General features: G+C 36.7%; 51 protein-coding genes (1 of these 51 running past the window's edge). 3 read left to right on the forward strand and 48 right to left on the reverse strand.

The features are described 5' to 3' along the window. Positions 1-239, forward strand: a 239-nt coding sequence (locus tag BUA88_RS16390; RefSeq protein WP_207649572.1) for a hypothetical protein, incomplete at its 5' end; no start/stop codon positions are given. A 467-nt stretch (positions 240-706) separates the two neighbouring features. On the opposite strand, the gene BUA88_RS11045 is transcribed toward BUA88_RS16390, so the two are convergent. Next, positions 707-1183 (reverse strand): GNAT family N-acetyltransferase, encoded by a 477-nt coding sequence (locus BUA88_RS11045; RefSeq protein ID WP_072917915.1) that lies wholly within the window; start codon positions 1181-1183, stop codon positions 707-709. Between the two features lie 172 nt (positions 1184-1355). Between BUA88_RS11045 and BUA88_RS11050 the strand changes: the two genes are divergently transcribed. Further along, positions 1356-2675 (forward strand): IS30 family transposase, encoded by a 1320-nt coding sequence (locus BUA88_RS11050; RefSeq protein ID WP_072917919.1) that lies wholly within the window; start codon positions 1356-1358, stop codon positions 2673-2675. Positions 2676-2984: 309 nt separating this feature from the next. After that, on the forward strand, positions 2985-4049 hold the full coding sequence (locus tag BUA88_RS11055; protein WP_072917922.1) for a tyrosine-type recombinase/integrase: 1065 nt from the start codon (positions 2985-2987) through the stop codon (positions 4047-4049). Here the strand turns inward: BUA88_RS11055 and BUA88_RS11060 are convergent. From BUA88_RS11060 to BUA88_RS11290, 47 genes are all read right to left on the reverse strand, one after another. Then, on the reverse strand, positions 4046-4960 hold the full coding sequence (locus BUA88_RS11060; protein ID WP_072917925.1) for an RluA family pseudouridine synthase: 915 nt from the start codon (positions 4958-4960) through the stop codon (positions 4046-4048). The genes BUA88_RS11055 and BUA88_RS11060 overlap by 4 nt on opposite strands. A 1-nt stretch (position 4961) precedes the next feature. Then, positions 4962-5480, reverse strand: a complete 519-nt coding sequence (gene lspA / locus BUA88_RS11065) for a signal peptidase II (RefSeq protein ID WP_072917928.1) — start codon at positions 5478-5480, stop codon at positions 4962-4964. After that, positions 5480-6568 carry a 3-dehydroquinate synthase gene (gene aroB / locus BUA88_RS11070; protein WP_072917931.1) on the reverse strand — a complete coding sequence of 363 codons (1089 nt, stop codon included), beginning with the start codon at positions 6566-6568 and terminating at the stop codon, positions 5480-5482. The genes lspA and aroB overlap by 1 nt, the downstream gene beginning before the upstream one ends. A gap of 60 nt (positions 6569-6628) precedes the next feature. Beyond that, complete coding sequence (locus BUA88_RS11075) at positions 6629-7141, reverse strand: cell division protein SepF (protein WP_072917935.1); 513 nt, start codon at positions 7139-7141, stop codon at positions 6629-6631. Positions 7142-7156: 15 nt separating this feature from the next. Then, complete coding sequence (locus tag BUA88_RS11080; RefSeq protein ID WP_072917938.1) at positions 7157-7861, reverse strand: YggS family pyridoxal phosphate-dependent enzyme; 705 nt, start codon at positions 7859-7861, stop codon at positions 7157-7159. 17 nt (positions 7862-7878) lie between these two features. Further along, a complete protein-coding gene (locus BUA88_RS11085) occupies positions 7879-9264 on the reverse strand; it encodes a biotin/lipoyl attachment domain-containing protein (RefSeq protein WP_072917940.1) in 1386 nt (461 codons plus the stop codon). Between the two features lie 65 nt (positions 9265-9329). Further along, positions 9330-9752 carry a twitching motility protein PilT gene (locus tag BUA88_RS11090; protein WP_072917941.1) on the reverse strand — a complete coding sequence of 141 codons (423 nt, stop codon included), beginning with the start codon at positions 9750-9752 and terminating at the stop codon, positions 9330-9332. Positions 9753-9946: 194 nt separating this feature from the next. Next, complete coding sequence (locus tag BUA88_RS11095; protein ID WP_242939611.1) at positions 9947-10927, reverse strand: D-alanyl-D-alanine carboxypeptidase family protein; 981 nt, start codon at positions 10925-10927, stop codon at positions 9947-9949. Continuing rightward, positions 10911-11306 carry a methylglyoxal synthase gene (locus tag BUA88_RS11100; protein ID WP_072917942.1) on the reverse strand — a complete coding sequence of 132 codons (396 nt, stop codon included), beginning with the start codon at positions 11304-11306 and terminating at the stop codon, positions 10911-10913. The genes BUA88_RS11095 and BUA88_RS11100 overlap by 17 nt, the downstream gene beginning before the upstream one ends. Continuing rightward, positions 11307-12422 carry an FtsW/RodA/SpoVE family cell cycle protein gene (locus BUA88_RS11105; protein ID WP_072917943.1) on the reverse strand — a complete coding sequence of 372 codons (1116 nt, stop codon included), beginning with the start codon at positions 12420-12422 and terminating at the stop codon, positions 11307-11309. Then, entirely contained in the window at positions 12423-13103 is a 681-nt protein-coding gene (locus BUA88_RS11110; RefSeq protein ID WP_072917944.1) for a septum site-determining protein MinC, read from the reverse strand. Positions 13104-13133: 30 nt separating this feature from the next. Beyond that, positions 13134-15983: a penicillin-binding transpeptidase domain-containing protein gene (locus tag BUA88_RS11115; protein ID WP_242939612.1), complete on the reverse strand. Its 2850-nt coding sequence runs from the start codon at positions 15981-15983 to the stop codon at positions 13134-13136. Next, positions 15970-16515 (reverse strand): rod shape-determining protein MreD, encoded by a 546-nt coding sequence (gene mreD, locus BUA88_RS11120; RefSeq protein WP_072917947.1) that lies wholly within the window; start codon positions 16513-16515, stop codon positions 15970-15972. Before mreD ends, BUA88_RS11115 begins: the two co-directional genes overlap by 14 nt. After that, positions 16508-17371, reverse strand: a complete 864-nt coding sequence (mreC, locus tag BUA88_RS11125) for a rod shape-determining protein MreC (RefSeq protein WP_072917950.1) — start codon at positions 17369-17371, stop codon at positions 16508-16510. Before mreC ends, mreD begins: the two co-directional genes overlap by 8 nt. 12 nt (positions 17372-17383) lie before the next feature. Further along, positions 17384-18397: a rod shape-determining protein gene (mreB, locus tag BUA88_RS11130; RefSeq protein WP_072917952.1), complete on the reverse strand. Its 1014-nt coding sequence runs from the start codon at positions 18395-18397 to the stop codon at positions 17384-17386. Positions 18398-18446: 49 nt separating this feature from the next. Then, a complete protein-coding gene (locus BUA88_RS11135; protein WP_072917955.1) occupies positions 18447-19733 on the reverse strand; it encodes a methionine gamma-lyase family protein in 1287 nt (428 codons plus the stop codon). Between the two features lies 1 nt (position 19734). Beyond that, entirely contained in the window at positions 19735-20673 is a 939-nt protein-coding gene (miaA, locus tag BUA88_RS11140; RefSeq protein WP_072917958.1) for a tRNA (adenosine(37)-N6)-dimethylallyltransferase MiaA, read from the reverse strand. Next, positions 20673-22556, reverse strand: a complete 1884-nt coding sequence (gene mutL, locus BUA88_RS11145) for a DNA mismatch repair endonuclease MutL (RefSeq protein WP_072917961.1) — start codon at positions 22554-22556, stop codon at positions 20673-20675. Before mutL ends, miaA begins: the two co-directional genes overlap by 1 nt. Continuing rightward, the gene (gene mutS, locus BUA88_RS11150; RefSeq protein WP_330390285.1) at positions 22556-25165 is read right to left on the reverse strand and encodes a DNA mismatch repair protein MutS; all 2610 of its coding nucleotides are present in this window, start codon (positions 25163-25165) and stop codon (positions 22556-22558) included. Before mutS ends, mutL begins: the two co-directional genes overlap by 1 nt. Before the next feature lie 22 nt (positions 25166-25187). Next, positions 25188-26768 (reverse strand): NAD(P)/FAD-dependent oxidoreductase, encoded by a 1581-nt coding sequence (locus BUA88_RS16180; protein WP_072917964.1) that lies wholly within the window; start codon positions 26766-26768, stop codon positions 25188-25190. Beyond that, complete coding sequence (locus BUA88_RS11160; protein WP_072917967.1) at positions 26769-27980, reverse strand: aminoacetone oxidase family FAD-binding enzyme; 1212 nt, start codon at positions 27978-27980, stop codon at positions 26769-26771. It abuts the gene before it with no gap. Positions 27981-27984: 4 nt separating this feature from the next. Then, positions 27985-29667: a putative polysaccharide biosynthesis protein gene (locus BUA88_RS11165; RefSeq protein ID WP_072917970.1), complete on the reverse strand. Its 1683-nt coding sequence runs from the start codon at positions 29665-29667 to the stop codon at positions 27985-27987. Between the two features lie 7 nt (positions 29668-29674). Then, the gene (locus BUA88_RS11170; RefSeq protein WP_072917973.1) at positions 29675-30814 is read right to left on the reverse strand and encodes a DUF3048 domain-containing protein; all 1140 of its coding nucleotides are present in this window, start codon (positions 30812-30814) and stop codon (positions 29675-29677) included. Between the two features lie 19 nt (positions 30815-30833). Then, a complete protein-coding gene (gene ybeY, locus BUA88_RS11175) occupies positions 30834-31331 on the reverse strand; it encodes an rRNA maturation RNase YbeY (RefSeq protein WP_072917976.1) in 498 nt (165 codons plus the stop codon). Further along, on the reverse strand, positions 31328-32521 hold the full coding sequence (locus BUA88_RS11180; protein ID WP_072917978.1) for a hypothetical protein: 1194 nt from the start codon (positions 32519-32521) through the stop codon (positions 31328-31330). The genes ybeY and BUA88_RS11180 overlap by 4 nt, the downstream gene beginning before the upstream one ends. Before the next feature lie 11 nt (positions 32522-32532). Continuing rightward, on the reverse strand, positions 32533-33519 hold the full coding sequence (locus BUA88_RS11185) for a PhoH family protein (RefSeq protein ID WP_072917981.1): 987 nt from the start codon (positions 33517-33519) through the stop codon (positions 32533-32535). A gap of 1 nt (position 33520) precedes the next feature. Continuing rightward, entirely contained in the window at positions 33521-34825 is a 1305-nt protein-coding gene (locus BUA88_RS11190) for a pyrimidine-nucleoside phosphorylase (RefSeq protein WP_072917984.1), read from the reverse strand. A gap of 19 nt (positions 34826-34844) precedes the next feature. Next, the gene (rlmH, locus tag BUA88_RS11195; RefSeq protein WP_072917987.1) at positions 34845-35324 is read right to left on the reverse strand and encodes a 23S rRNA (pseudouridine(1915)-N(3))-methyltransferase RlmH; all 480 of its coding nucleotides are present in this window, start codon (positions 35322-35324) and stop codon (positions 34845-34847) included. 221 nt (positions 35325-35545) lie between these two features. Beyond that, complete coding sequence (locus BUA88_RS11200; RefSeq protein WP_072917990.1) at positions 35546-36703, reverse strand: chitobiase/beta-hexosaminidase C-terminal domain-containing protein; 1158 nt, start codon at positions 36701-36703, stop codon at positions 35546-35548. Position 36704: 1 nt separating this feature from the next. After that, a complete protein-coding gene (locus BUA88_RS11205) occupies positions 36705-38375 on the reverse strand; it encodes a formate--tetrahydrofolate ligase (protein WP_072917993.1) in 1671 nt (556 codons plus the stop codon). Between the two features lie 16 nt (positions 38376-38391). Continuing rightward, a complete protein-coding gene (locus BUA88_RS11210) occupies positions 38392-41118 on the reverse strand; it encodes an FtsK/SpoIIIE family DNA translocase (protein ID WP_083572500.1) in 2727 nt (908 codons plus the stop codon). Positions 41119-41196: 78 nt separating this feature from the next. Continuing rightward, a complete protein-coding gene (locus BUA88_RS11215) occupies positions 41197-42645 on the reverse strand; it encodes a glycogen synthase (RefSeq protein ID WP_072917996.1) in 1449 nt (482 codons plus the stop codon). A gap of 27 nt (positions 42646-42672) precedes the next feature. Then, positions 42673-43401 (reverse strand): YebC/PmpR family DNA-binding transcriptional regulator, encoded by a 729-nt coding sequence (locus tag BUA88_RS11220; protein WP_028247040.1) that lies wholly within the window; start codon positions 43399-43401, stop codon positions 42673-42675. A 60-nt stretch (positions 43402-43461) separates the two neighbouring features. Then, positions 43462-44346 carry a hemolysin family protein gene (locus BUA88_RS11225; protein ID WP_072917998.1) on the reverse strand — a complete coding sequence of 295 codons (885 nt, stop codon included), beginning with the start codon at positions 44344-44346 and terminating at the stop codon, positions 43462-43464. A 102-nt stretch (positions 44347-44448) separates the two neighbouring features. After that, positions 44449-45210, reverse strand: coding sequence for a hypothetical protein (locus tag BUA88_RS11230; RefSeq protein WP_072918000.1), 762 nt, complete (start codon positions 45208-45210; stop codon positions 44449-44451). A gap of 12 nt (positions 45211-45222) precedes the next feature. Further along, positions 45223-45852, reverse strand: a complete 630-nt coding sequence (locus BUA88_RS11235; RefSeq protein ID WP_072918003.1) for a redox-sensing transcriptional repressor Rex — start codon at positions 45850-45852, stop codon at positions 45223-45225. 75 nt (positions 45853-45927) lie between these two features. Then, the gene (locus tag BUA88_RS11240) at positions 45928-47847 is read right to left on the reverse strand and encodes an ABC-F family ATP-binding cassette domain-containing protein (protein ID WP_072918005.1); all 1920 of its coding nucleotides are present in this window, start codon (positions 47845-47847) and stop codon (positions 45928-45930) included. A 58-nt stretch (positions 47848-47905) separates the two neighbouring features. Beyond that, on the reverse strand, positions 47906-49987 hold the full coding sequence (locus BUA88_RS11245) for a polyribonucleotide nucleotidyltransferase (RefSeq protein WP_072918008.1): 2082 nt from the start codon (positions 49985-49987) through the stop codon (positions 47906-47908). Between the two features lie 181 nt (positions 49988-50168). Then, entirely contained in the window at positions 50169-50435 is a 267-nt protein-coding gene (gene rpsO, locus BUA88_RS11250; RefSeq protein WP_028247035.1) for a 30S ribosomal protein S15, read from the reverse strand. 151 nt (positions 50436-50586) lie between these two features. Further along, entirely contained in the window at positions 50587-51210 is a 624-nt protein-coding gene (locus tag BUA88_RS11255; RefSeq protein ID WP_072918010.1) for a DUF4340 domain-containing protein, read from the reverse strand. 71 nt (positions 51211-51281) lie between these two features. Beyond that, complete coding sequence (locus BUA88_RS11260) at positions 51282-52556, reverse strand: adenylosuccinate synthase (RefSeq protein WP_072918013.1); 1275 nt, start codon at positions 52554-52556, stop codon at positions 51282-51284. Between the two features lie 27 nt (positions 52557-52583). Then, positions 52584-53456, reverse strand: coding sequence for a DegV family protein (locus BUA88_RS11265; protein ID WP_072918015.1), 873 nt, complete (start codon positions 53454-53456; stop codon positions 52584-52586). A gap of 91 nt (positions 53457-53547) precedes the next feature. Continuing rightward, entirely contained in the window at positions 53548-55182 is a 1635-nt protein-coding gene (groL, locus tag BUA88_RS11270) for a chaperonin GroEL (protein WP_072918018.1), read from the reverse strand. A 35-nt stretch (positions 55183-55217) separates the two neighbouring features. Further along, positions 55218-55502: a co-chaperone GroES gene (locus BUA88_RS11275; protein WP_072918020.1), complete on the reverse strand. Its 285-nt coding sequence runs from the start codon at positions 55500-55502 to the stop codon at positions 55218-55220. Between the two features lie 177 nt (positions 55503-55679). Next, positions 55680-56807 carry a DUF2974 domain-containing protein gene (locus BUA88_RS11280; RefSeq protein ID WP_072918023.1) on the reverse strand — a complete coding sequence of 376 codons (1128 nt, stop codon included), beginning with the start codon at positions 56805-56807 and terminating at the stop codon, positions 55680-55682. An 8-nt stretch (positions 56808-56815) separates the two neighbouring features. Next, entirely contained in the window at positions 56816-57535 is a 720-nt protein-coding gene (locus tag BUA88_RS11285) for a DUF308 domain-containing protein (protein WP_072918025.1), read from the reverse strand. Positions 57536-57551: 16 nt separating this feature from the next. Beyond that, on the reverse strand, positions 57552-57671 hold the 3' end of the coding sequence (locus tag BUA88_RS11290) for a CPBP family intramembrane glutamic endopeptidase (protein WP_072918028.1). Its footprint extends 429 nt past the window's final position; the window shows 120 of its 549 coding nt (coding positions 430-549); its start codon lies off the right edge, out of view; its stop codon occupies positions 57552-57554.

A 57671-nucleotide genomic window follows, 5' to 3' on the forward strand; every position in this document is an offset into this window, starting at 1 on the left:
CACTAATCTATCGGGGTGTCAAGGAAGCAATAGCTGATTATGATAACAAAACTTCTTATCCCGGTCAAAACAGCTATGAATGTGAACTGGCGTTGACGGAGAATTATTATTTCGACGCACCGGAATCATTTCCATGGAAAGGGATGTTTGAAAATCAAAAAGCTTATTGGGAGACACATGATATAGAGGGTGCGCTGAGCTTGTTTTGGCAAGTTCATGAGTACATAAAAAAGAAGTAGACTGCATTTCTATCAGTTAGATGAGGCAAATGAAAAACTAACAACTTCAAGTTTGTCTCTAGCTAAATAAATATATTATAAGGAGCTATACAGCTCCTTTATTTATAACTATTATTTCTAGTACTAAATGCAATAGAACAATATATTTTGCTTTTACCTCTGAAAATTTGCATTAAGTATTGGAATTTTGCATTTACAAAAAAAAGTTACGCTATATGTATATTATAAGTATTTTCGTTTTAAATTGCAATATCTATCGTTTAAACAGATATTTATCCGATAGAATGATATTAAATAAAACCACCCTCTTTTAGCTCATTTTTCGATTTATGCCGTAAATTTTTAATGTAAATGCAAACTTCTAATATTTAATGCAAAAATCCAGAAGTTAATGCAAGCTTTTCAGGAGCTTTGCACTTACCTCTGGATTATCATTTTAAAAATAGATTTCAGTAAACTAGAATTTATCAGCACTCCAATTGCAGATATTGTGACAACATGCCATCATCTTCAAATTCTTCCATAACGACAAAACCATTCTTTTCCAATACTTTAATGGAAGCCTGATTATGAGCAAAGGTAAAGGCGCCAATAGTTTTGACATGGTACAAAGCGCAAATACTCTGAATAAATTTTTTTACTGCTGTAGTAGCTATGCCCTTATTCCAGTATTCAAGTTCAAAAATGCAAAAACTGAGCATGCAATTTGGTTCATCATCCATATCAATACAATAGCACCAAACATCACCTACATATTTACCATCAACATACACCGTTTGGCCGAAGCTTTGTGCATCTGGCAGTAAAGTTTGTTCGTAATCGGCTAATGCCTCTTCAACTGTTTTTGCCTTTTGAGGTAATACCTGCTTGATTTCCGGTCTGTTTGCCTTTTCAAAATAAGTTTTTACAGAATCAGCAGTTCTTTTTTCCAATGTGATATTCATACTTCAACTCGTCAAATCTCGATTTTCTATTAATTATTAATTATTTTTAATAATAAACGCAAACTAGTGTAATTTATATATTTTCTTGCATTTACTCTTGGAAATAATACACATAATACAATATAATGTAGCTGTTCTGCAAGTCGATTACCGATTTCTGGAGGTAATCAAAATGAAAAATAAACATCTTACTTTTGAAGAAAGAATTGTTATTGAAGAACAATTAAATAAAGGAGTTTCTGTACATAAAATAGCTGAAAGATTAGATAGACCTGACTCTTCCGTTGTAAGAGAAATTAAGCGAAATCGCTACATTTTTCATACTGCACAAAAGGAACATTGCGATTTCAAGTATGAAAGGGCTTGTCCAGTAGAAAACCTTTGTAATGGTACTCGGAAGTGTTTTCGTATGCGCTGTAATGACTGCGAGGAATATTGTAATGCTAATCATTGTTATAACTACACTCCATACATCTGCCCTAAATTGAAAAAATCGCCATTTGTCTGCAATGGATGCTCTGAGAATCCATGCCGGCAAGGAGCTCATTCCCCAAAATTTAAATACAATGCACGAAGAGCTCAAATAGTTTATGAGGACAAACTAAAGGAATCAAGAGAAGGTATTACGCTGTCCAGTGAAGAAATGGAAAAGCTTGATAACCTCGTCTCTCCTCTTCTCTTACAAGGTCAATCTTTGAAAAACATAATTAACAATCATAAAGATGAAATCCCCGTTTCTGAAAGTTCATTATATCAGTATGTTGATCGCTGTTATTTCACAGCAAGAAACCTTGATATGCCAAGGAAAGTACGTTTTAAGCCTAGATACAAGCATGATAAACGTGCCCAAAGTCTTCAAGAATTTGCTATAAGAAGAACCTACAAAGACTTCCAGGAGTTCATCAAAAAATATCCTGACGTGAATATATGGGAGCTTGATACTGTAATCGGTATAAATGGTGGATATAGTTTACTGACTATGCTTCATAGGAAATCTACGTTTATGATAGCGGTCCTTTTAAAAGAACATACTCAAGAAGCAGTTATTGAAGCACTTAATGATATCTGCGAATCTATTGGAATTGAGGAGTTTCAGCGATTATTTCAGGTAATACTAACAGATAGAGGCACGGAATTCAGCAATCCTCTTGCAATTGAATGTGACAGATATGGAGAAATCAAAACAAAACTCTTTTATTGTGATCCTTATTGTTCTTGGCAAAAGGGAATGCTGGAGCGAAATCATGAATACATTAGACAGGTTTTGCCGAAAGGAAGAAGCTTTAATGACCTCTCCCAGTCCGACATTCATCTTCTGATGAACCACATCAATAATTATCCAAGAGCAAGCTTAAATAGCGTATCGCCATACGATTTAGCTAAGCTTATGCTTGGAGATAATTTTCTTAAGGCTATGAAATCGGAACGCATCCTGCCAGATGACGTGATTTTAAAGCCTTATCTGATGAGGAAACCATTTGATAATAAGTAAAATCATCACGTAAAGTATAACACACATCGATTTGCAGAACTTAATGCAATATTTGTAAATACGTTGGCATTTAGCATTAAGTCCTGGAAACCTTGTGTTAAAGGCCTTTTTGGCATGTCGTTTTTTAATGACAGAGCTTTAAAAATCACATATAATTAGGGATGTCAAGCGAACTAAATAAAAAAGAGCTACTGCATAATTTGCAGTAACTCTTAGAAAATCAAGCTTTATTCAAAAGTTTGCATTTAGTTCTAAAAGTGACGATAGGGCTAAATGCTTTTAAAATCAAAGTTTGGGAGAATTTTTATTATGGGAAAAGACTCTGCTTTCTATAAGGATAAATCAAAAAATCAAAAATTAAAATTACGTGATCTTGAATCTCAGCTTCCAAAGCCAGCTCAGGATTATATTAAATCTAAAGAACAAAATGCTCAACCTAGTTCTCTTATTTCATATTGTTATGATCTACTTACATTTTTTCGATTTTTAGAGGATCAAAACCCTACTATTACAGGTAAAGACATCAAAAAAATTGATTATGAGCTCTTAGATAAAATCACTCCAGATGATATTGAGGAATACAAACGTTACCTTGAACTTAATACTGTAGGTGAACAACATGAAAACGGTAAAAAGGCTATTGCGCGTAAATTATCTCCATTAAGAGGCATGTATAAGTATCTTATGGTTCGTGAATACGTTAAAAATGATCCAACACAGCTTGTAGAATTGCCCAAAATTAAAAAGGATAAAAATATTATCCGTATGAACAATTATGAGGTTCAGGCCATTTTAGACGCTATAGACAACGGAAATGCCTTTACATCTGAAAGACAAAGAAAATACAATCAAAAGACTCGATGCCGTGATTTAGCCATATTAACACTTATGTTAAATACTGGAATTCGTGTCAGTGAATGTAATGGCTTGGATTTAAACGATGTTGATTTTAATGTTAATTCTTTAACAATCGTTCGTAAGGGTGGCGGACAGGATATAATCTACTTCAATGATGAAGTTTCTCAGGTTTTACAGGATTATGTCAATGGGGAACGTGAATATATTAATCCAATAGATGGTCATGAGACTGCACTCTTCTATTCATTACAAGGCAGAAGAATAAGTGTAGATGCAATAGAAAATCTTGTTAAGAAATACGCTAAAATGGTAGTTCCTAACAAGAAAATTACACCACATAAGCTTCGTAGTACTTATGGTACTGCTCTCTATCGCGAAACAGGCGATATTCGCCTTGTAGCTGATGTTTTAGGTCACGAGAACATAAATACTACTATCGATTATTACGCTGCCATAGAGGATGAACACAAGCGTCAGGCGCGTAATGCTGTGGATTTTAGAAGAAAAGATAATTAGGTCATTTTACGATATTTTGCTAATAAATCTTCAAAATATGTAGGTAAAGGAGCATTTACTTCCACGTATTCGCCTGTGGTAGGCTGAATGAATCCTAAGGTCTGTGCGTGGAGTGTTTGTCCTTCTAAACCTTTAACAGGCTTTCCGTATACATCGTCACCTAAAAGTGGATGGCCAATATGTGCCATATGAACACGGATTTGATGTGTACGGCCTGTTTCTAACTTAAACTGTACATAGGAATATCCTTTAAACTGCTCTAAAACGGTGAAATGAGTGATTGCTTCTCTCCCATTATTTACTACCGCCATCTTTTTCCTATCTTTTGGATTTCGGCCAATAGGAGCGTTTACAGTGCCATCTTCTTCTTTAAAATTTCCAATGACAATTCCTTTATATATTCTATTAACAGAATGAACTTTTATTTGAGCGGCAATGTCATTATGAGCCTTGTCGTTCTTACAGATTAACAGTGAGCCGGTGGTATTCATATCAATTCTATGGACAATACCTGGTCTGATTTCACCATTAATACCAGACAAGGAATTCTTGCAATGATACATAAGTGCATTTACAAGTGTTCCTGAGTAATGTCCAGGAGCTGGGTGAACCACCATTCCTTTTGGTTTATTTACGACGATTACATCAGTATCCTCATATAAAATTTCAATAGGGATATCCTCAGGAAGGATATCTATTTCTTTTACAGGTTCAATGCTCACGATGATTTCATCGCCAAGTTTTGTCTGGTATTTAGATTTAACCGGTTTTCCATTCACTAAAACAAAGCCATTATCAATTGCTTTTTGATAATAGCTTCGTGATTTTTCAGGAAGATTTTCGGCAAGATATTTATCTATACGAATATTTTCTTCTGATGGTTCTTCAATTATGATTGTGATTTCATCCATATTATTTAAATAATAAGCGTTGCTTAATCTCCTCTAAATCTTCGTCCTTGTAATAGAATAATATAACAAGAAATAAAGCGATAACACTGCAGGTAACATAAATGTCAGCAATGTTAAATACTGGGAAATTAATCAATGAAAAATATATAAAATCAACTACATAGTTATTGGTTATGCGATCAATATAATTTCCAATGGCACCTGCAATAACAAATATTATTATATAGTTTAAAAGTGTATACTTCTTGTTCTGTGGCAATCTAATTAATACAAAAGCTAAAAAGACTAATAATATTGGAGTTATTATTGCAAATAAAAGCTGTTTTCCTTCTAAAAGAGAAAAAGCTGCTCCAGTATTTTCCAGATAATGGAGCTGTAAAACACCTGGAATAAGAATAATATCACCTTCAACTAAATGGTTTACAGCAAGAGATTTTGTATACTGATCAAGTAATATAAACATGACAATCAAAATAACGCTATAAATAATGGATGTGATTTTTTTTACTTTATAAAACATTAAACTAACACCTGATCTATTGCTTCAAGCAAGTCCTCATCTGTGAAATCTAAACATGAAGCTGCTTCCCCAATAGCCTTTAAAATTGTAAATTTGATTTTTGTACCAGTCATTTTTTTGTCGGACTTAGAGGCTGCCAAAATATCTGATGCAGCAAGTCCGCTTACATTAACTGGAATATTGTAAAGCTTTAAGCTGTTGATTATATCCTTATGTTCGTCCTCGGTGATATGTCCAAGTTTCATTGATAGGTAAGATGCACATACCATACCAATGCCAACACATTGACCATGACCTAAAGAAAAATTACAAAGCTTTTCTATGGCATGGCCTAAAGTATGGCCAAAATTAAGATATGCTCTAATTCCTTTTTCAGTTGGATCGATTTCTACTACATGTCTTTTTATGTCGCAATTTTTCTTAACCATATAAGCAAGAGCATCATAATCTTTGGCTTCAATTTTATCTTTGTTATCCTTTAGCCATTGATAAAAGTCTTTGTCAGCTATAAGCCCATGCTTTATAACTTCGCCCATACCGCAGGCAAAATTATCATCATCCAGTGTATTCAGTGTGCCAATATTCATGTAGACCATTTTAGGCATTTTGAATGCACCAACCATATTTTTATATTGATTAAAGTCAACACCTGTTTTTCCTCCTACAGAACTATCTACTTGAGATAATAAAGTGGTAGGAACCTGGATGAAATCGATGCCGCGAAGAAATGTTGCTGCAGCGAAACCTGTCAAATCGCCTACAACTCCTCCACCTAATGCAATAAGCAGAGAGCTTCGGGTAAATTTTTTCATTATAAGGTGTTCGTAAAGAAGACTTACTGTATTAAGGTTTTTAGATGCTTCTCCTGCTTCAAAACTAAAGGAACATACATTATCACTTAAGGTCTTACATATTTCTACTAGTTCTGCTAAATAAAGATTAGCAACATTAGAATCAGAAACAATACAAATATTATCGTATTGTTTGTTTAAATCTGATTTAAATACTGTTGCGAAATCAGTAAAATCAGGACGAAAATGAATGTTGTAGCAAGGTTTATTCTCGTATTTAACATTTAAGCATTCCATATAATTCTAGTCTCCTTCGTTGGTATAAAAAAAGCACCAGATAATCTCTGGTGCTAAAATTTAAAATCCTGTCTGAATCCCTGTAAAGTCAAAGGCATCAACGATTCCTGCTAAATCACCAGATAGCTCAACTCCTGCAGGTGTGATAATGAAGATATAATCTTCAATACGCTGTAAATTACCATCAATAGCGTAGCAGGTTCCGCAAGTGAAATCTATAATACGCTGTGCAACTCCTAAATCTAATCCCTTCATGTTAAGAAGGACTGTACGATCAGCTAAAAGTGTTTCTGAAATCTCACGTGCATCTTCAAATGAAGATGGCTTAATAACACAAACCTCCATAACAGCTCCTTTCCCTTTGTTTCTCATTGGTGTAATCTTTGGCGCTGGTTTAGAAGCTCTAGTCTCCTTGTCAGAAGGCTTGTTCAAAACTGGACGCTTTTCCTCATCATCTTTTTTTGAAAACTTGTTGAAGAAAGACTCTTTCTCTTCTTCTTCGTAAAGTTCTTCGTCCTCATAGTCATCATAGTCATCACTAAGATGCATTGCATCAAGCATTCTTTCAAACATAACATTACTCCTATTTTAGATATTATAATTTCTCTCTCCAAAAATTGCTGTGCCCACGCGAACATGGGTTGCACCTTCTTCTATGGCAACTTCAAAATCATTAGTCATTCCCATAGATAAAATTCTCATATCTACATTATCGATGTTTTTACTAGCGATGTCAACCGATAAATCCTTTATTTTGTGAAAAATCGCCCTATTTTCTTCAGGAACCACAACATTTGGTGCTATTGTCATTAAACCCATTATATGAACAGCATCTAGATGCGCAATTTCCTCACATAACTGGGCTGTTTCTTCTAATTTAACACCAAACTTTGTTGCTTCGTTTGCAGCGTTTACTTCAATAAGGATAGGTACTACTACACCCTTCTTTTTAGCTTGAATGTTAATTTCTTCTGCAAGTCTGTAACTATCTACAGAATGGATTAGTTTTACCTGATCTACAATATATTTAACCTTATTTCTCTGGAGATGACCAATGAGATGCCATTCGATGTCATTAGGCATTTCAGGAATCTTACTTGTAAGCTCCTGAACCTTGTTTTCCCCAAAGCTTCTAATGCCGCAATCATATATTACCTGTAAATCCTCTACAGGCTTTGTTTTACTTACGGCAATAAGTGTAACATCATCACGATTTCTGCCAGCTCTTTCACATGCATCTGCCACGCGCTTTTCTACATTAGTTAAATTCTCTTTTAATTCATCCACTCTCATTTTAACACCTCGATATATTAATTTATGATTGAATTTTCCTCAACCTCATTACCCTGTAATACTATATGGTCATACATGGATATACCATAATTGGTACCTGTTTTTATTATTGAGTAATCATTATTCTGGTACAATATTTCAATTTGTTTAAAAACAGCATAGCCTTTGTTAACGTTATATACACCCTTTAACTTACCCATATCTGATCCAACAACATAGGTTTCATTTGAATTTGGTTTACAAAGAGTATCGCCTCTTGATAAAACTTCATTATCTACATAATAATAATCATCTGCTTCATAATAAATGGTTGGACTGACATATTCGCTTGAATCTTCAGTCTTTCTAAGGAATCCTGTCTCATCATCATTACTACCACGCATCTCATAGGATTTAGGTATGGTATAGAATGATTTCTCAACAATTGAAGAATTAGGTATCTTTAGCCCAGAAATATTATTGTTTATTAGCTTGATATGGACATATCTGCTCTCTGCATAACGATCCATGGAATCATCCAATGAAAGGATCAAATAATATTTCCCAGCTTTCTCACTAAACGAAAGGGAAGTCCATGTTTCATTCTCATCCTCAAGAAATTTAATTTTGATATAAGATTCGCCTTGCAACGAGTCATATAAATCTTTATCTACTTCACAAATAAGATTCCAGTGATCTGAAGTTATTAATTTATATACTGGCTGGCCCGCTACAATTGATTCCTGTGATTTTAGATTCGTAACTGCATATTTTGACATATCAAAAGAGTCAGATATAAATGAATCAATAGTTAAATCCTCAAGACCATCGATAGAATACACGATAAGTCCTGGTTGTGGACTGGAATATATATTAAAAGTACCGCTGGCAATTGCTGATTGGACAGAATCATTCATTGCCTCCATGGCAGATACAGTATAAAGTTGCTGTACCTGTGATTCTAATTCATTTTTAAATGAATATAGCTTATTGAAAGCGATATTGGAATAATCGAATGAATAAGTTGAAATGTTGTTTTGAAGCTTTAGATAATCATCTTCATCAAGGCTTACATCTATGCTTTGAGATGAACTTTTTAATGAGGATAGGATTTCTCCTGATAAATCTAACGCATATACCTGAGATTTTGAACCAACTTTAGTATAATTCTCTGCCAAATATAAAATATCACCATTTGAATCTGCATTTATTATCTGTTCTTGGCGTATTGCTAAGGCATTATATTCTAAGTTCGAAGAAATGGAACCCTGAGAAACCTCATAAACAGTGATATTAGCTTCAGTAATATATGTTAGTAAATGAAATACCATATAGATAAACATTACACCGATAGTAACAAAGCCAATGGATATATGGTATTGTTTAGGATATTTAATTATCTTCTCATCTTTCTTTTTGCGCATGTATTTATAAAATACTCCTAAAACATATTAAAAGGGCACGTCACCGTGCCCCATTATTTTTGATATTATAAAGATATAACTATCTTGCCTTTAGCATTCTCAGGTAAATCCTTTTCATTTCTACTAACTGACAAAACAAATTTAACATCAAACATGTTGCAAATCTTATCAAGCTTATTAAGGGCATCTGTAATACCTTCATTTGTGTCAATATTTGATACTGTAAGGAAACTGTCTAAGAAGACCTCTTGAATATCAGAGTTCTGAGATAAAACACCACTTAAGAAACCTAAAAATTCATCAGAAGAATCGATTGGATAATCTCCCATGTTAATCAAACGAATCTTTGAATCGAGCTCATACATATGCTTTGTATTCTTGTCAATGTAAACAATGGAACCATCCACTTTTTGGATGTCACTGTTTACCTTATCAAGTAAATACTTTGTCTTGCCCTTGCCCTTCTCGCCTGAAATAATCTCCACCATGTCAAAATACCTCCCTTATAGTTATATATTTATAGTGCTTTAAAGCGTTCAAAAGCAACTATTTTTTTGTTATATACATTCTAACATAAAGTGTAGAAAACCTAAATAACAAAAACTATATTTGTTTAAAAAATATACTTATAAGGGAACAAATGTATAGAATAATTGCACTTAACGGTCTGAAATTTCAGAAATTATATACAATAATTGCTGAGTATCTCATTCATTAATAAATACAAATTACTTCTACAATCAGCATTAAACACTATAGAGATGATTTTATCATTCTCTTCGTTCTCTGATAAAAGTACCAAGCAGTATCCTGCAGCACCGGTAGTTCCAGTTTTTCCACCTAAAATAGTGAAGCCAGCTGGCTTTTTTATTTTTCCAGACTGATATTGATTTGTAGTGGTCCAGTCAACTGTTTTTGCATTACCACCGCTTGTGTATTTAGCAGTGTATGTAGTCGCTGTGAATATTTCATAAAAGTCTGAATTTTGTATTGCTGCATTTAATATCAAATACATGTCATATACAGTTGTGTAATGATTCTCATCATGTAAACCATTAGGAGTTATAAAATGTGAATTTGTAGCTCCAAGAGATTTTGCCGTTTCATTCATAAGTTCAGCAAAAGACTCTGTATCCCCCTTTAGTCCTTCCGCTATTGTTATAGCAGCATCATTTCCTGAGCGTAGCATCAATCCATATAATAAATCTCTTAATGATATTACATCCCCTTCTTTTAGATTAATAACAGAGGAATCACTTGCCTGTTTAACCGCATTAGCACTAACAGTGTAATAATCATCTAAATTTCCATACATGCAAGCAATGTAAGCTGTAAGTATTTTGGTAGTAGACGCAGGATATAACTTTTCGTGTATTGATTGGGCGTATACTGTAGATTGATCGGTTATATTAAAAGCTCCTGCTCCAGAAGCAACTTGTGAATCTACAGCAGAAGTTCCTAAATCATCTGAATTAGCTACACATAAATTCTTTGCAAATAATTCTACATCAGATGTAGCACCATTCTGAGTTAAACCATACTCAAATGATGAATCGTAAAGCTTGTAGCTTGTTACATCCTCCTGCTCTTTTCCACAGGCAGATAAAGAAATAGACAATGATGCTATAAGCAGACAAGAAATTAATTTATTTATACATCTCACGCCACTCAAGGTCTCCTCTATCTAATGACTTTATAAGTAGCTCCGCTGTTGCCAGATTTGTGGCCAGTGGAATGTTATGTGCATCACAAAGCCTTACAATACTATTTACATCAGGCTCATGGGATTTCACAGTAAGAGGATCTCTAAGGAAGATAACCAAGTCGATTTCATTCTGTTCAATCTGTGCGCCTAATTGCTGAGTACCACCAAGATGTCCAGCAAGATATTTATGAACCGAAAGATTTGTTACCTCCTCTACCAGTCTGCCAGTAGTTCCTGTGGCAAAAATTTCATTTTTGCTAAGAATTCCTCTGTAAGCTATACAAAAGTTCTGCATAAGCTTCTTTTTGGAATCATGAGCTACTAATCCAATGTTCATTTAAAATAGCCTCCCGTTATTATTTTTTGATTGGATGCCAACATTTAAAACAATACCTATTCCGAAATACACTGTAACCAGTGATGTAAGACCATAGCTTACAAAAGGAAGAGGCAAACCGGTATTTGGCATCAAACCGGTGACTACGCAAATGTTTACAAAGCTTTGGAAACCAATAAGTGTGGCCATACCTACACAAATTAGTTTTCCAGATACATCCTTTGCTCTTTTTGCGATAAGTAGAATTTCTATTGTGATAAAGAATATCAAAAGTATAACTAAAGCCGAACCAACAAATCCTAACTCTTCTCCCGCTACAGCAAAGATAAAATCTGTATGTGGTTCAGAAATGTAATTACCATTCTTAACAGAATCGAATGAATCATTGCCAAGACCTTTTCCTAAAAGCTGGCCTGAACCAATCGCCATGATAGAATTCTGCTGCTGATAAGCACCCTGAGGATATTTCTCAGGCTTAAGCCATGCGAGAATACGACCACCCTGATACTCTTTTAATATAGTTTGACCGTCCTGCACAACCAGTAAAAGGAGAATGATAATTGATGGGACCGTAACACCAAAAACGACTGCTACAATTTTATAACTTAATCCCACTACAAACATCATAACACAAATTATCATCATTGTGACTATAGTAGTGGATAAATCTGGCTCTTTTTCTATTAAAAATAACGGAAAAGCAGATAAAAGTATGGTTAAACCAAGAATTTTAGGCTTATTTATGTCTTCTTCATGAATCATTAAAAACCATGAAAAAAATAAAATTAAAAGAATTTTACCTAATTCGGAAGGTTGGAAACGAACTCCTACTTCTATCCATCTCTTAGCACCGCCTGCTTCATCACCAAATAAAAGAACGGCAATAAGCAAGGCAATTACAAAACCATAAAAAATCCAATGGAAATGCAGAATAAAATCATAATCTATAAGAGTCATTATACCCATTACAATGACGCCAAGAATCATACCTATAATCTGCTTTTGCTGGTTTGACTCATTGGCACTACCGATAACAAATATACCGATAATTGTAAGGGTAATGACTGCTAATATTAATTTAATATCAAGATTTTTAAATCTATAATTGTGAAACATTTATTTTATCCTTTTTAATAATCCACTGCTAAGCGGTTCTGCCAAAAGCTCATGATTCCATACGGAAATACCAATTGGCTCTTCTTTTGAGCGTCTTACTCTAAGTGACCATTTTTCCTGAAGCTTAATCTCTCCAGTTACAGTTCCTATTTGAATGCTTTTAGAATTAAGCTCACCGGCTACAATATAGCATCCAGTATTATCTGGGTATCCTGCGTGGCAGCTACCATCAAGGCTGCCTAATACAATGATATTCCCCTTAGCTCTAACACTTGCTTTTGATTTTACATCACCAAGAATTATGAGACTGGAATCAGAAGTCAGTTCATCCTGTTTAATGACACTACCTCTGATTATCTTGGCATTCTCGAAAATCTCGTCTGTGTAGAATCTATCAATCTCTCCTAACATACGAGTATCTTTATATTGGTTATTCTCGTTAAGAAGAATGATTTTTATTTTTGAGTTAAGCTCTATTGCTTGAATAATCACAAGACCTTCTTCATTGGAGATTTCACGACCAAAGGTCTCAAGTATCATTGAAGTCTCGCCGAAGAAATCCGCAGACTTTGCAAATTTTTCGCAGATGGCTCTCACCAAATCTTCAAAAGGAATTGTGGCATCAAGCTGTAACGATAAGCCATATTTATTACTTTTTAATACTACAGGATCGTTACTCAAAACGTACCTCCTTGAATATTATTCAATGATTTAATCAGTAAATTCATTTCCTGAATTAGATACTGCATTTGCCTCACCATTAAGCAAATCTTCTGTAGAAGAAACACCGAAATAATAAGACATAATATCCTTAGAAACAGCAGCTGCATTATGTGATGTATAACCGTAGGCAATACGTGTTGCAATTGCTATTTCTGGATTGTCATATGGAGCAAAGCCTATAAATAAAGCGTGGTTAGGTCTGCTCTTAACCTGCTGTGCAGTACCAGTTTTACCTGCAACTGGCACAGAGAAATTGTTAAATGATGAAAGGGATTCTGTAACCATTTTCATACCATAATGGATTGCATCCCACTGTCCTGCATTTAGAACATCAATCTGATTTCTTAAGCTAGGACTGTAGCTTTCTACAACATTACCCTCTGAATCACGTACACTATCTAATAAAGTAAGGTTATATACATTTCCTCTGCTGGCAATTGCAGTAGCATATCTGGCTAAACCAACAGTTGTAAAGTTATTATCTGACTGTCCAATGGCTGCCATGACAGGATATTCTGTTGCAATATGAGGGGAATTCTCCTCTATCTCAACTCCTGTGGTCTCATCAAGACCATACAAAGAAGCATATTTTGTAATCTTTTCAATACCAGTAACATCATCATAAGCGCCGTCGCCACCTGATAATCTCCAACCCACCTCATAGAAGAAGTAGTTACAAGAATCTCTAATGGCTTCAGATACATTGATGCTGCCGTGGTTACTTGGATAAATCCAACATTTAGGTTTATTAGAAACCTTTGTGTACTGACCAAGATCCACAATTTCTGTAGAAGTTGTGATAACATTCTCAGCCAAACCAGCTGTTGAGCTTACAATCTTAAATGTTGAACCAGGTGCTGTTCTCTGCTGTGTGGCGTAATTGTAAAGCGGATTAGCAGCACTGTTAGTAAGGTAAGCGTAGTAATCAGAATCTACAGAGTTTGCAAGACGGTTGTTATCATATCCAGGATAAGTAACCATAGCCAATACTTCGCCTGTTTTAGCATCCAAAATAACTGTAGAACCTGAGCATGGATCCAAAGCTAACTGACCTGGTGTAAGCTCAAGATTTTTAATTTTTGAGAGCATAAATTCATAAGAAGATATTCTTCCACTTGTAAGCATTGCATAAGTTTCTGCATCTTCTTTTAATATGCCCTGGTCATAGAGAATAATACAAAGTTGTGTGCCAGAAATACCGTCATCTAATAAAAGATATTTATAAATTAGATTCTGGAATGACTTATCTTTAGCAAGAAACTCCAGTGTATAGTCGATTAAGTCATTGTATAACTCTTCTGTATCGGCATATTTTGCTTCACTTTCGTATTTTGTAATATCTATCCAGTTTTGTTCGATTGCATATAACAGATATTTGTTAACTGCCATACTCTCTGATGTCCAGTTTTCCTGAACCTCTGAAGAGGTATCAATAGCTGAAGAATCAAAGATTCCAAGGCTCTTAAGCTTTGTAACGATGTATGTTGAATATGCCTGATATTCGTCAGGTAACTCATTGTAAACCACCTCGTTATTAACGTTTAGCTGTGACTTAAGAGTGGCAATAACTTCTTTTTCTTTTACTTTATATGCTGCTAAAACAGCTTTTTCTGTATCTGACGCATTTTCATCTTCGAAAGCTGTAGTATCAATTATTCCGTTAGAAATCAATGAATTATATACATCATAAATTGGAACAACTACATCGGAAGAAGATGCGTGTTCAGATGCGTGATACTGCTTAATATTTGCAATCTTTGAATACAAGATACCGGCTATCTCCTGCTCCAAAAGGGTGTATGTAGCCTTCTGTAACTCCATATCTATAGAAAGATAAACATCATTTCCAGATACGGCAGCCTTATATTCGCCTTCTGCAATTGTGTTACCAACGCTGTCTACAAAAAGAGTTTCAGAACCCTTCGTTCCAGAAAGGTAATCATCCATGTATTTTTCAATACCAGACTTACCTACAATATCTGTAGCTTCAACTGAGTCGTCTTTAGCAGATCTGGTTTTGTATTCGTCAGTAGAAATCTGTCCAGTATAGCCGATAATATGGGCAAAATACTCACTGTTTGCATAACGTCTGAGAGATTTTTGCTCAATAGCCACACCTGTAAGCTCGTTAACATTTTCCTCGATAAAAGCAACAGAGTTTTCGGATACATCAGAAGCGATAACAGTCGAAATATATTTCTGGTATGAATTTTGGCCCATATTATAGCGAACCACCATTATTTCATATCTGAGCTTTTTATCGAATTCGTCAGAAATATTGTATACTCTTTCGCCCTGAAGGTAATTTATAATCTCATCTGCTGTTGCGTTAGCTTCATCAATACCAAGTTTCTCGTTGTATTCCAAATCATCTACACTTGTTTTTCCGAAAACATCAGCTCTGAATCGCTGAAGTGCACTTCCAGAATACATGAATTGGAATGAACCAGATGAATCTATAAAAATAGGGAAATTGTTATCGATGTCATCACCATTAGACTCCAGTTTAGTAATGATTTGTGCAATTTCAGAATTTAGGGACTGACTTTTTTCCTTTTTGCTGGAATAAGAACCGTTATCCTGAATTGTAACAGCATAAACAAGTTCGTTATATGCTAAAAGGTTTCCGTTACGATCGTAAATATTACCTCTTGTAGCTGGAATAGTCTCGGTTTTTTCAAGCTTCAAATTATAGTTGTCCTGATATTCGCTACCATTGATAATCTGCAAATAAAAAAGACGTGAAATAAGGACAGCAGCAAAGATACCCATTACTACTGAAATCACGCGAATACGTGAAGAAAATGCATTTACAAAAAAGTCCTTAATAATTTCCAATTCTATCAGAACCTTTCTTTTCTAATTTTTCTAGCCAGTTATTAATGTATAAAATAATGTAATAAACAAAAATAGACACAAGTAATGTATAAACAACCTCAGGTAAAATAAGATTCATTAAATAAAAAGAAAAATTATACTGAGATTTGATAGCATATAGTGCTAAATAAGAAAAAACTCCGTAAATAAAATCACTGGTGCCAATAAGAATTAATGGCAGCTTTAAGTCGTCTCCGAAAAACTGCTTCTTGAACAGACCATTTAAAAGGCCAATATACATATAAACAAGAGCGTAAAATCCAAACAAAGTACCAGAAAAAATATCTAACAGTAGACCTGTAAAGAAACCTACTGTAATACCGTGGCGTCTACCCTTCATAAAACCATAGGTAGCAACAACACAAATCAATATATTAGGAGTAACTCCTGCAAGTCTGTAACGAGAAAAAATACTTGTTTGAAGTAAAAAACAAACATATATGATAAGTGCTATAACCAATATTTTCTTTAAATATTGTTTGAATTTACTCACTCTTATAGGACTCCTTTAGCTGCTTAATAACTAATACCTCTGATAAATGTTTAAAATCAACTACCGGAGTAATTGTTCCAGATTTCGAAAGATCATTTTCGTCCTTGTTGACCTCTGAAACATATCCAATAAGAAGACCTGGAACATATTTATCAGAAATATTTGAGGTGACAACAATATCACCGATTGCAACCTTATCTTCACTATCATCTAAATTAGAAAAAGTAATAAGGTTGTTTAATGTCATTTTTTCAAGAGAACCAGAAACGATACAATTGTCCTCTGTTGAAGAAATCGTAGCACTGACATTTGCAGTGTCATCGATAATTGCTCTTACAACAGCATATGAATCGCCTACAGAGGAAACAATTCCTACTAATCCTCCGTCAGCTATAACGTTCATATTTACTTTGATACCGTCATTTGTACCCTTGTCTATTGTGAAGGTGTTAAACCAATTTGATGTGCCTTTTCCAATGATACGAGCACCAGTGGTGTCGTAATCATAGTAGCTTTGATCCAGCTCATACAATTTTTGAAGCTCATCAAGTTCACCAAGCTTCAATTCCATGTTGCTGATTCTGGCATTTAATTCTTCTACTTCTGCCTGCAAAGCTTCATTTTCAGCTACAAGTTCTTTTCTTGTTTTGGTGTCTGCAGAAGAAATAGCTATGGTGCTACCGATATAATCGATACCCTTTTGCATAGGAATGAAAATATGGTTAGCAATAGATTCAAGTGGACCACCTGTAAAACCTGTAGAATAGCTAAAGAATAAAAGCATTACACAAATAATAGATAATATTGTAAGCAAATATTTACTTGGAATACCACCACTTGCTTTTCTTTGTCTCATAGTACCTCTATATTATTTGAAAATTCTTGTCTTCATGCTATATCCGTACTGCTTGTACTTTGAATCAGTAAGAACCTGACCAAGACCACGTACACATGACTCCTGAGGCTCCTCAATAGCATTTACCTTAATATTTGTAACCTCTGAAAATAAATCTGTAAGCTGATGAAGCTGAGATGTACCGCCAGTGAGATAGATACCTGAATGAACGATATCCTTTGCAAGCTCTGGTGGAACCTTCTCAAGAATAAGCTTAACATTTGTGCAGAAGCTCTCTAAATCATTCTTGATAGCGTTGTAAATAACATCACTCTCAATTTCCATTTCAATAGGAAGACCGCTGACAACGTCACGACCAACTACTGTAAGCTTCTCTCCTCTTCCTCCAAGAGCAGAACCTATTTCCTCCTTGAGCTGCTTTGCTGTCTTCTGCCCAATAACAAGATTGTAGTTTCTCTTAAGGTGAGTAACGATTGATTCGTCAATCTGATTTCCACCAAATGGAAGAAGCTCAGATAAAACCAAACCTCCAAGAGAAATAACAGAAATCTCTGTTGTATCAGCACCTAAGTCAACAACCATAACACCTGTTGGCTCAGAAACATCAAGTCCCATACCGATTGCGCACGCAATTGGCTTCTCGCAAACCTTAATTGAATGAGGTTTTGTCTTTGACTTACTAAATAAATCAGAAAAAGCCTTCTTTTCTACCTCTGTAATATCTGTTGGAACTGCTACTACAATATCAGAACCCTTGATTTTACCTTTAAGATCTTTTTCAAGAACCTCGAAAAGCATTGTCTGCATATTATCGAAATCAGCAATAACACCTGAAACAATTGGGAATGAAACCTCAATGATATCTGGTGCCTTTTCATACATAGAATAAGCACTATCTCCGTATGAATACATCTGATTTTTGTTAACTATAGCAATAGTATTTTTAATGTTTAAAATTTGACTGTTAGAACCACTGAAAATCTTAAGATTCTGTGTTCCTATATCAATACCGAATGAACCTGGCATAACTTTCCTCCAAAAATATTTTAGTAAAAATCCATAATCACTAAAAATTTTAGCACAGTTGAGTAGGGTTCACAAGGTTACCATCTACAAGTTTTTGAAGTGATTTAAGGATTCCGAGCTTGGCATGATTCCATGTTAAACCACCCTGGAAAAAGGCTGTATATGGTGCTCTAAGTGGTCCATCTGCAGAAAGTTCAATAGATGAACCCTGTACGAATGCTCCTGCTGCCATAATAACCTGGCTGTCGTATCCTGGCATATCCCAAGGCTCTGGAGTAACGTATGAATCTACAGGTGCTGCCGCCTGAATTCCCTCGCAGAAAGCGATAAGACCTTCTGGCTTGTTAAATGTAACTGCCTGAATAATGTCGTATCTTGGCTCTGTTGCATTTGGAATGCAAAGGTATCCAAGCTTCTCGTATACATTTGCTGCAAAAATAGCGCCTTTTAATGCTCCTGCTACCACTGTTGGAGCAAGGAAAAATCCCTGATAGAAAGACTGCATGATTCCAAGTGAAGCGCCAACCTCCTTTCCAAGGCCTGGGCTTGTAAGTCTATGGGCAGCATTTTCTACGCATGCCTTTGTACCAACAATATAACCGCCGATTGGAGCAAGACCGCCACCTGGATTCTTAATGAGAGAACCAACGCACATATCAGCTCCTACCTCTGTAGGCTCAATCTTCTCAACAAACTCACCATAGCAATTATCTACCATGCAGACGATGTCTGGCTTAATTCCCTTGATAAATGAGATAAGCTCTCCAATTGCCTCTACTGAAAGTGTAGGACGATTTGCATATCCCTTTGAACGCTGAATAGTAACAAGCTTTGTGCGTTCGTTAATGGCTGCCTTAATACCGTCAAAATCGAATCCGCCATCCTCAAGTAAATCAACCTGTGCGTATGTGATTCCATATTCAGCAAGAGAACCATTTGAAGGACGAATACCGATAACTTCTTCCAATGTGTCATATGGCTTACCTACTGGAGATAAAAGCTCATCACCAGGACGTAAGTTACTCATGAGAGCAAGTGCAAGTGCGTGTGTACCACATGTAATCTGTGGACGAACAAGAGCATCCTCTGTCTTGAAAACTGAAGCGTATACTTTTTCAAGTGTATCTCTTCCTACATCATCGTAGCCATAACCTGTAGATGTGTTAAAGCACTCTGCAGCAACTCTGTGCTCCTGCATTGCCTTAATAACCTTTAACTGATTGTACTCTGCCACTTCATCAATCTCGTTGAAGCGGGCTTCCAAATCCTTAATTACAGAAGCACCGTAATTGTAAACTTCATTTGAAATTCCAAATTCTTTATAAATATTTAACACCTTATATAATTCCTTTCTCTTTTAAGGTTTGTAAAATTTTATCTAAAAGCTGTTGTTCTGTTTTTAGTTCTGTTTTATCCAGCCAGACAACTTCTTTTTCTCGTCTAAACCATGTGAGCTGTCGTTTCGCATAGTTTCTAGAGTTCTTTTTTATTAATTCAAGAGCGTCATTTAAAGGCATTTCTCCATTAAGGCTAGCAATAATTTCTTTATAGCCAATTCCATCCATGGAAGTCATGCCCGGCTTGCAGCCCTCTTCAAGAAGTGATTTAACTTCTTCTATGAGACCAGCTTCAGCCATCTTATCAACTCTCAAATCTATGCGATTATACAACAATTCCCTATCATCATTTAATACAAAATATGCGAAATTATAAGGGCTAATTCTGTCTCTTTCACGCTTGTTATGTACTGAGAATTGTTCTCCGGTCTGTTTAAAATATTCCAGAGCGCGTATTACGCGTTTTCTGTTGTTGGCAGGAATTGATTCTGCTGAATCTGGATCCACCTGTCTAAGCTTTTCAAAAAGGGCTTCGTTGCCATTCTCATCAGCGTATTTTTCAAGAGAATCTCTGTATTCCTGATCAATTTCCTGGTCTGTAAACTGAATGTCATATAAAATCGCCTGAATATAAAAGCCTGTGCCACCACAGATAATTGGAATCTTTCCCTTTGCATAGATTTCATCCATTGCTTCAAGAACCATTTCCTTAAAACGAACTACATGAAAATCTTCCTGTGGCTCGATAACATCAATAAGATGATGGGTAACACCATCCATTTCATCAGGCATAATTTTCGCAGTACCTATGTCCATTCTTTTGTATACCTGCATGCAGTCAGCAGAAATAATCTCGCCGTTTATAGCCTTGGCGAGATTAATTGAAAGTGAAGTTTTACCAACTGCTGTTGGACCAGTGAGTACTACTAAATTTTTCATTAAATTATCCTTTTAAACTTTTTACTTAACTCATATTCAGAGAAAGAAATCATGGTCGGTCTTCCGTGAGGACAATGATATGGATTCTCTAAATCTAATAATTCGTTAATTAGTGTCTTGATTTCTGGAATAGAAAGTCTGTTGTTGCCTTTGACGGCAGCCTTACAAGACATAGAAGCGACCTTTTCAATAATCATGTCAAATGAATCGCTTGCTTTATATGACTGGCAGTCTGCTAAAACCTCAAGAAAAAATGCCTTAGGATCAAGATTTAAAAGGTTACCTGGGATAGCATTAATAGCAAGCTCGTTACCACCGAAGGATTCTACTCTGTAACCCAGTTTTTCAAATGCTTCTCTGTAATTTTCAAAGAGTAATACATCCTGTGGTGAAAGTGAAACAATTACAGGTGGACTTATCATCTGAGAAGTCATCTCATTATTCTTCAGGCGAGCCATTGTTTTCTCAAAGAGAACCTTTTCATGAGCAGCATGCTGGTCGATTATATACATATTCTTGTCGTATTCTACAATCCAATAGGTATCGAATATCTGACCAATAATCTTATGTTCTTTAACAGCTTCTTTGTTTAGAAAACTAATCTGCTCATATTTTTCTCCGCCTCTGTTCTTCTCAGCAAACTTCTTTTCATAAGGAGTATCACTGTGAATCTGAGCTGTAATAGACTGCTTTATTTTTTCCAATCTATCTCTTTCAAAAGGCTCTGGAGTCTTCACAGGTTTTGGCGGTGGAATAATCTCTGGCTCCGATAAAGTCATTGAAGATGTCGTAGTGTATTCAGGTGATGGTTCAACCTGAGCTTTATATACCGGTTGCTGAATTATAGGCTGCGGCTTTACTACAGGCTCATCTATATGTGTCTCCAAAACATCTTCTCTTTTACGAAGACGCTGATTAACAATCTTTGTAAGAAGCTCACAAATCTGGGATTCATTTTCAAAACGAACTTCCTGCTTTGTAGGATGTACATTTACATCTACAGCTGAATCCGTAAATGCGATATTGATTACGAAAAATGGATACTGGTGCCCCATTAAAAATCCGTAGTAACCTTCTTCGCATGCACGTGATAAATTATTGCTTTTGATATATCTTTGATTTACAAAGAAATGCTCGAAAGCTCTGTTTCCTCTTGCAATAATGGACTGGCCAATAAAGCCGTTAATCGAGACTTTATCGTCACTATAATCTATATCCAAAACGTTTGATGCTATCTGACGACCATAAATCTGATAGATGGTATCAGATAATGAACCGTTGCCGGATGTCATGAGTTTTTCTTTTCCGTTAAGAAGAAACTTAAATGAAATCTCTGGATGTGAAAGCGCAAGATGCTCAACAACGTCAAACACATAGCTTCCTTCAGTACTCCCTGATTTCAAAAACTTCTTTCTGGCAGGAGTATTGTAAAACAGCTGTCTTACAATAAATGTAGTGCCATCAGGAGCGCCAATATCTGTAAGTGAAATCTCCTTTGCCCCCTCTATAATATAGCTGGCACCAAGAAGTGAATCCTTTGTCTTTGTAATAAGCTCCACCTTTGAAACAGCTGAGATACTGGAAAGTGCTTCACCTCTAAAACCAAGGGAACGCACATTATCCAAATCTACTGCAGATGAAATCTTTGATGTGGAATGGCGAAGGAATGCAATTTGTATCTGGTCCTTATCGATTCCAGATCCGTTATCGGTTATACGAAGATACTCTATTCCACCGCCCTTGATTTCTACAGAAATGGCAGTGGCACCTGCATCGATACTGTTTTCAATAAGCTCTTTTGCAACAGAAGCAGGACGCTCCACCACCTCACCGGCAGCAATCTTATCAATTGTTTCCTGACTAAGTAAATTAATTTTTCCCATTATTCATTAACCTTATTGTGAAACTCAAATAATATGTTCATGGCTTCAAGTGGAGTGATTTTTGTAACATCAAGCTCTCTTAAACCTGCGATTATTTCAGCTTCGTTTTCTGAAATGGTTACCCCTTCAAGAGATTTTAACTTCTCTTCTACCTGCTCCCTGATGGAAATTCTATCGGCAACAGCCGCTATATCATTCTCATTTAAAGAATTAACTATTGTTCTTGCTCGGCTAAGTACTTCCTCTGGAAGGCCGGCAAGTCTAGCTACCTGAATACCGTAGCTCTGGTCTGCACCGCCAGGAATAATCTTTCTAAGGAAAATAATATCCTCACCAAGTTCCTGCACGGCAATACAGTAATTGTGCACACCTTTTATCTGACCCTCAAGCTCAGTAAGCTCATGGTAATGAGTAGCAAAAAGTGTCTTGGCGCCAATCGTATATGCGATATGTTCTACAACTGCCCATGCAATTGAAAGACCATCGTATGTAGATGTGCCTCGTCCAATCTCATCTAAAATCAAAAGAGATTTATTAGTGGCATTATGAAGAATATTTGCTACTTCATTCATCTCTACCATGAATGTAGACTGGCCAGTAGATAAATCATCGCTGGCACCTACACGGGTAAAGATACGATCAACAACACCGATTCTGGCCTCAGATGCGGGAACAAAACTTCCTATCTGAGCCATAAGAACAATAAGAGCCACCTGACGCATGTAGGTAGATTTACCAGCCATGTTTGGACCGGTAATAATTGCAATTGTTCTGGAATCCAAATCAAGTTCACAATCATTTGAAATGAATTGATCTGCATTAATCATCTGCTCAACAACAGGATGACGTCCATCTTTGATATCAATGATGCCACGATTATCAATCACTGGTCGAACGTAATGATTCTTCTCTGCAACTACTGCCATAGAAATAATGGCATCTAAAAGAGCGATAGCCTTTGCAGTAATCTGAATTCTGTCCACGTTTGAAGCGATGGTATCTCTGACTGTTTTGAAGAACTCGTACTCGATTGTGTTGAGACGGTCTTCTGCACCTAAAATACTGTCTTCAAGCTCCTTTAATTCTGGAGTGTAGTATCTTTCTGCATTTGCAAGGGTCTGCTTTCTTATGTAGTAATCAGGAACTAAATCCTTATATGAATTGGTAACCTCAAGATAGAATCCGAATACCTTGTTAAACTTTATCTTGAGATTTTTGATACCAGTTTTATCTCTTTCCTTCGCCTCTAAATCAGCAAGCCACTGCTTTCCATCTACCTTTGCAGCACGAAGTCTGTCTACTTCTTCATTAAAACCGGCTTTGATGATGTCACCGTCTCTAGATGAAATAGGTGGCTCATCATCAATCGCTGAATCAATAAGCTCGAATAAATCTTTCATGTCATCAATGTTTGAATTGGTATCATCCAAAAGATGACAATGGAAGCCAGAAAGTAAAGTCTTTATTGGTGTAAGCATTCCAATAGACTGCTTGAAAGCTATCAAATCACGTGGATTAGCTGACTGATAAGTTATCTTTGTGATAAGACGTTCTAAATCATAAACTGAAGAAAGATATTCTCTCAGCTCTTCTCTATCGATAAGAGATTCATTGATCTCTGAAATAGCGTCCTGACGCTTTATAATTTCATCAACTGATACCAGAGGCTGCTCGATAAAGCTTTTAAGCTGTCTTGCACCCATAGCTGTCTTTGTCTTGTCTAAAACCCAAAGAAGTGAGCCGCGCTTTTGCTTGTCGCGCATGGTTTCTGTAAGCTCTAAGTTCCTTCTTGTTGAATTATCAAGAAGCATGTATTTTCCATCTGTGTATGGAGTGATATGTGTAAGGTGAGCAAGCTCTGACTTTTGTGTTTCTTTTAGATAACTGAGCAGTGCGCCTGCGGCTATTCGACCATACTGAAAATCCATTAATCCCAGTCCCTCTAAGGAATGGGCATGGAAATGATTTAATAATTCTCTTGTGGAAAGTGTATCGTCATAGAATGATTCATCCAACTGGGATAAAGCACTTTCGATTTTTTGTGAAACTTCAGTAATATCAATCCCTGATTCAAAAATGGATTTTGAATAAATAATCTCAGCAGGATTGAATTTATAAAGCTCGTCTATCAGTTTTCGTATGCTGTCTACTTCTGTAAGGTAAAAATCAGCTGTTGAAATATCGCAGGAACTAACACCAAAAATACCTCTGTTATAGAAGATGGACATAATATAATTATTACTGCCCTCATCAAGAGCCATTTGGTCAATGTTTGTTCCAGGTGTAACAACTCGGATTACTTCTCTTTTTACAAGACCTTTTGCTTCCTTTGGATCTTCGACCTGCTCACAAATGGCTACCTTATAACCACGGCTAACAAGTCTGTTTATATATGAATCTGCAGCGTGAAATGGAACACCACACATAGGTGCACGCTCTTCCATACCGCATGATTTACCTGTAAGTGTTAACTCTAATTCTCTTGAGGCTGTTTTAGCATCCTCAAAAAACATCTCATAAAAATCACCTAATCGGTAAAATAAGATACAATCTTCATATTCTGCTTTAGTCTTAAGATACTCCTGCATCATTGGAGTGTATTCTGCCACTATTTATTCCCACCTTATTCTATTAATTCTGATTTGCTATCACTGCTTCAGCCACCTTAAGTCCATCCATGGCTGCTGATGTGATACCGCCTGCAAATCCAGCTCCTTCTCCACAAGGATATAATCCTCTGATGTTGGATTGGAACTGCTCATCTCTATTAATTCTTACTGGTGAGGAGGTTCGACTCTCAACACCGGAAAGAATAGCATCATATCTATCGAATCCCTTTATTTTAGTACCAAAATGACCCATTGCGTCAATAATAGATTGGTTAATTTCCTGAGAAAATATCTCAGAAAGAAGTCCAAAGGCTGTTTTTCCTTTTGTTTCTGAAGAAAAATCGCCATATGCATTCGATAAACGATTATCTTTGAAATCTCCGTAAAGCTGCTGTGGAATTAATCCTCCAGCAATGCTAAAGGCTTTACCCTCTATCTGTCGCTGGAATTCAATTCCTGCAAGTGGATTACTTTTATCAAATTCTGTTGCTCCAACTGAAACGACAATGGCACTGTTAGCATTATGGCTGTCTCGCTTTGAATAACTCATTCCATTAACTACCAAACGGTTTTCTTCGGAAGAAGAATTTACAACAAAGCCACCTGGACACATACAGAATGAATATACACCACGTCCATTTTCAAGATTATGAGCAAGCTTATATGGAGCAGGCTCAAGCTTGTTAAACTGTGGCCCGTACATAGTCTCGGAAATCATTGCTTGAGGATGCTCAATTCTAAATCCAACAGCAAAATCCTTTGCTTCCATATCAAAACCAAGCTCATAAAGTGTTTTAAAGGTGTCTCTGGCACTATGTCCAATTGCAAGTACTACTGAATCGCTGTAATAGGTCTCGCCCTTTGAAATAACACCTTTTATTTTATTATCTTCGATTACAAAACTATCTACCTGAGAATCGAAATGGAATTCTCCGCCAAGGCTGATAATCTCGTTTCGCATATTAGCAATAACTTGCTTTAAAATATCCGTACCTATGTGTGGTTTGCCGTCGTATAAAATATTAGAAGGAGCACCAAACTTAACAAAGGTTTCTAATACAAATTTATTTCTTCCTAGCTTGTCGTTAACAAGAGTGTTGAGCTTTCCGTCTGAAAAAGTTCCTGCACCACCCTCTCCAAATTGAACATTTGAAGCTGTATTTAAAACGCCGGTCTCCCAGAACTTTAAGATATCCTTTGTTCTGTCATCAACCTTTTTACCACGTTCAAAAACTATAGGATTCATATTGTTTATCGCAAATACGTAGGCAGCAAAAAGACCTGCTGGACCAGCACCAACAACAATAGGTCTTGTAGAAGTATTATTTGCTGATGGAATAGAATATACCTTTGGTTTATATGTATTTACGTTATTATCTTTAGTGCATTTTTTTAAGACCTTAGACTCCAACACTTTATCTAAGGTAACCGCAACAGAATAAACGAAAAACAAATCAGGCTTTTTTCTTGCGTCAATTGAACGCTTTAAAATCTGATAGTCTCTAATGTCCTTTTCATTTACTCTAAGCTTCTTTGCAATTCCACTAATTATTTGTTTTTCATTTGCTGAAATATCAAGCTTCAGCTGGTCAATTTTAATCATTTACACCTCTTTAATAATGGCCTTTGCAGCTTTTGAAGCTGAAAGGTAAGCCCATGTAAGATTATAACCACCACAAATACCATCTACATCAAGTACCTCGCCGGTAAAGTAAAGCCCCTTACAATTTTTGGATTCCATTGTGTCTAATTCTATTCCATCCAAATCAACTCCGCCGGCTGTTACCTGAGAATTATCAAATCCCTTTGTACCTTCTAAGGAAATTGAAAAATGTTTGAAGTAATATACAAGATTATCCATGTCCTCATCATCAAGCTTTGAAACAACTGTATCTCCATATATTCGGGCATAGCTCACAACAGTCTGAATGACCTTTTCATTTGAAAGACCGTTTAAAGCAGCTAAAATAGTAGCATTCTCATTATGTTTAAATCTATTTTTTAGCTCGTCTTTAAGTTCTTCATCAGTCATAAAATAAATGAAATCTATAGAGATATTAGAAAGCTTTTTATCAAGCTCATCGAAACCTATATAACGGCTGATGCACATAACAGGATAACCTGAAATACCGTCCTTATTAAACTGAATCTCACCTTCACAGGATGCATTCTGGTATGAAACCATACCTAGTGCTCTTACACCAGCCAAATCTTTAAGACAGATATCCGTTGAAACCACACCAACTAATGCTGGCGCAAGCTTAGTAACCTTCATCTTAAATTTTGTAGCCATCTTATATCCAAATTTAGATGAACCAAGTGTTGCAGCTGAAAGTCCACCTGAAGATACGCAAACCTTTTTTGCCTTCAAAACATTTCTGTGTGTGGTAACTGTAAAAACATCATTTTTTGAAATGTCAGTGACACGATTATCTAAAAATACATCTATTCCAAGGGCATTTATTTCATTTTCCAATGCATCTCTTACAGTCTTAGCCTGGTTTGTAATTGGATAATAGTACCCATCAAAATCTCTTTCGATAATACCAAGCTCTCTAAGAAATGATATTAAATCCAAGTGTTTATCTTCGATAAATGAAAGATCATGTTGGCTATAGTAGTACTCTTCGCCCATGCGATTATTTGTAAAATTGCATCTACCATTACCTGTTGAAAGAATACGTCTGCCAACCACCCTGTTAAGTTCTGCTAAACAGACCAAAAGACCTGCTCTTGCAAGCTTAATTGCAAGAACAAGTCCAGAAAATCCAGCACCAACTATACAGACATCGTAAAGCTTTTCGTTGTTATCCATAAGTTTACCTCAATAAATGTAAGCTATAAGCAATACTACAAAGCTTAGTTCCACCTGGGAATTTCATTAATGTTTCCTCATCCACGCCCTTAAATAAAAGCATAGAAACAAAGTATACAATTACACCTGCAATTATAGAAACCACACATGCAACAAAGTTTGCTACATTTGAAGATGCATTAAGTGAAACCAAACCATAAAGAAGTCTGTATACCAGGTATACTATTACACCCATAAGAGCACTTGCTTCTAAAGGTGCAAGAAATACTTTTTTGATATCAATTCTGGCTCCAGAATACTTAAGTACTGCTGATTGATTAAGGAAGCACATAAGAAGTGCATAAAACGCATTTGCGATAATTACAGCGTAAATGTGTAAGTCGAATACTTCCATTAACAAGAACAAAAATGCCACATGAGCAACTAGTGCTATAAGTGCATTTTTAACTGGAATGGTCATCTTATCTAATCCTTGTAATATACCATTTGAAAGTGTAGACAAAGAATAGAAGATAATCGAACATCCACCAATCATCAGCATAAGTCCAGATGATTTTTCTGTATCGTTAAATAATAGCTGCATAATTGGTGAAGCTAGTACCATCATACCAACACAACATGGAAATGCGATAACCATTACAAAACGATTAGCCATATTTATCTGCTTTTTTACAAGAGCATCATCATTTGAATGGAATGCCGCTGTAAGACTTGGAACTGTAGATGCCGCCATAGCAGATGCAATAGCTAAAGGTACATTTATAAGTACCTTATACTGACCAGTAAATACACCCCAACTCTCACTAATTGCATTAGCATCATGTCCTTGATAAAGTGCGAAGTTCTTAAATATACCCTGATCAATAATTGAGCTAATATTGTAAACCGTTGTACTTAAAAGCACAGGTATTATTGTCAAAATTAATGCGGACATAATCTCGTTATATCCTTCTGAATTACGATGTTTATCTTTCTGCATCATCTTTTTAAAGACTTTTTTAAAAGCGAAATAGATAAACATAACAAATATTAAAGCGAAAGCTGCACCTGTAGACGTGCCAAGTGTTCCTCCGGCTGCACCATATGCCGCAGCATAGCCTTTAACATTTCCTAAAACACCGCCAACTTTCTTTCCATAACTAAATAGAATATTTGCTGCCACAACAGAGACTATCGCATTTACGATTTGCTCTCCTATCTGTGAAATAGCACTTGGAATCATTGTGCCAAGCCCCTGAAAAAAGCCCCTGAATACACCGAGTATAGCAACTACTAAAAGTGTAGGCGCAAGCACCTTTAATGCTATTGCAGAAAGTGGTGTCTTTAAAAGTGAACCTGTGAAAAATTCAGCCCCAAAGAATACTATCAATGAAGCACTACCACCGGTTATAAACGCAAAAAGAAGGGCTCCGTGCAAAACCTTGTTTGCGTCCTTTACGTGCCCTTTAGCCATTCTTGCTGATACCAATTTTGAAACTGCAAGAGGTATGCTGTAAGAAGATATAAGCAATATTATGTTATAAATTTCATAAGCGGTACCATAGTAATCATTACCTGTTTTACCAATAGTAGCCGTAAGTGGGACTCTGTAAATGAGTCCCACAATACGGCTGATAATTGATGCCATAGCAAGGATTGACCCCTGCATCAGGAATTTGGTATCGCTACGTTTGTTTCTCGTAGTCATATATTAATTATTTTGCCTTACTAAAATCGTTTTTGTCTGCGTAGAATACATTCTCGTCGCTGTAATCATGCTGGCAAGCCTGAATCCAGGTTGTACCAATGTTTAACTGGATTTCCTCACCAGTAGCTAAGTCATAGTAATGAGTGATATCGCTATCGCCATCCTTTGACCACGCGATGTCAATCATCTTTCCATTTGTGATGTACTTACCTGTACCTGTGTTGTATGAAAGTAAGTATCCAAGATACTCAGACCCCTGATAAATCCACCATGCAACATCTTCAATAATGATGTTTTTAGCTGTGAGCTGCTTACCAGTTGTAGCATCTACCTGCTTCTGGTTGAACTCATATCTGTAGTATAAACCATCATCCTCGTTATAAATCCAATAAGGTTTATTTGTGTAGTAGTACATCTGAATAGCCTGACAATCCTGACCATTTTCAAGGTTGTTACCATTCTGGGCAAATTTGAAATGTGGTTCGTAGTTTGCAGGTAATGTCATATCATACTTCATCTTTTCAAGACCAATTCCGATACCATCAGAGTTAGTGTATAAAGTATGCTCACTCTTACCAGTTCTGTATGTTGCAGCGCTACCCTTCTTTCCTTCAAGCTTAAGTGCGTTAAGGTTCTGAACAAGGCCACCATCGATAAGCTCAAATGCTGCTGGGTTACCACCTGCATGCATATAAACTGCATCATACTCACTTGCAAAATATACATAATAAGGTCTTGCACTACGAACGTTACCAATCTGTTCAAGGCCAGTATAGTCGTCAAAGATTGCCATCATACGAGTGATTCCACCTTCAACAACACATTCGTAAATTACACCTGCATTTCCGATACCATATTGAGGTAAACAAGCCTTTGTGTTTTCAATCATTACTGCGACTGGACGCTGTCTTCCATATTTTGGATCAACCCATTCGCCATTAAGGTAGCTTCGAACTCTTCCGTCCTCTGATACCTGATCCCAAAATGCTGCTGATTCATCAAGAACCTCAACATTTTCCTGTTCCTCCGCAACTGTTGCTGTATCTTCAACATCAGCAGCAGGAATTTCTTCATCTTTCTTACCACATGCTACTAAAGACATAGCCATAGTAAGAATAAGCATTGCAGATACTACTCTTTTCTTCATAGATTAGTGTCTCCTTTTCTTAGTTTCGAGATATTTTAAGTATATCCAAAATCTCTCTTTGTTTTTCTTCCATAACAGCCGCGTCTGCCTCTGTCATGTGATCAAACCCAAATAAATGTAACATACTATGGGCTATAAGAAAAGCGTACTCACGGAGCACGGAATGACCGTATTCTTCAGCCTGCGATAAGATTCTAGGTACTGAAAGAACTATATCTCCAAGAATAACTTCTCCTGTCTCAGGATTAAATAAGTCATCATCGTTTTCGATGTCATCAAAAACGCCTGGCTCCGAATATTCAATCATTGGAAATGAAAGAACATCTGTAGGAGCGTCTATATTACGAAATTCTTTATTAATAGCTTGAATTCCGTCATTATCAGTAATTGTAATACTAATTTCTGCTTCGTATGGAAAATCAAGATGTTCGATAGCTGTGTTAACAACATCCTTTGCAATTTTCTCATAATCAAAATCGAAATTAAAATCACATTCAGTTTCAATAAAAATTGTCATGCTAAAATGTCCTCGTTAGCTAAAATATTTCTAATAACCAAAAACTGATTCATAGAAAGAGTTGAATTATCGTAAAAACCTTTCTGTGATAACTCATTGATTGTTTGGTAAATAACCATATTTTGATTCCAGGTGCTGCTCATTGCATCTTTATCAAATAGTTCTACCTTAGTAACTACTGAATCTACCATATGTACTATGGCGGATTCTTTTGTGCTAGGTAAATAAATGATTCCTCCGTATTCAGCTAGAATCTGAATTACATCACTTGGAAAGCAATAGTCATTAGCAATTTTGAGAGCGTTATCTATCATTGGTTCGCCCTCTATTTTACCAAGTCTGTAGTAAAATCCGCCGCAAGCGGCTAACTCTGAATTGGCATTAATAGCTTCAGCACACTTACGAGATAAAATGGATACTCTGCTGGCATGCTGATACTCGATAAATGAAAAATTTCTTATATCCTGAACCAGTGTGTAATCCTGACTAAGAAACATTTCGTAATTATTATGTTGTGAATTATCTACGTAGGTTTTGAATAATGGTACCAATGCAACCGTAAAAGCACTTGCAACAAAACCATCAACTAAACCGAAGAATAGAATCGATAGAGATAATTCCAAATAATTAAAGTAGTAAAAAATAATGGAAACAACTGTGGTGACAGCAAATATAAGTATTAAGATATATAGTCTTTCAAGGCCTTCTTTTTCTTTGAAAAGCTGAGCAAACACATTTCCGAAGGCAACTAATGTAACGTAACACAATACTATAAAAATACTATAATCCAAACAAATTGACGTTACTATTACTAAATAAAGACTTAATACATTTGATAAACTGTCATCAAACACTGTTTTACAAACAATAGGTAACAATATGAATGGAGCAAAAAAATCGGGTGAAAATAGCGCACACAGAAATGTAATAATCCATGTGAGCAAAATTACAAAAGTAATTTTCCCATATGTTATATAGTTAAACTCTGGAAGAGCTCCTTCTAATCTTTTTCTGATAAGAAGTAAAACAAATAACAAGAAGAAGCATACATTAATTCCCATTATGCAGATAAATTTATCTATAAGCACGGCATTTAATAAGCACAATACCGTATTTGCAATAATGAAAATCAATGCCATTCCAATGGTGTATCCAATCCTAATTGAAGAGAACCTATTGGTGTGTTTCATTATTCTACCCTTTATTTTGCCCTTTTATTTTTACTTTCTAGTTTTTTCTCGTGTGTTTCATATGCATTAACAATCTTTTGTACAAGAGGATGTCTTACAACGTCCTTTGAATCCAATGTACAAATCTTAATATCATCAATGTTTTTTAGAACCTTCATGGCGTCATCGAGACCAGATTTTTGACCGTTAGGTAAATCCTTCTGGGTCTGATCTCCTGTGATAACTGCTTTAGAACCAAAACCAATTCTTGTAAGGAACATCTTCATCTGAGCAGGTGTTGTATTCTGCGCTTCATCAAGGATAATGAAAGAATTATCAAGAGTTCTACCTCGCATGTATGCAAGAGGCGCAACCTCTATAAGACCCTTTTCCATATTTCGCTGGAATGCCTCAGCACCCATTATTTGGTAGAGCGCATCGTATAATGGTCTTAGATAAGGATCAACCTTACTCTGGAGATCACCTGGAAGAAATCCAAGCTTCTCTCCTGCCTCTATAGCTGGACGAGTAAGAATAATTCTTGATACTTCCTCATTTTTAAAAGCAGTAATCGCTTTGGCCATGGCAAGATACGTTTTACCAGTTCCTGCTGGTCCTACACCAAAAACAATCATATTATTGCTAATGGCATCTACATATTTCTTTTGACCAAGTGTCTTAGGCGCTACAGGCTTACCTGTGGTGGTATGACAAATGATCTCACCTCTTGCCTCTGACACATCGTGACTTTCTATTTTTTCTTTTTCAATAGACATAACGTAATTTACATCCTGTGCTGTAATAATATTCCCTTTTTCTGACAGAGCAAGAAGCTCATCAATAATGATTTTACCGTGCTCTACTCTTTCTCTGTTACCAATAAGTTTGATGGCATCATCTCTCAAAATAAAAGAGATATTCATGCCGTTTTCAATTGACTTAATATTTCTGTCAAACTGACCAAATATATTATCTATATGGTCAGAGGGAATACTGATATTTAAAGTAAATTCATCCATATTATTCTACAATATCAATAATCAAATCCATGTGATTGCACTTCTCAGGAGAGATTACTGTTGCGTTTCTAATCATCTCTTCTGCATGTGCAATTTTAGCCTGATCATTTGCATGAATATAGCAAATAGGCTCACCTTTTTTGATTTCGTCTCCAACCTTTTTATTTAATACAATACCAACAGCCATATCGATAACATCATCAAATGTTTCGCGGCCACCACCAAGTGACATTGAAGCAAGACCAATAGCCTCAGCCTTAATAGCATGAACATAACCATCTGTCTCTGCGTTTACAGGTACGATATGTGAAGCTGGCTTAAATTTCTTTGTGTCTTTTGCGAATGAAGAATCACCGCCTTGGGCGTCGATAAACTCAACAAATTTATCAAAGGCCTTACCTGATGCGATAGCTTCCTTCATGAGTTCTTTAGCCTTAGTTTTATCTGTCTCGATTCCTGAGAATACAATCATCTGAGAACCAAGCTCATATACTACAGTCATTAAATCTTCTGGACCATTGCCATTTAATGCTTCAATAGCCTCAATAACCTCTAAATCATTACCAACTGCAAAGCCTAAAGGTTCATCCATGTTTGTAAGTACAGCGGCAATCTTCTTGTTAGCTCTCTTTCCGATATCTACCATTGACTTTGCAAGCTCAAGAGCAGACTCCTTATTTTTCATAAATGCACCGTCACCTACAGTTACATCCAAAACGATAGCATCTGTGCCGGCTGCAAGCTTCTTAGACATAATAGAACCAGTGATAAGTGAAATCTCATCAACAGTAGCAGTAACGTCTCTAAGGGCATAAAGCTTTTTATCAGCTGGAGCCAAATTCTTAGACTGACCTGTAACTGCTATTTTAATGCTATTTACCTGTTTGATGAACTGCTCATCTGCAAGCTCAGCATTAAATCCAGGAAAAGCTTCAAGCTTATCAATAGTACCACCAGTATGACCAAGTCCTCGACCGCTCATTTTTGCTACAGGAACACCTATAGATGCAATAATAGGACCTAATACAAGTGTAACCTTGTCTCCTACACCACCTGTAGAATGTTTATCAATTTTAACGCCATCAATTGAAGATAAATCAAGTATATCTCCAGAATCACGCATGGCCATAGTAAGGTCATAACGTTCTCTTACATTCATACCATTGAAATAAATTGCCATTAAAAGAGCTGAAATCTGGTAATCTGGGATTTCTCCCTTTGTGTATCCATCAATAATATGATAAATCTCTTCTGTTGAGAGCTCCTGCCCAAGTTTTTTCTTTTCAATTAAATCGTACATTCTCATAGAAAAATACCTCTATTCTTTATTTATGATAAGGCTCGTTTTTCATAATACGCATAGCCCTATAAATTTGCTCTGATAAAATAACTCTCATTAGCTGGTGTGGGAAAGTCATTTTAGAAAATGATATTTGAAAATCTGATCTCTTAAGTACATTATCAGAAAGTCCCAATGAACCGCCAATGACAAAAACAAGCGAGCTTTTACCTTGTATGCCTAAATCCTCGATAAATTTAGAAAAAGCAACAGAATCCATCTGCTTTCCCAGGATAGCCAAGGCTATAACATAATCTCTTTCATTTATATGTTTTAAAAGCCTTTCCCCCTCTTTATCTTTTACTATGTCAATTTCTGTGTCGGATGCGTTCTCAGATGTTTTCTCATCAGGCACCTCTGTAACAGTAACTGAACAGTATTTGGAAAGACGTTTTACATATTCATCTATAGCGTCTCTATAGAACTTTTCTTTGATTTTTCCCACGCAAAGAATTTTTACATTCATGCATTATATTTTAGAACATTTAGTAGGATTTAACAATAGAATCACATAGATTTAGTGGTTTATATAAACTATAGATAAAATAAAAAGGCACGCCTGCGGTGACGTGCCTTTTAAAAGGGAGAATAATGTTATGAAAAATGTATCTCTAAATGAGATAGGCTTATAATACTAATAAATTATGTACAAATAAAGTGTTAAATGTGAAAATATTGTGAACAATATCAAGGATTATAAATATAATCCCCACGATATAAAGGACTGTTGTTTCCTTTACTATCGATAATTACCACAGAAAGAACACTAGCCCCTTTTAATATAGGGAAAGGCTCTGTGTATAATATACCTAGCTGACTTGGATCTGTACCATCCCAAGTATAATAAGCTTTACATCCATCAGGCACTGTAATAGTAATATACTCCTGCTGAGTATATGTGCCAGCCTTAGGGCTAACTTCTGGTGTATTAAGAGTAGCATAAACAATATTATATGTTTCGCTCACTACTTCGGAATACTCGCCAGATGAACTCAGCGATACGGCTTTCACTTCCGTAACTCCCTCTTCAAGTTTAATTGTCTTTGAAAAAAGCTTTCCAGATGTTGTTGGATTCTTGCCGTCTAAAGTATAGAAAATTTGATCATCTCCACTACTAGTTAAAACAAGATAAACATCTTCATCATAATCACCGCCTAAATCACTAAATTCAGGTGGTGAAACGACGTAACCATCAAATAAAGCTAATATCTCCTGATTTGGAGCCTTGCTTTGGAGCTTGTAAATACTGTCAACATCTCCTAACTCAGAATATGAATCTAAAAGGTAACTGTATATCTTTTTATTAGCGCTATCCTGCTCTAAAGCGATTGTAAGATATTCTATCGCTTTATCGTATTCCTTTACTTTGTAATACATTCTTCCAAGGCCATATACCGCCTCGAAAGAAGTATTATCTATTTCATATGCTTCACTATAATATCCTAAAGCCTTCGCATATTGAGAATCACTCTCAGCTTTAATAGCACTATTCATAACATTATCATAAGAGTGACTTCCTAATAATGGAATTATGATAATAAGACCTAATACTACAATACCAAGAAATACTAAAAGCTTAATAAAAAAATCTTTATTTCTGCTTAAAGCACTAGGACTTTCAATTTTCTTATCGGTTTGCTGTTGCTTATTATTTTCAACTGCAATTGGTTTATAAACACCTGTAGCAAATCGATTATTCTTAGCCTTATCCTTGTCTTCAACAACTCTTGAAAGAAGCTCTTCTTCTACTACATCGTAATTTGGCACAAGCTGAATAGACTCCCCACATTTTGGGCAGTATAAAAATCCTGATTCAATTTCAGCTCCGCATTTTTTACAATTCATATTAGAAAAGTCCTGTAATTACTCCGTCGTCTGTAACGTCTATATTATTAGCAGCTGGCTGTTTTGGAAGTCCTGGCATAGTCATTATACTACCAGTTACTGCTACAACAAAACCTGCGCCTGCAGAAGCATATACTTCTCTTACGTTAACGTTAAAGCCTTCTGGTCTGCCAAGTTTTGTCTGATCATCTGAAAGAGAATATTGTGTCTTAGCCATACACACAGGGAAATCTCCCATGCCAAGCTCTTCGATTCTCTTAAGTTCTTTTTCAGCAGCTGGAGAATATGTAACATCATCTGCTCCATAAATCTCTGTAGCAACTGTTTTGATTTTATCTTTAAGTGATAAAGAATCTTCGTAAAGTGGCTTGAAGTTGCTTTCTTTATTCTCAAGAACATAAAGAACCTTCTTCGCAAGCTCAACGCCGCCTTCTCCACCTTTTTCCCAAACTTCAGAAAGAGCAAATTCGCAGCCTCTTTCCTGACAGAAGTCACGAACGAAATCTGTTTCAGCTTGAGTATCTGTAACAAAAGAATTAAGTGTAACTACTACAGGTACACCGTACTTCTGTAAGTTTTCAATGTGCTTTTCAAGGTTAACAATACCTTTCTTTAAAGCATCGAGATTTTCAGTAGTAAGCTCTGCTTTAGGAACGCCACCGTTATATTTAAGGGCACGAACTGTAGCAACAAGGACTACTGCATCTGGCTTAAGACCAGCCATTCTACATTTAATATCAAAGAATTTCTCTGCGCCAAGATCGGCACCGAATCCAGCCTCAGTAATTGTGATATCAGCAAGCTTCATCGAAGCCTTTGTAGCACGAACTGAGTTACATCCATGTGCAATATTTGCAAATGGTCCACCATGAACAATAGCTGGTGTATGCTCAAGTGTCTGAATAAGGTTTGGCTTAAGGGCATCTTTGAGAAGTGCTGCCATGGCACCAGTTGCCTGTAAATCATCAGCTGTAACTGGCTTGCCATCGAAGGAATATGCTACGATGATTCTTCCAAGTCTTTTCTTTAAATCGTGCATATCGTCAGCAAGACAAAGGATAGCCATGATTTCTGATGCAACAGTAATAACGAAATGATCTTCACGAACCATTCCATCCATTTTTGATCCCAAACCTACAACTATATTTCTAAGAGCTCTGTCATTCATGTCAAGACATCTCTTCCACACTATTTGACGTGGGTCAATTCCAAGAGTATTACCCTGCTGAATGTGATTATCAAGCATTGCTGCAAGTAAATTATTAGCAGATGTAATAGCATGGAAATCTCCAGTAAAATGAAGATTTAAATCCTCCATAGGAACTACCTGGGCATATCCGCCACCTGCAGCACCACCTTTGATACCAAAACATGGACCTAACGATGGTTCTCTAAGAGCAAGGCAGGCTTTCTTTCCAAGAACGCCCATGGCCTGACCAAGACCAACTGATGTAGTGGTTTTTCCTTCACCAGCTGGTGTAGGATTGATAGCTGTTACAAGAACAAGCTTACCGTTCTTGTTGCTTTCAATTTTGCTTAACAGTTCATCTGAGAATTTTGCTTTATACTTGCCGTAAAGCTCAAGGTCATCCTCCTGAATATTTAAGGATGAAGCAACCTCCTTAATGTGAACCATCTTTGCTTCCTGTGCGATTTGAATGTCTGACTTCATTTACAAACTCCCTTTACTATGCATTTATTAGTTCTTCAAACTCTGATATTGCCATACGAATCTCTCTAGGCTTAGTACCCATTTCCGGACCAACTACACCGGCTTCTGCCAATTGATCCATAATGCGGGCTGCTCTGTTAAAGCCTATCCTGAAATTTCTTTGCAGGTAGCCAATTGAGCCCTTTTGATTTTCTATAACAAGACGTCCAGCCTCGGCAAATAACGGATCTCTTGAATTATCCGGTTCGCCAGAAATACTTACTGAGCCTGAACTTGTCTCAGAGTTTTGAATTTGAGCTTCTATTTCTGAATTATCTTCTGCAGGATCGTTGTTGTTCTTGAGGAAATCAACAACGGCACTGACTTCATCATCACTTACAAATGCTCCCTGAATTCTAACTGGTTTAGATAGATTCTGAGGATAATAAAGCATATCACCATTACCCAGCAAGTCTTCCGCACCATTCATATCAAGAATAACACGGGAATCATTTCCACTGGATACAGAAAAGGCAATTCTGGATGGAACGTTTGCCTTAATCAAACCTGTAATAACATTTACAGTAGGTTTTTGAGTAGCAATAATCAAATGGATACCTGCAGCACGGGCAAGCTGTGCCAGACGTACAATAGAATCTTCTACGTCAGCAGCTGCAACCATCATAAGATCAGCAACCTCATCGAGGATTATTACTATCTTAGGCATTTTATCTCGTCTGTTTTCAGGAACTTCATCAGGTAATGAATTGGTTTCAACCTTTTCATTAAAGCCCTCGATATTTCTAACTCCTGCCATAGCAAGGAGCTCATATCGATCTGTCATCTCTTTTACAGCCCAATGTAATGCTCCTGCGGCCTTTTTAGGGTCTGTAATAACAGGCAGTAACAAATGTGGAATGCCATTATATACAGAGAGCTCTACCATTTTTGGGTCAACCATAATCATCTTTACATCATCTGGGCTTGCATGATAAAGCATACTCATAATAATTGTATTTATACATACTGATTTTCCGGAACCTGTAGCACCGGCAATAAGCAAGTGAGGCATCTTCTCAATATTGCCAACTATTACACTTCCTGCAATATCTTTACCTACGCAGAATGAAATCTTTGATTTGGCATTTTTAAAGTCCTTGGATGAAACAAGCTCTTTAAATCCAACCATTGATTTAACTTTGTTAGGTACCTCAATACCAATAGCTGATTTGCCAGGAATTGGCGCTTCAATACGTACGTCCGTGACAGCAAGGCTAAGCTTGATATCATCAGCAAGATTTACAACCTTTGAAACTCTTGTGCCCACTGCTATTTCCAGCTCATATCTGGTAACAGATGGTCCCAATGTAACTTCGGTAACTTTTGCTTGAACGCCAAAGCTTCCCAAAGCTGTCTCCAGCTTATTGGCCATCTCAGTAAGATACTCTTTTGAATCGCCTCCATTCTTCTTAGCATCTTTAAGAAGAGTAAGTGGAGGATATCTATATGGCTTCTTAGGTTTCTTTTTATCCTCATCAATTGAGGCTCTTAAGCTCTCTGAAGAATTTTCAATTTCGTCTGCGCTTGCAACAGAGGCTTTTGTACGACGTACAGGCTCTGCTTCCTGCTCCGGTCTAAGGTTAGTAGCCTCCTGTTCAGCTTCCATAAGAGCAGCCCCCTTAAAGGAAATACCTCTCTTTTTAGGCTCACCTGGATTGTTAAGCGGAACGTCCTCTGGGATAACCTCCTGTACAACAGGTTCATTTTCTTTAAAGGCGTGAGCGCTCTTAGAACGTTTGTCTCCAGCCTTTAGGCGATGTCTGCTGGTCTTAGTGATTTCCATATCTTCTTCGCCAGCTGCAAGATTAAACCTTATCTCATTGACACCATCTGCACCCATTGCAGCTTCTGTGTAGTCTGGCATAAGTGTAGTGTTTGATGTTACACCTGAAAACCTTCTGTCTCGACGATTTCCTTCAGTCTGCTTCATCTGCTGAAGCTCGGCTTCTTTATCCTGTTGGATTTTATCTATAATTGCTTTTCTATCGTTATTAAATCGCGTCTGATTAGCTTCTCTTTCCATGAGCTGGCGCTCTCTTCGAATCCTGCGCTTTTCAGCCGCTCTGTCCGCATGATATCTTGACGACTGCTGTACTCTGTCGAAGGCAAAACGTTCAATAATAATAATGGTACATACAATCATTGCTATAAGAACTATTAGATATGCACCAAACAGGCCGAAACTATCATTAATACCAAAAACAATACTTCCCCCAATTAATCCGCCGCCATAATGCTTTTCTTTAGCATAATAAAAGGCGTCGATAGGTCGTAATATATTTTGTCCATTAAGTATTAATTCTATGAAAGCACTGATAAACAAAAGCAAAACAAAACCAGCAATTACTTTTGCAATTGCCACTTTATTACCATAATTTGAAATTATAAAAAATGCTGAAAAAGCAACCATGAAAGGTAGGATATACTGAATAATGCCAAAAACACCGAAAAGGAAATCGGCAACAGCATTACCAGCAACTCCACCAAGTCCAAAATTACTTATACAAAGCAAAATACAAAGTGCTATAGAAGACCATAAAATAATCTCCTTGGAAGAATCCTCAAAAAATGGATCTTCAAATTCTACTTCATCTTTTGCTTTTCTAGTAGTCTTTTTCTTGATAGAAGCTCTTTTAGATGAGCTCCCAGTCCTTGATCTAGTATTAGATTTTTTTCTAGAATTATTCTTCCCTTTTACTGCCAAATTAAAACCTCATCCAATTATTCTTCAAATCACCAAAAAGAGAATAGATTTACTATTCTCTTTTTTAGATTTTATTTATCAACCAATAAGATAGTTGTAAATATTTTCGTATTTTTCCTTTTGTACGGACCAAGAATAATTTTTGTTCATACCACGCTCAATCATTTTATTCCACTGAGCTTTTTTATCAAAGAATACAAATTTACTGTAGTTAACAGTGTTAAGAAGTTCATCTCCATTGTAATTAGCAAAAGAGAAGCCGTCTCCTGTCTTCATGTATTCATTGTATGCTTCTACTGTATCTTTTAAACCACCTGTCTCACGAACAATTGGTACAGTTCCATATCTGAAAGAAATTAGCTGTGTTAATCCGCAAGGCTCGAACCTTGATGGCATCAAAAATGCATCAGCGGCAGCATAAAGTCTGTGTGCCATCGCATCATCATAGCTTATGTTAGCTGAAATCTTCTCAGGATACTTCCATGCATAATGTCTAAACATGTTTTCATATTTAGATTCACCAGTACCAATAACTACTAACTGTGTGAAATCATCTACGATTCCTTCGATACAGTAATTAATAAGATCAAGCCCCTTTTGATCGGTAAGTCTTGAAATAAGACCAATCATGTACTTCTTAGGATCAACATCCAAGCCCAACTCTTGCTGAAGCTTAGTCTTATTAATCTTTTTATTCTTTCTAAATGTAGTAACATCGTAATTTTTATAAATCTTAGAATCTGTAGCAGGATTATATACACCATTATCGATTCCATTTACGATACCCTGCATATCATAATGACGTGCTCTAAGAAGGCCATCTAATCCTTCACCGTAATATGGTGTCTGGATTTCATCACAATAGTTTGATGATACTGTAGTTATATAGTCTGCGTATACCAATCCACCCTTAAGCATATTTCCGCATTTTTTATATTCCAACTTATCTGGAGTAAATAAATCAATAGGAAGACCAGAGATACCAGAAACAGTCTTAGTATCCCACATACCCTGAAACTTAAGGTTATGAATAGTCATAACAGATTTCATACCCCAGAAGAACTGATCTCCCTGGAAATCTGTCTTCAAATATACTGGAATGAATCCAGTCTGCCAGTCATGGCAATGAATAAGATTAGGCTGATATCCAATAAGTGGAAGCATTGAAAGAACAGCCTTATCAAAGAAAATAAACTTTTCAAGGTCCCATCTATCCTCTGAATAAGGATAGAAACAATCAAAATAATCATGATTGTCTATAAAGTAAAAAGTAACACCATCTAATTCATACTCAAAAACACCAACATATTTTGTGCCAACAAGTGGACCCATATTCATTTGAAAACTAGTAAGGTATCTGAAATCCTTTTTATACTTTTCAGGAATGAATGTATAGTATGGTAAAACCACTCTGACATCAAAATAATCCTTACAAAATTCCTTTGGCAGTGCACCACAAACGTCAGCCAAACCTCCGGTCTTTACAAATGGTACGCATTCACTAGACGCAAATAAAATTTTGTTCATGTTATTAACCCCGCAACTTATATTTAATTATTCATCCCAGTTATGATATACGTTCTGTACATCATCATCTTCATCAAGAAGATCAAGAATCTTGTTGATCTTATATAAATCCTGCTCATCTGTAAGCTCAACATATGTCTGAGGAATCATTGTAACCTCAGCGTCAGCCATAGGAATATTTTCAGCCTCAAGAGCTTCTCTTACCTTAGAAAAATCCTCTGGAGTTGTGTAGATTTCAAAACAATCTTCTTCCTCTGAGAAATCCTCTGCACCGGCATCAAGAGCAACCATCATTAAATCATCAGCTTCCATAGAGCACTCTTCCTTAGAAACGATAATCTGTCCTCTATTATCAAACATAAATGACACGCAACCAGGAGTACCGATGCTTCCACCACCCTTAGTAAATGCGTTACGTACATTAGCCGCTGTACGGTTACGGTTATCTGTAAGACAGTCTACGATAATAGCTGTACCATTAGGACCGTATCCTTCATAAGTAACTGACTCATAGTTTACAGCGTCAGCATTACCAGCAGCCTTCTTAATACCACTTTCGATTGTAGCATTAGGAACGTTGTTAGCCTTTGCCTTTGCAATAACATCACGAAGCTTTGAATTATTATTAGGATCTGGACCGCCTTCCTTAACTGCTACGGCAATCTCACGACCGATAATTGTAAAAATCTTACCCTTTGCAGCATCATTCTTTTCTTTTTTGTGCTTAATATTAGCAAATTTTGAATGTCCTGACATATATCTATATACCTCTTTTCTTATTTTAAATCTCAAAAAATTATATCAAATAACAATGTGTTATTCAATGTGGCTTTTACGACGAACATACACTTGACCGATAACCTTTTCTGATACATTTTTTACATAATATGTAAAATTATTGTCCTCTAATTTGAAATTTGAGCCGTCTTCTGGAATTTTTCCTAACAGAGAAATTAAATATCCATTAAGAGTCTCATAATCCTCTGAAAGATTCATTCCAAGGATTTCTTCTACTTCTTCCAAAGTGGTGCTTCCATCCATCATAAATGAATCGGCAGTACGCACCTCAATGGAAGCCTCTTCCTCATCATGCTCATCCTCTATATTTCCAACAATTTCTTCCAATATATCCTCAAGGGATAAAATTCCTGACACCTGTCCGTATTCATCCATAACGATGACCATGTGACGTTTTTTAGTTTGCATTTTGGCAAACAAGGTGTTTATACCGTGTGTTTCTGGTACAAATTCAGCAACAGACATTAAATCCTGAAGATCTTTAATCTTTACATTATCTACATCCTTATCGAAGTAAGTAAGAATGTCTTTGATATGTAAGATGCCAATAATATTATCTAAATCCTCCAAATACACAGGATATCGGCTCATATTGTTATCATTGATAAATGAAATTGCCTCTCTTAAGGTAAGTTCACCATCAATAGCAACTATATTTTTGCGATGAGTCATGATATCTTTAACATCTGTGTCAGAAAATTCAAAGATATTCTGAATCATAGCAGCTTCTGAAGCCAAAATGTTACCATCTTCATGCCCCTCGTTTACAAGGGATATAACATCTTCTTCTGTAACATTCTCCTGCTTAGATTTACGATATAAAATAATAATTGCTATTAACTCGACTATAACAAGAATAGCTAGAATAATTATAAAAACATAGGGATTCGCCCCGTCTTCCATTAGGTTCTCCTTTCAAAAACTATAATTTCCATGTCTAATATTTTACCATAACAGTAAAAAAAAGACTAAACTTTATATAGCTTAGTCTTTAAAATTCATAGATTATTCAGATTCGTCTGAACTGTTCTCTGTTTGCGCCTCTTCAGACTCTTTTGTCTCTTTTGAAACCGCATCAAGATCAATTTCCTCTAAATCTACTTTAGATAAATCGGCAGCCTCTTCCTCTGAAGATTTTTTTGTATGACCATCTGAAATCTTATCATCAGCTATACCGATATAAAAATCTCCGTTTTGCATATCAAAAAGGTTTAAAACCTCCATGCCGAAAACATCATGCATGTAGGAATAAATCTCTTTATTGTTAATCTCACGATTATGTTTTCTAATAACATTTTTCTTGAGCTGAACTCTGATATCTTTAATCCAGTTGGTGATTTCTTCGGCTTCAGTAGAGTTAGTTCTAAGCTTATCGTAACAATAATCCATTGTCGCCATCATAAGCTCTCTATTAACCTCATCTGTCTGAGCTGGTAACTCTTTCTGCTCGTCCTCAGCGGCAGCGATTCTCTCATTGCACTCCTCTAAAAGTCTTTTGTCATCATCAAGTTTCTTTGAAACTAAATCTGACGTACCTTCCATATTTTCCATTACAGAAGCCATAAGACTTTCTTTGACCTTCTTTAAATCTTTTAGTTCCTTCTTAAGCTCTGCATCTCTTTTGAGAAGCTCATTTTCCTTATTCTCAAGCTCTTTTACATCTTCAGGTTTGCCACCTAAAGCGAAAAGTCTGTGCCATTTTTGATCCAGAATAAGCATAGGAACCTTGATTTTAGCGATTGCATTTTGAAAATCATGTTCTGCCATAAAATCACCTACTTATTTTTGCTTGGTAATATTATATGAAAGCTGCATTAAACTGTCTGAAAGATGTACGTTTTCAATAACAACATCTGGGATATCATCTAAATCAACATGTGCAAAGTTCCAAATAGCATGTACGCCAAGTGAAACAAGCTTTAATGCTGTTGATTTTGCATTAGCCTTTGGAAGTGTGAGGGCTGCAATTTCAACATCATTATTCTTAATAAAGTCTGGTAATTCATCGAGCATTTGGATAGGTAAATCTCTTACCATTTTGCCCTTTAATTCTGGGTTGGTATCAAATAGACCAATAATCTTAAAACCAACTCTTTCAAACTTAACATAACCAGCAATAGCCTGACCAAGATTACCAGCGCCAATAACAATAACATTATGGGTCTCATTCACACCAAGGATATTGCCAATTTCATCATGAAGATAAGCTACATTGTAGCCATACCCCTGCTGGCCAAAGCCGCCGAAATTATTCAAATCCTGTCTTATTTGAGATGCCGTAACGTGCATACGCTTGCTTAAATCGTTTGAAGAAATGCGTTCAACACCATCATCAAGAAGTTCTCCTAAGTATCTGTAGTATCTAGGAAGTCTCCTGATTACTGCCTGCGAAATCTGTTTGTCCAAAATAAACGCCTCCTAAAAATTGTTACTTTCATTATAGAATCAGGAAAAAAGTTTGTCAACAAATTAACAATTTCAACATTATAAACTACTAATTTCTTCCCACTGCTGATATAAGCTATCAAGTTTGTCGTTTATTTTGTTCTGTTTTGCTGTAAGTTCATTTAATTTAGCAGAGTTTGTCATGTTTTCCGGCTTGAGGAACTCTTCGTCAATAGCTGTCTTCTCTGCTTCTAACGACTCTATCTCTTGTTCAATCTTTAAGATTCGATTCTGAAGCTTTCTCTTCTCAGCTTCGATTCTCTTTTGCTCTTTGAAATCAAGCTTTGCTGCTGTTGCTTCTTGATTTGCACCTGAGCTTTGGGCCGCGCCAGATGAAGAAGCACTTCCAAATAGCTGCTCTTTTTTAGCAATATAATCATCGTAATTTCCAAGATACTTTGTTAACACGCCATTTGAAAGCTCTAAAATGGTATTTGCAGTCTTATTTACAAAGTATCTATCATGACTTACATATAAAAGAGTACCATCATATTCATTCAGAGCCTCTTCAAGCATCTGCTTTGAATCCATGTCCAAGTGGTTTGTAGGCTCATCGAGAATAAGGAGATTTGACTTTGAAAGCATAAGCTTAGCAAGAGAAACTCTTCCTCTTTCACCACCGGATAAGTCGCTGATTCGCTTGAAAACGTCATCCTCAGTGAACATAAAGGCAGCAAGTGTATTTCTTACCTTTGTCTCAGTAAGGAAAGGATAAGCATCATGGAGCTCACTGAAAATAGTATTTGATTCTGTAAGTCCCTGCTGTTCCTGATCGTAGTAGCCTACAGTTACATTTGCACCAAAACGAATCTCACCTGATTCAAAATCAGTAAGTCCATTAATACATTTTAAAATTGTAGTTTTTCCAGTACCATTGTCTCCTAAAATAGCAATTCGATCCCCCTTATGAACATCGAAGGATAAATCTGTAAAGATATTTTTGTCGTCATAAGATTTGGTTACATGTGAAAAATCAAGAACATCCTTACCGCTTTCTTTTTCAATTTCAAGAGTAAGACGCATTTTTGGTAAATCCTTATCTGGTGCGTCCATTACATCCATTTTATCAAGAAGCTTTTTTCGGCTTTCTGCTCTTTTAATTGATTTTTCTCTGTTATATGACTGGAGCTTTTCAATTACAGCCTTTTGATGCTCTATCTCTTTTTGCTGCTTTTCATAAGCATTTTCATATGAAATCTGAGCAAGCTCCTTCTGTGCTACAAATGAAGAATAGTTTCCAGTATATACGCTTGTTCTTCCATAAGATAAATCAACCACATGATCGGCAATCTTATCAAGAAAATATCTATCATGAGCAACGATTACAACAGCACCCTTATAAGAAGCCAGATATCCTTCCAACCACATGATAGAATTTAGATCAAGATGGTTAATAGGCTCATCTAACAGCAATAAATCAGGAGCAGAAGCAAGAAGTCGTCCTAAGCTTACTCTTGTTTTTTGACCACCTGAAAGTTCATTCATGCTTTTTGATAGTTCATCACCCTCAAATCCAAGGCCCTTTAAAATTCCGACAGCTTCTGAACGAAATGTGTATCCACCCTTTAAATCAAATTGATGCTGGAGCTTGTGGTAGTTTTCCATAAAGGCTTCCATTTCAGAATGAGCTATCTCACTCATCTGCTGTTCCATTTCAGCCAAATGCCTTTCCATTGAAAGCAAATCTTCTCGTGCACTAAGTACAGTATCAAGAATATTACTGCCAAAGGAATCCTCCTGATACTGGGCCAAATACCCCATTGTAGCATCCTTTTTGAGTGTAACTTCACCATCATCTGCTGGAAGATCTCCAATGATAATTTTAAGAAGTGTAGACTTACCTGTACCGTTATTGCCTACAATAGCCACCTTTGAACCTTCATCAACAGTAAATGTGGCGTCTTTTATTATGGAATCCTCTCCAAAGGATTTATATATATGTGAAACATTTAATAACATAATATTTTCCTTAAAAAAAGCGCCCGACAAAATGCCAGGCGCATTTAATTCTAGTTAATTACTGAACATCCTTAATAGAGAAGCTGATACGTCCCATCTTGTCCTTGCCAAGGCATACAACCTTAACAGTATCGCCAAGAGTAAGAACATCTTCTACTCTATCAATTCTCTCCTTAGCAATTTTAGAAATGTGAACCATTCCTTCTTTGCCTGGAGCAAACTCGATGAATGCACCGAATTCCTTGATGCTGACAACCTTACCTGTAAGAATCTGATCCTTCTCGAAATCAGTAGTAATGATTTCAATCATTCTCTTAGCCTCGTCCATCTTTGTAGCATCTGTACCGCAAATAGAAACGTTGCCCTCATCTGTAATATCAATCTTAACATCGCATCTTGCAATGATTTCGTTGATTGTCTTTCCACGCTGTCCAACAACATCACCAATCTTCTCTGGGTCGATAGAAAGCTGAATAATCTTTGGAGCGTACTCGCCAACCTGTGGACGTGGCTCTGCAATAGCCTTGCTCATGCAGTTGTCCATAATGAAGAATCTAGCTTCACGACAACGAGCGATAGCACCTTCAACGATTGGACGTGTAAGACCGTGAATCTTAATATCCATCTGGATAGCTGTGATACCTTCCTTAGTACCAGTAACCTTGAAGTCCATATCTCCGAAGAAGTCCTCAAGACCCTGAATATCTGTAAGAAGTACAAAATCGTCATCTGTATCGCCTGTAACAAGACCACAAGAGATACCAGCTACCATAGCCTTAATTGGAACACCAGCAGCCATAAGTGACATACAAGATGCACATGTAGAAGCCATTGATGTAGAACCGTTTGACTCAAATGTCTCAGATACGGCACGGATTGCATATGGGAACTCCTCTGGTGTAGGAAGTACAGGAAGAAGTGCTCTCTCTGCAAGTGCACCGTGGCCAATCTCACGACGTCCTGGTCCTCTAGAAGGCTTTGTCTCACCTACTGAGTATGCTGGAAAATTGTAGTGGTGCATATATCGCTTCTCTGTAACAAATGCATCTAAGCCATCAATCTTCTGTGCCTCTGAAAGAGGTGCAAGTGTTACAACGTCACAAATCTGTGTCTGACCACGTGTGAACATTGAAGAACCATGAACACGTGGAATAATATCAACCTCAGCTGCAAGTGGACGAATCTGATCAAGCTGACGTCCGTCTGGACGCTTGTGATCCTTAAGAATCATCTTGCGAACTGTCTTCTTCTCATACTGGTAAATAGCCTCACCAAGAACTGCGAGCCATTCCTCGTTCTCTGCAAAAGCTTCCTCGAGACGCTCTGTAATCTGACGGATATTTTCCTCACGAACCTGCTTTTCATCAGTGAATACAGCCTCTTCCATTTCTGCTGGAGGAACGATTTCTTTCATCTTAGCAAAGAGTTCCTCTGGAATAGCACATGATGTGTACTCATGCTTTGGCTTACCACACTCTTTAACCATTTCATCGATGAAATTAATGATTGTCTGGTTAACATCGTGGCACTTATAGATAGCCTCAATCATCTTAGCTTCTGGGATGATGTTAGCACCAGCCTCAATCATGATAACCTTTTCCCTAGTAGAAGCAACTGTAAGCTTAAGGTCGCCCTTATCCCACTGCTCCTGTGAAGGGTTAACGATTAATTCACCATCAATCATACCCATCTGTGTCATAGCACAAGGGCCATCAAATGGGATATCTGAAATACATGTTGAAATAGCAGCACCAAGCATAGCAACAAGCTCTGGACGGCACTGTGGATCAACAGCCATAACCATATTGTTAAGTGTAACGTCGTTACGGTAATCCTTAGGGAAAAGTGGACGCATAGGTCTATCAATAACACGAGATGTAAGAACTGCATTCTCAGATGCCTTTCCTTCTCTCTTATTAAATCCACCTGGGATCTTACCTACTGCGTATGTCTTCTCTTCGAACTCTACTGAGAGTGGGAAGAAATCAATGCCATCACGTGGCTTATCAGATGCTGTAGCAGTTGAAAGAACTGTTGTATCACCATACTGAATAAAAGCTGCTCCATTAGCCTGAGCTGCAACTCTGCCGATATCTACACGAAGTGTTCTACCAGCTAAATCCATTGTAAATGTCTTCATGGTTTTCTCCTTATAAACTTAAATTATATTAAGCTCTAACCCGAAACTACTGAAAATGAAGCGAACATCTGGAACCTTTGACTTATAAAAAGTCTTTCGCTAACAAATTCAGTGGCTTCGGATTGGGCTCGAAAACTAAATCATAGAAAAATGAGCGGAGAATACACTCCGCTCGTATAGATTACTTTCTTAAGCCAAGACGCTCAATAATTGAACGATATCTCTCAATGTCTGTGTTCTTAAGGTATGCAAGAAGGTTTCTTCTCTTACCAACCATCTTCATCATACCACGACGTGAATGGTGATCACCTGGGTTAGCCTTAAGGTGCTCTGTAAGCTCTGAAATACGAGCTGTAAGAACTGCAATCTGAACCTCTGGAGAACCTGTGTCACCAGCTGTTCTAGCGTACTCATTGATAATAGCCTGCTTCTTTTCTTTTGTAATCATTTTACTACCTCCTAATAAAACTATAAATATGCCGCAACTAAGGCAAAGGTCGGAGTGTCCAAAACCTGAGTTACAGTAAATCGTACTTTAGTATAATAGCACAGCCCTTGTAATATGTAAACACAGAAAATATTTAGAAGATGTGCTTATTTTACAACTTAATCAAATCCTGTATCGCATATTCGCACACATTGCCTAATTTGCCACTGTTTATAAAAATGGTGGTAAAATCATAATTTATAGCAAAATAAACATTTCCATCTTCGCTGTCGTTATTAATAGAAATAATTATGGTATCTCCCGCAGAATCCTGGATAGTAAAAGTTTTTGAATTCTGATCCAGACCATAATCTTCTCCGTTTGCGTCTTCAATATATTCAACACAGTGGATATCACAGAGATAATTTAATATTTTATCAACTCTATCCTGATTAATTTCTATATCGGGATCATCTGGATAAACCCATTTTCCATCTTCTTTTTCAAAGCCTAATATAATTCCGTTAGAATCAGGGAAAGAAAAACTGTACACCTCATCTTTTTCCATATATATGATTTGATCACCCTTATCCTTGTCGGTGCTCTTTTTATCAAGTTTCTCAGCGTGTGATGTTTCAACAGTAACAGGATCTTCATCAGGATTAATTAGTCCTAATGGTGGATTTTTAGAATTAACCTGGTAAATCCTATAAATAATGCCCAAAAAGCAAATTATAAGCAGCGCCAAAATCAATAAAGCTATTTTAAATTTCTTAGATTTAAAAAACGCCTCCATAACTCTAACCCCTCCTAAATAAAAACAAAAAAATTGCTTTACAACTAATATTGTAAAGCAATTTTGAATGATTATCTATAAATAATATCGTCTCTGCTAGGACCGTTTGAAATCATTGTGATAGGGAAACCAATTTCCTTCTCGATAAATTCAATGTAAGTACGGCAATTTTCAGGTAAATCTTCGTACTTTTTAATTCCTCGAATATCGCATTTCCAGCCAGGAAGTGTTTTAAGAACTGGCTTTGCTTTTTCAAGCTTAGATGTAACAGGGAAATCTGTTGTAACCTCTCCATCGATTTCATAACCAACACAAACTGGAATTTCATCAAGATATCCGAGTACATCAACTACTGTGAAAGCTACATCTGTTGTACCCTGCATTCTGCAACCGTACTTAGAAGCAACACAGTCGAACCAACCCATACGACGTGGACGACCTGTAGTGGCACCGAACTCACCACCATCTCCTCCGCGACGTCTAAGCTCATCAGCCTCATCTCCAAAGATTTCTGAAACAAACGCGCCTGCACCAACAGCTGAAGAGTAAGCTTTGCATACAGTAACAACCTGCTTAAGCTCCTGGGCTGGAATACCAGCACCGATGCATCCGTAAGGAGCAAGTGTTGATGAAGATGTAACCATTGGGTAGATACCATGGTCTGGATCCTTAAGTGTTCCAAGCTGACCTTCAAGAAGGATTGTCTTATTTTCTTTAAGTGCATTCCAAAGGAAAGCAGATGTATCGCAAACATATGGTGCAATCATATCTCTATATTCATGGAGAGTATCAAGAAGCTCTTCTGGTGTAAGAAGTGGTTTGTGATACAAATGCTCTAAAAGCACATTCTTCTGGTCGCATGTACGAACTACTTTTTCTTTTAAAAGATCCTCATCGAAAAGCTCCTGTACCTGGTAACCAATCTTTGCGTACTTATCTGAATAGAATGGAGCAATACCGCTCTTTGTTGAACCGAAGGATGCTTTTCCAAGACGTTCCTCTTCATATTGATCAAAGAGAATGTGATATGGCATTACGATCTGGGCTCTGTCTGATACCAAAATCTTTGGTGCAGGTACTCCCTTCTCAACAATTGAGTTGATTTCGTTAATAAGGATTGGAATATTAAGAGCTACACCATTACCAATAATGCTGGTAGTGTGACCATAAAATACTCCAGAAGGTAATGTGTGAAGAGCAAATTTACCGTAATTATTTACGATAGTATGTCCAGCGTTAGCTCCTCCCTGAAAACGAACAATAATGTCAGCATTTGCAGCCATCATGTCAGTAATCTTGCCTTTTCCTTCGTCGCCCCAATTGGCGCCTACAACTGCTTTTACCATAACAATCCTCCTAAAATATTACCTATATTATTCTATATCAATCAATTTCTTGGTAACTGTACAAGCTAATGCGCCTGGTCCTATATGACAAGAAACTGATAATGATAACGGATCTATCCAAATATTTTTAACAGGAAATTCTCGTAATAATTCTTCTCTGAATTTCTCAGCTGCTTCTTCATTCTGAGTATGTGCTACAGATATTACAACATCATCAAAATTGTCTGTATGAAGGACATCTTTCATATCCTTTTTTAATGCTTCTATCATAGTCTGCTTTGCAGCCTTCATAGTACGAGCCATGCTGTACTTATCAAGCTTCTCACCATAGATAGAAAGTACAGGTTTAATCTTAAGCAATGAGCCAATGGCTGCTACTGCAGGAGTAAGTCTTCCGCCCTTCTTTAAATACTCAAGGGTGTCTACTGTAATATAGATAGTAGATGCAGCCTTGATCCCCATAAGAGCATCACAGATTTCCTGAGCACTCTTGCCCATATCAGCAAGCTTCTTTGCTTCTAAAGCAGAAAGCTTCTGTGTAACTGATATACGCTGATTATCTACTACAACAACTCTTCCATCATAATCATCTGAAAGCATCTTTGCTGTAGCACAAGATGATGAAAGACCTGAAGACATAGGAATGTAAACAAGCTCATCGTACTCTTCGAGAATCTTGTCCCAGCTATCCATAAGATTACCAGTGATAGGCATCGATGTAGTAATCTCTCCACCCTGTGTAAGCTTCTGATAGAACTCATCCTGAGTTAAATCAATGTCCTCATAATACAATTGTCCATCAATATAAAAAGGCATTGGCTCAACGAAGATTCCTAATCTCTTAGACTCCTCCTGAGTAATGCCACTATTGCTATCTGTAAGTATTGCTACTTTACTCATAATTCACCTCAAAATATGATTTGCTCTAAAATAAAAGCACCGCTGATTATGATACCATAACCAGCGGTGAAAGTGAACCAATTTATCTAAATTAGTACATGCCACCCATTCCTGCACCTGCAGCGGCTGCAGCAGCTGCATCAGCAGCAGGATCCTTAATATCAGCTACAACTGACTCAGTAGTAAGAAGTGTAGATGCAACAGATGCTGCATTCTGAAGAGCAGTTCTAGTAACCTTAACTGGATCAAGGATACCAGCCTTAACCATATTTACATACTCTTCCTTGTATGCATCGAAACCTACAGCATCTTCTGACTCACGTACCTTATTGATGATAACTGATCCTTCAAGACCAGCATTAGCAGCGATGTAGAAAAGTGGAGCCTCAAGAGCCTTAACGATTACGTTAGCACCTGTCTTCTCGTCACCTGTAAGTGTCTCGGCAAGCTCTGCAACCTTCTTCTGAACGTGGATGTATGCAGAACCACCACCTGAGATGATACCTTCCTCTACAGCAGCACGTGTAGCGTTAAGAGCATCTTCCATACGAAGCTTAGCTTCCTTCATTTCTGTCTCTGTAGCAGCACCAACACGAATAACTGCAACACCACCAGCAAGCTTAGCAAGTCTTTCCTGAAGCTTTTCTTTATCAAATTCTGATGTTGTCTCGTCAATCTGACCACGAATCTGAGCTACACGAGCCTCGATAGCAGCCTTATCACCTACACCATCAACGATTGTTGTATTCTCTTTGTTAACCTTAACTGACTTAGCACGACCAAGCTGGTCAAGAGTTGTATCCTTGAGCTCAAGTCCAACCTCCTCAGAGATTACCTGACCACCTGTAAGAATAGCGATATCCTGAAGCATTTCCTTACGTCTATCACCATAACCTGGAGCCTTAACAGCTACTACATTGAATGTACCACGAAGCTTATTAAGGATAAGTGTTGTAAGAGCCTCACCCTCGATATCCTCAGCGATAATAAGAAGTCTAGAACCAGACTGAACAATCTGCTCGAGCACTGGAAGAAGCTCCTGAATGTTAGAAATCTTCTTATCTGTGATAAGGATATATGGATCATCAAGATTAGCTTCCATCTTGTCCATATCTGTGCACATGTAAGCTGAGATGTAACCTCTATCGAACTGCATTCCTTCTACAAGGTCAAGTTCTGTCTGCATTGTCTTAGATTCCTCGATTGTGATAACACCATCGTTAGAAACCTTTTCCATAGCGTCAGCTACCATCTGACCTACCTCATCATCACCAGCTGAGATAGCTGCTACTCTAGCAATCTGCTCCTTACCATCAACAGCCTTTGACATAGCTGAAATAGCCTCTGTTGCACACTCAACAGCCTTTTTCATACCCTTTCTAAGAACGATTGGATTTGCACCTGCAGCAAGGTTCTTCATGCCTTCCTTAACCATAGCCTGTGCAAGAACTGTAGCTGTAGTTGTACCATCACCTGCTACATCGTTTGTCTTTGTAGCAACTTCCTTTACAAGCTGAGCACCCATGTTCTCGAATGGATCATCAAGCTCAACATCCTTTGCGATAGTAACACCATCATTTGTGATAAGTGGAGCGCCATATGGCTTAGCAAGAACTACATTTCGTCCCTTAGGTCCGATTGTAACTCTAACTGTATTTGCTAATTTATCAACACCTGCCTCTAATGCCTGTCTGGCCTCAGCACCGTACTTAATTTCCTTTGCCATTATAATCTACCTCTTTTCCTAGTGTATTAATTTTATTATTCTACAACAGCTAAAATATCATTCTGACGAACGATAATGTACTCTTCGCCTTCAAGTTTAACCTCTGTACCTGCATACTTAGAATATATAACTTTCTGGCCTTCTTTTACCTGCATTGTAACTTCCTTACCATCTACAACCCCACCTGGACCAACAGCTATTACAAGAGCCTCCTGTGGCTTCTCCTGTGCTGCTGACGCAAGAATAATTCCTGATTTTGTAGTCTCCTCTGCCTCGCACTGCTTTAAAACAACACGATCTGTTAATGGAACCAATTTCATTTTATATTACCTCCTAAAATAATAATCTCAAATTTTTGTTAGCACTCTATACGCCCGAGTGCTAACTACAAAAAGTATAATAGGATTCTATTGAAAAACTTTCAACTAAATCCGAATGAAGATTTTCAACAGAATCCTATTAAAAGCTCATTTTTTCTCTTATTTTCTCATTTTTTCTTACTTTTGCATTTTTGGAAGCTTGGAAAGTACCGTATTTTTAAGAGTATCTCCACCTACAGCCATTAAATGCTTTAGGACCTCCATTACTATAGCCTGATTTTCGGGATCCAATGCCTGTATTTCCTTGGTAACAATTGCAATAGACTTAACCTTATTTCCTGTAATATGAGACATTTTTGTAGCCCCTGAGTTAGACAAAAGCTCAAAGAATACATCGCCAAAGGCTTCTCTGGTTTCATAATCAAACTTTTTTGTCCACTCTTTCATTATTTCATCAATCATTACAGACGAATTGGCCACTGAATCTACTTTTATAAATCTATTACAAACAACTTGCCAGCTAAACAAATCATGCTGATTTATGCCCCTTGTATTTGATGAAACTATAGAAACTTTTGCCTTTGTATACATCATCATTCCAATAATAGATTCGTTTGGAATATATTTATGTACGCGTTTAATAACAGATTTGTATTCTGGTGTTTTAAGAATCTCTGGAATAAATCCAGGACCATCATTATTGAAAATCTCAATAATATTATCTTTAATGTGTGATTTACAAAATGCTGCACCATACAAGGCAAAGCTTCCACCTTTAGAATGGCCACCGATACGAAGAGGCTTCATTGTGCGTGCAAAATTTTTATTCAAATATTCTACTGCTTTAAGCTGACCTCCAGTACCTGGGGAAAAACTCATATTGAAATCTTCTTTCCATCCAACCAAAGAATCATCCGTCCCTCTAAAAGCCACATATATTGTGCCATCTGGAAGGTAAAAGGTACAAACTGCAAACTGACTCTGATCTTCGTTATCTACTTCATTTACAAAACCTGAAAGCTTAGTGCCTCCAAATCTTTTTGAGTGAGCCATCTTCTTTAGCAAAAAAGGTGCATTCTTGGTCACGGATGTTCTAGCTGACATTTCTTTTTCTGAATTCTTTGAAAAGAATGTATCACACACATCCTCAATTGAGATTTTATCTTTTAGCCCTGGTCCAGGCACGATGTCATCAAAAGCCGAATATACCAATTCACATAAAACAGCATTATCAACCTCATTAAATGGATCGATATCAAAAGGTACATCACCACGCCAAACCAGATAGTCTTCAATGTTAGCCATAATTGATTTTAGTCCTCAAACAATGAATCTGATCCTTTGCCATCATAAACATCATCAAAATAGTTATCTTGAACTTCTTCTTCAAAAATAGAATCATCTAAGGATGAATCCGCATCCTCCATTATACGAGAGTAATTTCTATTAGAATCTTTTTTGTGATCATGTAATCCTATTGCCATAAGCAATAGTGAAAATAAAGATAATGCCCCTACAGCTATTAAGTACGAACAAGTAATTACATTTCTCTCAAAGAACTTCTGTGGAATCATAAGGAAATAAATACTTGCACCTATAGTAACTAATCCAAAAATAAGACTTAAGAACCATACACCGCGTTGAATATGGAACAAAGCAAATGACTGCTGAAGCATAACTGCGCCTAAAATAACACCTATCAAACATACTAAAGCATCAATAAAAGCAGAAATATAATTTGCCTGAAAGATTGAAACAGCACCAATGATTACAAGAATAACGCCCATGGTAAAGCCATAGTTTGATATCTTTATATATTCATGGTTAAAAAAGTATTTGATCATGTACCAAGCACCAAAGCAAATAAATAAAATTCCAATGGCAAGAACAGAAAACGAATATGCTATTTTTGATATTAGGTTTGCATCTAAAACCAAAAGGCAAATTCCCAATGCCAAATAAACAAGAGATGCAACAATGTGTGCAACCAGTGCCACTTTTGAATCCTTAATTTCTTCAATATTTCTAGCCATTATTACCCTCCTCCAGCTAACTGAATAATATTGCAATAAGATTGATTAGGCCATGAGCTAAAAAGCACATCCAAAGCCGTTTGTTTTTTACATACATAAAGCATAATGCCAAACCGACAACTATTGCATATATGAA

It is taken from the genome of Pseudobutyrivibrio xylanivorans DSM 14809, from assembly GCF_900141825.1.
Lineage (GTDB): Bacteria > Bacillota > Clostridia > Lachnospirales > Lachnospiraceae > Pseudobutyrivibrio > Pseudobutyrivibrio xylanivorans.

Coding starts and splice junctions, on each gene's coding strand:
- BUA88_RS11045 (WP_072917915.1), bottom strand. CDS start 1,183: ATGAATATCACATTGGAAAAAAGAACTGCTGATTCTGTAAAAACTTAT.
- BUA88_RS11050 (WP_072917919.1), top strand. CDS start 1,356: ATGAAAAATAAACATCTTACTTTTGAAGAAAGAATTGTTATTGAAGAA.
- BUA88_RS11055 (WP_072917922.1), top strand. CDS start 2,985: ATGGGAAAAGACTCTGCTTTCTATAAGGATAAATCAAAAAATCAAAAA.
- BUA88_RS11060 (WP_072917925.1), bottom strand. CDS start 4,960: ATGGATGAAATCACAATCATAATTGAAGAACCATCAGAAGAAAATATT.
- lspA (WP_072917928.1), bottom strand. CDS start 5,480: ATGTTTTATAAAGTAAAAAAAATCACATCCATTATTTATAGCGTTATT.
- aroB (WP_072917931.1), bottom strand. CDS start 6,568: ATGGAATGCTTAAATGTTAAATACGAGAATAAACCTTGCTACAACATT.
- BUA88_RS11075 (WP_072917935.1), bottom strand. CDS start 7,141: ATGTTTGAAAGAATGCTTGATGCAATGCATCTTAGTGATGACTATGAT.
- BUA88_RS11080 (WP_072917938.1), bottom strand. CDS start 7,861: ATGAGAGTGGATGAATTAAAAGAGAATTTAACTAATGTAGAAAAGCGC.
- BUA88_RS11085 (WP_072917940.1), bottom strand. CDS start 9,264: ATGCGCAAAAAGAAAGATGAGAAGATAATTAAATATCCTAAACAATAC.
- BUA88_RS11090 (WP_072917941.1), bottom strand. CDS start 9,752: ATGGTGGAGATTATTTCAGGCGAGAAGGGCAAGGGCAAGACAAAGTAT.
- BUA88_RS11100 (WP_072917942.1), bottom strand. CDS start 11,306: ATGAACATTGGATTAGTAGCTCATGATTCCAAAAAGAAGCTTATGCAG.
- BUA88_RS11105 (WP_072917943.1), bottom strand. CDS start 12,422: ATGTTTCACAATTATAGATTTAAAAATCTTGATATTAAATTAATATTA.
- mreC (WP_072917950.1), bottom strand. CDS start 17,371: ATGAGACAAAGAAAAGCAAGTGGTGGTATTCCAAGTAAATATTTGCTT.
- mreB (WP_072917952.1), bottom strand. CDS start 18,397: ATGCCAGGTTCATTCGGTATTGATATAGGAACACAGAATCTTAAGATT.
- miaA (WP_072917958.1), bottom strand. CDS start 20,673: ATGAAAAATTTAGTAGTACTCACTGGTCCAACAGCAGTTGGTAAAACT.
- mutL (WP_072917961.1), bottom strand. CDS start 22,556: ATGGGAAAAATTAATTTACTTAGTCAGGAAACAATTGATAAGATTGCT.
- BUA88_RS16180 (WP_072917964.1), bottom strand. CDS start 26,768: ATGATTAAAATTGACCAGCTGAAGCTTGATATTTCAGCAAATGAAAAA.
- BUA88_RS11160 (WP_072917967.1), bottom strand. CDS start 27,980: ATGGATAACAACGAAAAGCTTTACGATGTCTGTATAGTTGGTGCTGGA.
- BUA88_RS11165 (WP_072917970.1), bottom strand. CDS start 29,667: ATGACTACGAGAAACAAACGTAGCGATACCAAATTCCTGATGCAGGGG.
- BUA88_RS11170 (WP_072917973.1), bottom strand. CDS start 30,814: ATGAAGAAAAGAGTAGTATCTGCAATGCTTATTCTTACTATGGCTATG.
- ybeY (WP_072917976.1), bottom strand. CDS start 31,331: ATGACAATTTTTATTGAAACTGAATGTGATTTTAATTTCGATTTTGAT.
- BUA88_RS11180 (WP_072917978.1), bottom strand. CDS start 32,521: ATGAAACACACCAATAGGTTCTCTTCAATTAGGATTGGATACACCATT.
- BUA88_RS11185 (WP_072917981.1), bottom strand. CDS start 33,519: ATGGATGAATTTACTTTAAATATCAGTATTCCCTCTGACCATATAGAT.
- BUA88_RS11190 (WP_072917984.1), bottom strand. CDS start 34,825: ATGAGAATGTACGATTTAATTGAAAAGAAAAAACTTGGGCAGGAGCTC.
- rlmH (WP_072917987.1), bottom strand. CDS start 35,324: ATGAATGTAAAAATTCTTTGCGTGGGAAAAATCAAAGAAAAGTTCTAT.
- BUA88_RS11200 (WP_072917990.1), bottom strand. CDS start 36,703: ATGAATTGTAAAAAATGCGGAGCTGAAATTGAATCAGGATTTTTATAC.
- BUA88_RS11205 (WP_072917993.1), bottom strand. CDS start 38,375: ATGAAGTCAGACATTCAAATCGCACAGGAAGCAAAGATGGTTCACATT.
- BUA88_RS11215 (WP_072917996.1), bottom strand. CDS start 42,645: ATGAACAAAATTTTATTTGCGTCTAGTGAATGCGTACCATTTGTAAAG.
- BUA88_RS11220 (WP_028247040.1), bottom strand. CDS start 43,401: ATGTCAGGACATTCAAAATTTGCTAATATTAAGCACAAAAAAGAAAAG.
- BUA88_RS11225 (WP_072917998.1), bottom strand. CDS start 44,346: ATGGAAGACGGGGCGAATCCCTATGTTTTTATAATTATTCTAGCTATT.
- BUA88_RS11230 (WP_072918000.1), bottom strand. CDS start 45,210: ATGGCAGAACATGATTTTCAAAATGCAATCGCTAAAATCAAGGTTCCT.
- BUA88_RS11240 (WP_072918005.1), bottom strand. CDS start 47,847: ATGTTATTAAATGTTTCACATATATATAAATCCTTTGGAGAGGATTCC.
- BUA88_RS11245 (WP_072918008.1), bottom strand. CDS start 49,987: ATGAAGACATTTACAATGGATTTAGCTGGTAGAACACTTCGTGTAGAT.
- rpsO (WP_028247035.1), bottom strand. CDS start 50,435: ATGATTACAAAAGAAAAGAAGCAGGCTATTATCAATGAGTACGCTAGA.
- BUA88_RS11255 (WP_072918010.1), bottom strand. CDS start 51,210: ATGGAGGCGTTTTTTAAATCTAAGAAATTTAAAATAGCTTTATTGATT.
- BUA88_RS11260 (WP_072918013.1), bottom strand. CDS start 52,556: ATGGTAAAAGCAGTTGTAGGCGCCAATTGGGGCGACGAAGGAAAAGGC.
- BUA88_RS11265 (WP_072918015.1), bottom strand. CDS start 53,456: ATGAGTAAAGTAGCAATACTTACAGATAGCAATAGTGGCATTACTCAG.
- groL (WP_072918018.1), bottom strand. CDS start 55,182: ATGGCAAAGGAAATTAAGTACGGTGCTGAGGCCAGACAGGCATTAGAG.
- BUA88_RS11275 (WP_072918020.1), bottom strand. CDS start 55,502: ATGAAATTGGTTCCATTAACAGATCGTGTTGTTTTAAAGCAGTGCGAG.
- BUA88_RS11280 (WP_072918023.1), bottom strand. CDS start 56,807: ATGGCTAACATTGAAGACTATCTGGTTTGGCGTGGTGATGTACCTTTT.
- BUA88_RS11285 (WP_072918025.1), bottom strand. CDS start 57,535: ATGGCTAGAAATATTGAAGAAATTAAGGATTCAAAAGTGGCACTGGTT.